Annotated in this window: 49 protein-coding genes and 1 pseudogene (2 of these 50 cut by a window edge); 29 read left to right on the plus strand and 21 right to left on the minus strand. The window is 71.6% G+C overall.

Annotated elements, in window-relative coordinates; all coding sequences use genetic code 11:
- The 9 genes from ACIQWG_RS38660 to ACIQWG_RS38700 all read left to right on the plus strand — a co-directional run.
- On the plus strand, window positions 1-649 hold the 3' portion of the coding sequence (locus tag ACIQWG_RS38660; protein ID WP_404105133.1) for a transketolase family protein. 362 nt of this gene lie to the left of the window's left edge; the window shows 649 of its 1,011 coding nt (coding positions 363-1,011); the start codon falls outside the window, past its left edge; it ends in the stop codon at window positions 647-649.
- Window positions 637-1,899 carry an ATP-grasp domain-containing protein gene (locus ACIQWG_RS38665; RefSeq protein ID WP_404105135.1) on the plus strand — a complete coding sequence of 421 codons (1,263 nt, stop codon included), beginning with the start codon at window positions 637-639 and terminating at the stop codon, window positions 1,897-1,899. Before ACIQWG_RS38660 ends, ACIQWG_RS38665 begins: the two co-directional genes overlap by 13 nt.
- Window positions 1,896-3,197, plus strand: a complete 1,302-nt coding sequence (locus ACIQWG_RS38670; RefSeq protein ID WP_404105138.1) for a hydrolase — start codon at window positions 1,896-1,898, stop codon at window positions 3,195-3,197. The genes ACIQWG_RS38665 and ACIQWG_RS38670 overlap by 4 nt, the downstream gene beginning before the upstream one ends.
- Window positions 3,194-4,462 (plus strand): MFS transporter, encoded by a 1,269-nt coding sequence (locus ACIQWG_RS38675; protein WP_404105140.1) that lies wholly within the window; start codon window positions 3,194-3,196, stop codon window positions 4,460-4,462. The genes ACIQWG_RS38670 and ACIQWG_RS38675 overlap by 4 nt, the downstream gene beginning before the upstream one ends.
- A complete protein-coding gene (locus ACIQWG_RS38680; RefSeq protein ID WP_404105143.1) occupies window positions 4,455-5,405 on the plus strand; it encodes an NAD-dependent epimerase/dehydratase family protein in 951 nt (316 codons plus the stop codon). The genes ACIQWG_RS38675 and ACIQWG_RS38680 overlap by 8 nt, the downstream gene beginning before the upstream one ends.
- Before the next feature lie 498 nt (window positions 5,406-5,903).
- Window positions 5,904-6,209, plus strand: a complete 306-nt coding sequence (locus ACIQWG_RS38685) for a putative quinol monooxygenase (protein WP_404105146.1) — start codon at window positions 5,904-5,906, stop codon at window positions 6,207-6,209.
- Between the two features lie 60 nt (window positions 6,210-6,269).
- On the plus strand, window positions 6,270-9,989 hold the full coding sequence (locus ACIQWG_RS38690) for an ABC transporter ATP-binding protein (RefSeq protein WP_404105149.1): 3,720 nt from the start codon (window positions 6,270-6,272) through the stop codon (window positions 9,987-9,989).
- Window positions 9,990-10,091: 102 nt separating this feature from the next.
- Window positions 10,092-10,481 carry a hypothetical protein gene (locus ACIQWG_RS38695; protein ID WP_404105152.1) on the plus strand — a complete coding sequence of 130 codons (390 nt, stop codon included), beginning with the start codon at window positions 10,092-10,094 and terminating at the stop codon, window positions 10,479-10,481.
- A gap of 111 nt (window positions 10,482-10,592) precedes the next feature.
- Window positions 10,593-11,999: a S28 family serine protease gene (locus ACIQWG_RS38700; RefSeq protein ID WP_404105283.1), complete on the plus strand. Its 1,407-nt coding sequence runs from the start codon at window positions 10,593-10,595 to the stop codon at window positions 11,997-11,999.
- 19 nt (window positions 12,000-12,018) lie between these two features.
- On the opposite strand, the gene ACIQWG_RS38705 is transcribed toward ACIQWG_RS38700, so the two are convergent.
- On the minus strand, window positions 12,019-12,687 hold the full coding sequence (locus tag ACIQWG_RS38705) for a hypothetical protein (RefSeq protein WP_404105155.1): 669 nt from the start codon (window positions 12,685-12,687) through the stop codon (window positions 12,019-12,021).
- Window positions 12,688-12,828: 141 nt separating this feature from the next.
- On the minus strand, window positions 12,829-14,691 hold the full coding sequence (locus tag ACIQWG_RS38710; protein ID WP_404105158.1) for a glycoside hydrolase family 3 protein: 1,863 nt from the start codon (window positions 14,689-14,691) through the stop codon (window positions 12,829-12,831).
- A gap of 407 nt (window positions 14,692-15,098) precedes the next feature.
- On the opposite strand from ACIQWG_RS38710, the gene aroA reads away from it, so the two are divergent.
- Genes aroA through ACIQWG_RS38725 form a run of 3 tightly spaced genes read left to right on the plus strand, consistent with a single transcriptional unit; the run spans window position 15,099 to window position 17,570 of the window.
- Window positions 15,099-16,334 carry a 3-phosphoshikimate 1-carboxyvinyltransferase gene (aroA, locus tag ACIQWG_RS38715; RefSeq protein ID WP_404105161.1) on the plus strand — a complete coding sequence of 412 codons (1,236 nt, stop codon included), beginning with the start codon at window positions 15,099-15,101 and terminating at the stop codon, window positions 16,332-16,334.
- A gap of 13 nt (window positions 16,335-16,347) precedes the next feature.
- Window positions 16,348-16,992, plus strand: a complete 645-nt coding sequence (locus tag ACIQWG_RS38720; protein ID WP_404105164.1) for a GNAT family N-acetyltransferase — start codon at window positions 16,348-16,350, stop codon at window positions 16,990-16,992.
- On the plus strand, window positions 16,989-17,570 hold the full coding sequence (locus ACIQWG_RS38725) for an RBBP9/YdeN family alpha/beta hydrolase (protein WP_404105167.1): 582 nt from the start codon (window positions 16,989-16,991) through the stop codon (window positions 17,568-17,570). Before ACIQWG_RS38720 ends, ACIQWG_RS38725 begins: the two co-directional genes overlap by 4 nt.
- A gap of 3 nt (window positions 17,571-17,573) precedes the next feature.
- Here the strand turns inward: ACIQWG_RS38725 and ACIQWG_RS38730 are convergent, their stop codons facing one another.
- The 6 genes and pseudogenes from ACIQWG_RS38730 to ACIQWG_RS38755 all read right to left on the minus strand — a co-directional run bounded on the left by ACIQWG_RS38730 (window position 17,574) and on the right by ACIQWG_RS38755 (window position 22,902).
- Window positions 17,574-17,798 carry a hypothetical protein gene (locus ACIQWG_RS38730; protein ID WP_404105170.1) on the minus strand — a complete coding sequence of 75 codons (225 nt, stop codon included), beginning with the start codon at window positions 17,796-17,798 and terminating at the stop codon, window positions 17,574-17,576.
- Window positions 17,795-19,039, minus strand: a complete 1,245-nt coding sequence (locus ACIQWG_RS38735) for an MFS transporter (RefSeq protein ID WP_404105173.1) — start codon at window positions 19,037-19,039, stop codon at window positions 17,795-17,797. The genes ACIQWG_RS38730 and ACIQWG_RS38735 overlap by 4 nt, the downstream gene beginning before the upstream one ends.
- Before the next feature lie 143 nt (window positions 19,040-19,182).
- Window positions 19,183-19,983: a sugar phosphate isomerase/epimerase family protein gene (locus ACIQWG_RS38740; RefSeq protein ID WP_404105176.1), complete on the minus strand. Its 801-nt coding sequence runs from the start codon at window positions 19,981-19,983 to the stop codon at window positions 19,183-19,185.
- A 76-nt stretch (window positions 19,984-20,059) separates the two neighbouring features.
- The gene (locus ACIQWG_RS38745) at window positions 20,060-20,992 is read right to left on the minus strand and encodes a GNAT family N-acetyltransferase (protein ID WP_404105178.1); all 933 of its coding nucleotides are present in this window, start codon (window positions 20,990-20,992) and stop codon (window positions 20,060-20,062) included.
- A 101-nt stretch (window positions 20,993-21,093) separates the two neighbouring features.
- Window positions 21,094-21,288, minus strand: a pseudogene (locus tag ACIQWG_RS38750) (dihydrofolate reductase family protein); the annotation flags it as partial.
- Window positions 21,289-21,852: 564 nt separating this feature from the next.
- Window positions 21,853-22,902 (minus strand): LacI family DNA-binding transcriptional regulator, encoded by a 1,050-nt coding sequence (locus ACIQWG_RS38755; RefSeq protein WP_404105181.1) that lies wholly within the window; start codon window positions 22,900-22,902, stop codon window positions 21,853-21,855.
- Between the two features lie 293 nt (window positions 22,903-23,195).
- Between ACIQWG_RS38755 and ACIQWG_RS38760 the strand changes: the two genes are divergently transcribed.
- Genes ACIQWG_RS38760 through ACIQWG_RS38770 form a run of 3 tightly spaced genes read left to right on the plus strand, consistent with a single transcriptional unit; the run spans window position 23,196 to window position 26,334 of the window.
- Window positions 23,196-24,353, plus strand: a complete 1,158-nt coding sequence (locus tag ACIQWG_RS38760) for a Gfo/Idh/MocA family protein (protein ID WP_404105184.1) — start codon at window positions 23,196-23,198, stop codon at window positions 24,351-24,353.
- Window positions 24,350-25,501, plus strand: coding sequence for a dihydrodipicolinate synthase family protein (locus ACIQWG_RS38765; RefSeq protein ID WP_404105187.1), 1,152 nt, complete (start codon window positions 24,350-24,352; stop codon window positions 25,499-25,501). The genes ACIQWG_RS38760 and ACIQWG_RS38765 overlap by 4 nt, the downstream gene beginning before the upstream one ends.
- The gene (locus ACIQWG_RS38770; RefSeq protein WP_404105190.1) at window positions 25,498-26,334 is read left to right on the plus strand and encodes a sugar phosphate isomerase/epimerase family protein; all 837 of its coding nucleotides are present in this window, start codon (window positions 25,498-25,500) and stop codon (window positions 26,332-26,334) included. Before ACIQWG_RS38765 ends, ACIQWG_RS38770 begins: the two co-directional genes overlap by 4 nt.
- 19 nt (window positions 26,335-26,353) lie before the next feature.
- Here ACIQWG_RS38770 and ACIQWG_RS38775 read toward each other — a convergent pair whose 3' ends face one another.
- The 6 genes from ACIQWG_RS38775 to ACIQWG_RS38800 all read right to left on the minus strand — a co-directional run bounded on the left by ACIQWG_RS38775 (window position 26,354) and on the right by ACIQWG_RS38800 (window position 32,942).
- Window positions 26,354-26,740 (minus strand): hypothetical protein, encoded by a 387-nt coding sequence (locus tag ACIQWG_RS38775; protein WP_404105193.1) that lies wholly within the window; start codon window positions 26,738-26,740, stop codon window positions 26,354-26,356.
- A 275-nt stretch (window positions 26,741-27,015) separates the two neighbouring features.
- On the minus strand, window positions 27,016-27,405 hold the full coding sequence (rbsD, locus tag ACIQWG_RS38780; RefSeq protein ID WP_404105196.1) for a D-ribose pyranase: 390 nt from the start codon (window positions 27,403-27,405) through the stop codon (window positions 27,016-27,018).
- Window positions 27,402-28,304: a ribokinase gene (gene rbsK / locus ACIQWG_RS38785; RefSeq protein WP_404105200.1), complete on the minus strand. Its 903-nt coding sequence runs from the start codon at window positions 28,302-28,304 to the stop codon at window positions 27,402-27,404. The genes rbsD and rbsK overlap by 4 nt, the downstream gene beginning before the upstream one ends.
- A 135-nt stretch (window positions 28,305-28,439) precedes the next feature.
- A complete protein-coding gene (locus tag ACIQWG_RS38790) occupies window positions 28,440-30,392 on the minus strand; it encodes a substrate-binding domain-containing protein (RefSeq protein ID WP_404105203.1) in 1,953 nt (650 codons plus the stop codon).
- On the minus strand, window positions 30,382-31,911 hold the full coding sequence (locus tag ACIQWG_RS38795) for a sugar ABC transporter ATP-binding protein (RefSeq protein WP_404105206.1): 1,530 nt from the start codon (window positions 31,909-31,911) through the stop codon (window positions 30,382-30,384). The genes ACIQWG_RS38790 and ACIQWG_RS38795 overlap by 11 nt, the downstream gene beginning before the upstream one ends.
- Window positions 31,908-32,942, minus strand: coding sequence for a LacI family DNA-binding transcriptional regulator (locus ACIQWG_RS38800; RefSeq protein ID WP_404105209.1), 1,035 nt, complete (start codon window positions 32,940-32,942; stop codon window positions 31,908-31,910). Before ACIQWG_RS38800 ends, ACIQWG_RS38795 begins: the two co-directional genes overlap by 4 nt.
- Before the next feature lie 262 nt (window positions 32,943-33,204).
- On the opposite strand from ACIQWG_RS38800, the gene ACIQWG_RS38805 reads away from it, so the two are divergent.
- The 3 genes from ACIQWG_RS38805 to ACIQWG_RS38815 all read left to right on the plus strand — a co-directional run bounded on the left by ACIQWG_RS38805 (window position 33,205) and on the right by ACIQWG_RS38815 (window position 37,410).
- Window positions 33,205-33,570 carry a hypothetical protein gene (locus ACIQWG_RS38805; RefSeq protein WP_404105212.1) on the plus strand — a complete coding sequence of 122 codons (366 nt, stop codon included), beginning with the start codon at window positions 33,205-33,207 and terminating at the stop codon, window positions 33,568-33,570.
- Between the two features lie 30 nt (window positions 33,571-33,600).
- Entirely contained in the window at window positions 33,601-35,853 is a 2,253-nt protein-coding gene (locus ACIQWG_RS38810) for an ATP-dependent RecD-like DNA helicase (protein ID WP_404105215.1), read from the plus strand.
- Window positions 35,854-36,120: 267 nt separating this feature from the next.
- Window positions 36,121-37,410, plus strand: coding sequence for a citrate synthase (locus tag ACIQWG_RS38815; protein WP_404105218.1), 1,290 nt, complete (start codon window positions 36,121-36,123; stop codon window positions 37,408-37,410).
- A gap of 671 nt (window positions 37,411-38,081) precedes the next feature.
- On the opposite strand, the gene ACIQWG_RS38820 is transcribed toward ACIQWG_RS38815, so the two are convergent.
- The 3 genes from ACIQWG_RS38820 to ACIQWG_RS38830 form a co-directional block, all read right to left on the minus strand.
- Complete coding sequence (locus tag ACIQWG_RS38820) at window positions 38,082-40,358, minus strand: heavy metal translocating P-type ATPase (protein ID WP_404105221.1); 2,277 nt, start codon at window positions 40,356-40,358, stop codon at window positions 38,082-38,084.
- An 8-nt stretch (window positions 40,359-40,366) separates the two neighbouring features.
- Window positions 40,367-40,606 (minus strand): heavy-metal-associated domain-containing protein, encoded by a 240-nt coding sequence (locus tag ACIQWG_RS38825; protein WP_404105224.1) that lies wholly within the window; start codon window positions 40,604-40,606, stop codon window positions 40,367-40,369.
- 184 nt (window positions 40,607-40,790) lie between these two features.
- Window positions 40,791-41,477 carry a TetR/AcrR family transcriptional regulator gene (locus ACIQWG_RS38830; protein WP_404105226.1) on the minus strand — a complete coding sequence of 229 codons (687 nt, stop codon included), beginning with the start codon at window positions 41,475-41,477 and terminating at the stop codon, window positions 40,791-40,793.
- A gap of 161 nt (window positions 41,478-41,638) precedes the next feature.
- On the opposite strand from ACIQWG_RS38830, the gene ACIQWG_RS38835 reads away from it, so the two are divergent.
- Window positions 41,639-43,897: an MMPL family transporter gene (locus ACIQWG_RS38835; RefSeq protein WP_404105229.1), complete on the plus strand. Its 2,259-nt coding sequence runs from the start codon at window positions 41,639-41,641 to the stop codon at window positions 43,895-43,897.
- Window positions 43,898-44,017: 120 nt separating this feature from the next.
- Window positions 44,018-45,061: a zinc-dependent alcohol dehydrogenase family protein gene (locus tag ACIQWG_RS38840; RefSeq protein ID WP_404105232.1), complete on the plus strand. Its 1,044-nt coding sequence runs from the start codon at window positions 44,018-44,020 to the stop codon at window positions 45,059-45,061.
- A 183-nt stretch (window positions 45,062-45,244) separates the two neighbouring features.
- On the opposite strand, the gene ACIQWG_RS38845 is transcribed toward ACIQWG_RS38840, so the two are convergent.
- Window positions 45,245-45,445 carry a helix-turn-helix transcriptional regulator gene (locus tag ACIQWG_RS38845; protein WP_404105236.1) on the minus strand — a complete coding sequence of 67 codons (201 nt, stop codon included), beginning with the start codon at window positions 45,443-45,445 and terminating at the stop codon, window positions 45,245-45,247.
- Between the two features lie 437 nt (window positions 45,446-45,882).
- On the opposite strand from ACIQWG_RS38845, the gene iolC reads away from it, so the two are divergent.
- The 6 genes from iolC to ACIQWG_RS38875 all read left to right on the plus strand — a co-directional run bounded on the left by iolC (window position 45,883) and on the right by ACIQWG_RS38875 (window position 52,880).
- Window positions 45,883-46,833, plus strand: a complete 951-nt coding sequence (gene iolC, locus ACIQWG_RS38850) for a 5-dehydro-2-deoxygluconokinase (protein WP_404105238.1) — start codon at window positions 45,883-45,885, stop codon at window positions 46,831-46,833.
- The gene (locus ACIQWG_RS38855) at window positions 46,830-47,711 is read left to right on the plus strand and encodes a deoxyribose-phosphate aldolase (protein WP_404105241.1); all 882 of its coding nucleotides are present in this window, start codon (window positions 46,830-46,832) and stop codon (window positions 47,709-47,711) included. The genes iolC and ACIQWG_RS38855 overlap by 4 nt, the downstream gene beginning before the upstream one ends.
- Window positions 47,712-47,718: 7 nt before the next feature.
- Window positions 47,719-48,609, plus strand: coding sequence for a 5-deoxy-glucuronate isomerase (locus ACIQWG_RS38860; RefSeq protein WP_404105245.1), 891 nt, complete (start codon window positions 47,719-47,721; stop codon window positions 48,607-48,609).
- Complete coding sequence (iolD, locus tag ACIQWG_RS38865; RefSeq protein ID WP_404105248.1) at window positions 48,606-50,492, plus strand: 3D-(3,5/4)-trihydroxycyclohexane-1,2-dione acylhydrolase (decyclizing); 1,887 nt, start codon at window positions 48,606-48,608, stop codon at window positions 50,490-50,492. Before ACIQWG_RS38860 ends, iolD begins: the two co-directional genes overlap by 4 nt.
- Window positions 50,493-50,594: 102 nt before the next feature.
- Entirely contained in the window at window positions 50,595-52,097 is a 1,503-nt protein-coding gene (mmsA, locus tag ACIQWG_RS38870; protein ID WP_404105250.1) for a CoA-acylating methylmalonate-semialdehyde dehydrogenase, read from the plus strand.
- 81 nt (window positions 52,098-52,178) lie between these two features.
- Complete coding sequence (locus tag ACIQWG_RS38875; RefSeq protein ID WP_404105253.1) at window positions 52,179-52,880, plus strand: GPP34 family phosphoprotein; 702 nt, start codon at window positions 52,179-52,181, stop codon at window positions 52,878-52,880.
- 49 nt (window positions 52,881-52,929) lie between these two features.
- Here the strand turns inward: ACIQWG_RS38875 and ACIQWG_RS38880 are convergent, their stop codons facing one another.
- Window positions 52,930-54,054: a hypothetical protein gene (locus ACIQWG_RS38880; RefSeq protein ID WP_404105256.1), complete on the minus strand. Its 1,125-nt coding sequence runs from the start codon at window positions 54,052-54,054 to the stop codon at window positions 52,930-52,932.
- Window positions 54,047-55,030 carry an LLM class flavin-dependent oxidoreductase gene (locus ACIQWG_RS38885; RefSeq protein WP_404105258.1) on the minus strand — a complete coding sequence of 328 codons (984 nt, stop codon included), beginning with the start codon at window positions 55,028-55,030 and terminating at the stop codon, window positions 54,047-54,049. The genes ACIQWG_RS38880 and ACIQWG_RS38885 overlap by 8 nt, the downstream gene beginning before the upstream one ends.
- A gap of 90 nt (window positions 55,031-55,120) precedes the next feature.
- On the opposite strand from ACIQWG_RS38885, the gene ACIQWG_RS38890 reads away from it, so the two are divergent.
- Window positions 55,121-55,393, plus strand: coding sequence for a helix-turn-helix transcriptional regulator (locus tag ACIQWG_RS38890; RefSeq protein WP_274816482.1), 273 nt, complete (start codon window positions 55,121-55,123; stop codon window positions 55,391-55,393).
- Window positions 55,390-55,863 (plus strand): hypothetical protein, encoded by a 474-nt coding sequence (locus tag ACIQWG_RS38895; protein ID WP_404105262.1) that lies wholly within the window; start codon window positions 55,390-55,392, stop codon window positions 55,861-55,863. The genes ACIQWG_RS38890 and ACIQWG_RS38895 overlap by 4 nt, the downstream gene beginning before the upstream one ends.
- A gap of 103 nt (window positions 55,864-55,966) precedes the next feature.
- Here ACIQWG_RS38895 and ACIQWG_RS38900 read toward each other — a convergent pair whose 3' ends face one another.
- Window positions 55,967-56,146, minus strand: coding sequence for an LxmA leader domain family RiPP (locus tag ACIQWG_RS38900; protein WP_404105264.1), 180 nt, complete (start codon window positions 56,144-56,146; stop codon window positions 55,967-55,969).
- A gap of 196 nt (window positions 56,147-56,342) precedes the next feature.
- Here ACIQWG_RS38900 and ACIQWG_RS38905 point away from each other — a divergent pair, with 196 nt between their 5' ends.
- A protein-coding gene (locus ACIQWG_RS38905) for a M16 family metallopeptidase (RefSeq protein ID WP_404105267.1) crosses the window boundary here: on the plus strand, window positions 56,343-57,235 show its 5' portion. The gene runs 418 nt beyond the window's last position; 893 of the gene's 1,311 nt are visible here — the first part of the coding sequence; the start codon lies at window positions 56,343-56,345; its stop codon lies off the right edge, out of view.

Here is a 57,235-nt window from a genome sequence, read left to right on the forward strand (position 1 = left end):
GTTCGGCACCACCCACCACTGCCTGGAAGACCTGGCGATCCTGCGCAGCATGCCCGGCGTCACCATCGCCGCACCGTACGGCGAGGCCGAGATGCGCGCCGTCGTCCGGGCCGCCGCGCGCTCCGGGCGGCCGCACTACATCCGCACCGGACGCAACGCGCGCTACGCCTCGCTCGCCCTGCCCGACGGCGAACTCCCGCTCGTCAACTGGGAGTTCCGGGCCGACCCCGGCGCCGTCTGTCTGGTGTCCGTCGGCGAGGAGGGCACCCGTCTCGCCGTCCGGGCGAGGACCGCCACGCCGGGTGTCGCCCACGCCCACCTGGTGTACGCCGACCACGAGCACCTCACCCGCGCCGCCGCCGAACTGGCCCGCCACCACAGCCGGTTCGTGGTGGTCGAGGAACACCGCGGCCAGGGCGGTGTCGCCGAGGCGCTCGCGCTGCTGCTGCCCCGCTGCGAGATCAGCTCCGTCGCGGCCGACCGCACCTGGCCGTCGTACGGCGGCGACCACGCGGAGGTCATGGCCGCGCTCGGACTCGATCTGCCCGCCGTCCTGCGGGCCCTGACCCTGGCGGGCGCCACCGAGCGCGCCCACCACCCCCTCCCCTCCACCACCAGCCTGCCAAGGAGCCTGACATGCACATCCTGATGATCGAGTGCAACCCGAACGGCATCGCCGGGATCGCCAACGCCCTCGACCTGGGTCACGACGTCACCCTCGTCTCGGTCGACCCCGACTTCTACCTCGCCGTCTCCCCGCTGACCGAGGCGGCCTACGCCCACCCGAACTGCCACGTCGTCAAGAGCGAGGAAGCCTTTTCGATCGAGGAGCTGACGGCGCTCGCAAGGCGCCTGCACGCCGAGCGGCCGATCGATGGGGTCACCACCTACAGCGAGTACCACACCGTGCACACCGCCGCCGTCGCCGAGGCGCTCGGGCTGCCCGGCATGAGCGTCGAGGGCGCCCGCAACGCCCGGCACAAGCACCTGACGCGGCTCACCCTGGACGGCACCGGCGTCCGCCAGCCGCGTTTCGCGCACGTCGCCGACGCCGCCGACCCCGCGGCCGTCGAGGCCGCCGTCCGCGAGATCGGCTTCCCCTGCGTGGTCAAGCCGTCCGACGGCACCGCCAGCCTCCATGTGCTGCACCTGAAGGACGAGGACGACCTGCGCGCCTACCTCGCCGAACTCGCCGACGTCGCCGACTACGGGCGCGGGGTGACCCGGATCCCCGACGTGCTGATCGAGGAGTTCGTCACCGGCGAGCTGATCTCGGTCGAGTCCTGCGTCCTCGGCAAGGGCGAGGTGGTCAACCTCGGCCTGACCGACCGCCCGCTCAGCGGCTTCCCGCACTTCATCGAGATGGGCGCCACCTACTTCCGCGGCCACCCGCTCCAGGACGAGCTGTTCGAGATGACCACGCGCGTGCTGGACGAGCTCGGCGTGGACTTCGGATTCATCCACACCGAGTACCTGCTCGGCCCCGACGGCCCGGTGCTGTGCGAGGTCAACGGCCGGCTGATCGGCGGGATCGTGCCGAGCCTGATGCAGCTCAGCTCCGGCGTCGACCCGTATCTGGAGGTCATCCGGCAGGCGCTGGGCGAGCGCCCCGAACTGCCCTTCCCCGGCGCGATCACGGCCGGCGGGCACTGGTTCGGCGCGCCGGTCGCCGGCACCGTCGAGCACATCGGCTTCGACGGCCTGACGGACCTGCCCGGCTTCCACAGCGCCCTCGCCTACAAGAAGCCCGGCACCGAGGTCACCCGCCTGTCCCGCAGCAACTTCGACTGGATCGGCCACGTCATCTTCACCGGCGCCGACCGCACCGAGGTCAACAAGCGCTGCGAGGAGGGCCTGGACCGCATCGACCTGAGGATGCGTGTCGAGGTGGCCCGATGACCCGCCGTGAGCTGACCGGCGTGGCGATCCCCGCGCTGGACCCGGGCGCGCTCTTCGACGTCACCACCGACGACGGCGTCTTCACCCGGGTCCGGCCGACCGGTGCCCGCCGGGGCGGCGAGGACGAGCTGTGGCCGGGCTACACCGAGACCCACGCCCACATCTCGCTGCCCGCCAACTGGGACGACACGGCCGACGACCCGCGGATCGTCGCGTTGCAGTACCTCTACCACGGGGTGACCCACGTGGTGGACATGTTCGGCTTCCCGCTGGTCGCCGACGCCTGGGAGGCCGACCGCGCGGCCTCGCCCTGGCCCGGCCCGGAGGTCGTGCACTGCGGCTACGCGGTCACCGCGACCACCGACACGGCCGGCCGCACCGGCCACGGCGTGGAGTTCCCGGCGCCCGTGCACATGCTGTCCGTCGAGGCGGACCTGGAGCACGCGCTGCGCGCCAACGCCGAGCGCGGTGGGACCTTCCTGAAGGTGATGTTCACCGACGGCACCGAACAGCCCGGCAGCCCGGTGAAGTTCTCCCGGCTGTCGCGGCAGGTGCTGACGTTCACCGCGCGGATGGCCGCCGAGCGCGGCATCACCGCCGTCATCGACTGCAACACCCTCCAGGAGACCCGCTGGGCCTACGAGTGCGGCTTCCGGCTCTTCGCCCACACCGTGCGCGACCGCACGCTCGACGAGGCCGACTGGTCGCGGTTCGAGGGCGCCCGGTTCGTCTCCACGCTCGCCGGGCTGCGGCCCATGGTGATGACGGGCGAGGAGTTCGTCGCCGAGTACGGCCACGAAGGCTTCGCCGAGACCCAGGACCCGCGCAACCTGGAGTTCGTCCGGGGCATCGAGAAGCCGTACGGCATCGAGTACGGCTGCCAGGAGACCCGTACCGCCGCCCTCGCCGACATGCGGCGCAACGCCGTCGCCGCACTGCGCCGGGGCACCCTGCTGGTCGGCACCGACTCCGGCAACACCGGCGCCTACCACGGCTACTCCTTCCTGCGCGAGCTCGACCTGTTGCGCGGCGACGACCCCGCGCTGGAGGAGCCGCTGCGCCGGCAGGCCACGCTCGGCGGCCGCCGCTACTTCGACGAACTGCGCGGGGAGTCCCCGGGCAGCCACCCCCTCGCCGTCGGCGCGAGCGCCACCTACAACCTGCTCGCCGCCGGCCGCCCCCTCGCCGCCCTGCCGCTGGCCACCGTCGTGCGGGGCGTGGAGATCGACCGTCCCGCCCTCGCGCGGGCCATCGCGGACCTGCGGGCCGCCGAACCGAAAGGACGGGTCGCCCCGTGACCACCGAACGCAGACGCGCCCTCATCGGCGTCAACGCCGGCATCTTCCTCGCCCACATCGGCAACTACATCTGGTTCCCCGTCTTCGTCGCCTCCCTCGGCGGCACCGACAGCGGCTTCTGGGCCGGCGTCGTGATGTGCATGACGTACGTGGGCCGTCTGCTCGCCACGTTCTTCTACGAGGGTGTCGCGGCCCGGATCGGGGTCCGCGGGGCGGTGTTCGCCGGTACCGCCCTGGAGGCCGTGGCGCTCGGCCTGATGGGCTTCGTCGGCGGGGTGGCGGCCTACAGCGCGCTCGCGCTGTTCATCGGCTTCGGGTCCGGAACGGCCTTCCCCGGACTGAAGAACATCCTCGTGTCGTACCCCGACGACGAGCGGCCCAAGGCGCTGTCGACGTTCCAGATGGCCGCGCAGATCGGGTTGTTCGGCGGGGCGCTGCTCGGCGGTCTGCTCGCCGGGGTGGAGCTGCGGACCCTGTTCAGCGTGGTGTTCGCGATCTTCATCGGCTTCTGCCTGGCGTCCTCGGCGTTCATCCCGCGCGACGGGTTCCGCTCGGTGCCGGAGCCGGCCGCGGCGCAGGGAACCGCGCCTACCGTGCGTACGCCGCTGTTCAGCACGGCGGTGTTCAAGGGCATCGACGTGCGCGGCGCCACCCGGTACTTCCTGCTGTCGGCCGTGTTCTGGTTCCTGTCGATCGGCTTCATCGTCGGCATCCCGCTGCACATGGAGCGCTTCGTCCCCGGCTGGGCGCCCTCGGCTCCCTTCTGGGTCACCGGCCTGACCGTCCTGGTGCTTCAGTACCCGCTGTTCAAGGTCCTCATCAAGCGCCTGGACCCCGGCACGGTGATGGCGATCGGGCTGGCCGGGATGGCGCTGGCCTTCCTGGCGTTCGGCGCGGGACGCGGGCCGGCCTGGGTGTTCGTCGGCTGTCTGACGGTGGTGCTCGGCGACATCCTGTTCGTGCCGTCGTTCGACATCTGGGTCGCCCGCAAGGTCCCCGAGGAGCGGCTGGCCAAGGCCATGGGCGCCATGCACTTCTTCCGCAGCGCCGGCAACATGGCCGGTTCGCTGCTCGCGGGGGTCCTCTTCGACCTGTCGGGCACCCTCGGCGTGCCGGGCGGGAACTGGTACGTCGCCGCCGTCGTGGCCGTCGGGTGCGCGCTGGTCTGCCTGGCGGGCCGCACGGCCGAGACCGGGCAGGACGAGGCGGAGCCCGCCGACGCCGAGGCGGCCGGTGAGCCCGAGAAGGCGGTGGCCGATGTCTGAGGTCTGTGTCATCGGCGGCACCCGGTTCTTCGGCAAGCTGCTGGTCCGGCGGCTCCTCGCCGAGGGCCACCGGGTCACGGTGGTCAACCGGGGCCGTACGCCCGACCCGTTCGGTGCGGCGGTACGCCGGCTGCGCGCCGACGTCGACCTGCCCGGCGAACTGGCCGCGGCTGTGGCGGGGGAGCGGTTCGACGCCGTGGTGCACCAGATGTGCTACACGCCGCGTGCGGCTCTGGAAGCCTGCGAGGCCTTCGGGGAGCGGGCCGGGAAGCTGATCCTGACCAGCAGCATGGAGGTGTACAACGCGGACACCTTCCGCTGGCGGATTCCGGCACCGCCGATGAGCCCCTTCGCCCGCGAGGAGGAGCTCGACGCGGCGGAGTACGCCTACGACACCGAGCTGCCCTGGGACGACCGCGCCTGGCTGGGCGCGAACTACGGGGAGGGCAAGCGTCAGGCCGAGGCCGCGCTGACCCGGCACGCGCGGGTGCCGGTCGTCCTGGCCCGCGTGGCGCACGTGCTGGCCGCCGAGGACGACTTCACCGGACGCCTCGCCTTCCACGTCGACCGTGTCCGGGCCGGACGGCCCGTGATCGCCCACGCCGCCCCCGGCCGCACCTCCCTGGTGCTCGCCGACGACGTCGCCGGCTTCCTCGCCGGTGCCGCCGTCTCCGAGGTCACCGGGACGGTGAACGTCGCCTCGCCGGACAGCGTCGACGTGTACGACGTCTGCACGGCGGTACAGCACGCCACGGGCCGCCCGGCCACGGTGATCGAAAAGACGGACCCGTCCGGACACCCCGACCTCTCCCCCTTCTCCTGCCCGTCCGACTTCGGCCTGACCACCGACCGCGCGACCTCGCTGGGCCACCGCTTCACACCGGCCGCCCGATGGCTGCCGGAGCTGGCGGGGAAGGTCGCGGCCGGCGAGGGAAGAGGCTGACGCCGGACCGCCGGGCGCGGGGCGCGCACCCCCGTCTCCGATGCTGAAAACCCACGGACCGCGTGTCCTCGCCCGGCCACCGCTTCACACCGGCTGCCCGGTCGGTGCCGGAGCCGGCGGGGAGGGGCGCCGCCCGCGAGGTGGGGGACTGCCGGTCGATCCGTCGGCTTCGAGCCGGGAGGGCGGCCTCGGCCGGGCGCCGCGACCTGCTCCTCTTCTCCAGCTGCCCTACCTCAGCCTGATGGGGGACCGCTGGTCGATCCGGTGGCCTCGCCCAGGTCCCCGGCCCGGGCCGGGCACTCCGGTCGGCCCCTCTCCCCGTCCGCCCGACCTCAGCCCGAGCAGGGCCGCGCGGGCTCGCCCGGCCACCCCTTCACTCCGGCCGCCCGATGGCCGCCGCCAGAACCGGCCGGGAAGGCTGCCGCCCGCCCCACCTCGTCACCGCCGCCCCCACCCGCCGCCGGACCCGGTCCGGACCGTCACCCCAGAGGGAAACTGATGTTCGATCTCGTGGTGCTCATCCACGTCCCCGCCCCCGCTGACGTCCCCGCCGTCGCCGACGCCCTGGCCCGGATGCGTCCGCTCTGTCTCGCCGAGGACGGGTGTGTCGGCTGGGAGGCGTACCGGTCGGAGGTGGACGGCGGCCGGTTCGTGCTGGTGGAGCGGTGGGCCAGCCGGGGGCACTGGGAGGCGCACGGTGACGGGGACGCCATCCGGCGGATCTACGTCCCGGAGATCCTGCCGCGCGTCGAGCGCGAGGTGCACCCGAGCGTGCCCGTGCGCCCACCTGTCCTGGAGGGATGAAATCCACACCCCCGGGTGTTGGGCCCTTGTGGAAGATCAGGACCGACGGGGAGGCACCGAGTGGGAACGCAGCAGGGCTGGGCACGACGGCTGTGGGGCTACGCGTGGCGCTACCCCAAGGACGTCGTCCTCGCCCTGGGCTCCTCGCTCGCCGGCATGGCCGTCATGGCGATCGTCCCGCTGATCACGAAGGTGATCATCGACGACGTCATCGGCGACCACACCCGGGGCATGGCCGTGTGGGCCGGCCTGCTCATAGCCGCCGCGCTCGCCGTCTACGTCCTCACCTACGTCCGCCGCTACTACGGCGGCCGCCTCGCCCTCGACGTCCAGCACGACCTGCGGACCGAGATGTTCGGCACGATCACCCGGCTCGACGGGCGACGGCAGGACGAGCTGTCCACCGGGCAGGTCGTCGGACGCGCCACCAGCGACCTCCAGCTGATCCAGGGCCTGCTCTTCATGCTCCCGATGACCATCGGGAACTTCGCCCTCTTCCTGATCTCCCTCGTCGTCATGGCGTGGCTGTCGATCCCGCTCACGCTGGTCGCCCTCGCCGTCGCCCCGGCCCTGTGGTGGATCGCCAAGCGCAGCCGGACCAAGCTGCACCCCTCCACCTGGTACGCCCAGGCCCAGGCCGCCGCCGTCGCCGGCGTGGTCGACGGCGCCGTCAGCGGCGTACGCGTGGTGAAGGGGTTCGGGCAGGAGGAGCAGGAGACCGGCAAGCTGAGGGAGGTCAGCCGGCGGCTCTTCGCGGGGCGGCTGCGCACCATCCGGTTCAACTCCAGGTACACCCCCGCCCTCCAGGCCGTCCCGGCCGTCGGCCAGGTCGCGATGCTCGCGCTGGGCGGCTGGCTGGCGGTGAACGGGCACATCACCCTGGGCACCTTCGTCGCCTTCTCCACCTACCTCGCCCAGCTGGTCGGCCCGGTCCGGATGCTCGCCATGGTCCTCACGGTCGCGCAGCAGGCCCGCGCGGGCACCGAGCGTGTCCTGGAGCTGATCGACACCGAGCCGTCGATCAAGGACGGCACCAAGACGCTGCCCGCCGACGCGCCCGCGACCGTCGAGTTCGACGACGTCTCCTTCGGCTACGAGGAGGGCCGCCCCGTCCTCGACGGGCTCAGCTTCGAGATCCGCCCCGGCGAGACCCTCGCCGTCGTCGGCTCCTCCGGCTCCGGAAAGTCCACGGTCTCCCTCCTCCTGCCGCGCTTCTACGACGTCACCCACGGCGCCGTACTCGTCGGCGGCCACGACGTCCGCGAGCTGACCGCCACCTCGCTGCGGGCCGCGATCGGACTGGTCCCGGAGGACTCCTTCCTCTTCTCGGACACCGTCCGCGACAACATCGCCTACGGCCGCCCCGACGCGACCGACGAGCAGATCGAGGCCGCCGCCCGCGCCGCCCAGGCCGACCGCTTCATCGCCGAGCTGCCCGACGGCTATGCCACCAAGGTCGGCGAGCACGGCCTCACCCTCTCCGGCGGCCAGCGCCAGCGCGTCGCGCTCGCCCGCGCGATCCTCACCGACCCCCGCCTCCTCGTCCTGGACGACGCGACCTCGGCGGTGGACGCCCGGGTCGAGCACGAGATCCACGAGGCCCTCAAACACGTCATGGAGGGCCGCACCACCCTCCTCATCGCCCACCGGCGCTCCACCCTGGGCCTGGCCGACCGCATCGCCGTCCTCGACGCGGGCCGCCTCGCCGACATCGGCACCCACGACGAGCTCCAGCGGCGCTCCGCCCTCTACCGCCGCCTGCTCACCGACCCCGACGAACTCGGCGGCGTCTCACCCGGCCACACCCAGCCCTCCTGCCCCCAGGAGGACACCTCCGTACGCGACGAACTCGACGCGGAGTTCGACGCCGAGCGCGGTGTGACCCCCCGCCTGTGGACCGGCGACCGCGAACCCAAGGACCTCGCGCTGGCGGAGTCCCCGGCCACGCCCGAGCTGCTCGCCCAGGTCGACGCGCTGCCCCCGGCCACCGACGCCCCCGGCATCGACGAGGCGCGGGCGGTGCGCCCGGAGGAGTCGTACGGCCTGAAGCGGCTGCTACGAGGCTTCGGGCGCCCCCTGCTGATCAGCCTCGGCCTGGTCGCCGTGGACGCCGGCATGGGGCTGCTGCTGCCGGTCCTGATCCGGCACGGCATCGACTCGGGCGTCACGCAGGCCGCCCTCGGCGCGGTCTGGGCGGCGTCGCTGCTCGGTCTGCTCGCGGTGACCGTCCAGTGGGCGGCGCAGGTCGGCGAGACCCGGATGACCGGACGCACGGGCGAGCGGGTGCTGTACTCCCTCCGGCTGAAGATATTCGCGCAGCTCCAGCGGCTCGGACTCGACTACTACGAACGCGAGTTGACCGGCCGGATCATGACGCGGATGACGACGGACGTCGACGCGCTGTCGACGTTCCTCCAGACGGGCCTGGTCACCGCGTTCGTCTCCGTCGTCACCTTCTTCGGCATCATGGGCGCCCTGCTGGTGATCGACCTCCAGCTCGCCCTCCTCGTCTTCGCGACGCTGCCGCCGCTGATCGTGGCGACCTACTACTTCCGTCGCGCGAGCGTGAAGGCGTACGAACTCGCCCGTGAGCGGGTGTCGTTGGTCAACGCCGACCTCCAGGAGTCGGTGTCCGGGCTGCGGATCGTGCAGGCCTTCCGGCGCGAGCGGGACGGCGGCGCCCGGTTCGCGGAGCGCAGCGACAGCTACCGCCAGGCCCGTATCCGGGGCCAGTGGCTGATCTCCGTCTACTTCCCCTTCGTGCAGTTCCTGTCGTCGGCGGCCGTCGCGGCGGTACTGATCGTCGGCGGCGGCCGGATCGACGACGCGACCCTGACGACCGGCGCGCTGGTGGCGTACCTGCTCTACATCGACCTGTTCTTCGCCCCGGTCCAGCAGCTCTCCCAGGTCTTCGACGGCTACCAGCAGGCCACGGTCTCGCTGGGCCGCATCCAGGAGCTGCTGCGCGAGCCGACGTCGACGAAGGCCGCCGCGGCACCGCGGGAGGTGCTCTCGCTGCGGGGCGACGTCGCCTTCGAGGACGTGCACTTCAAGTACGGCGACGAGGAGGAGGCGCTGTCCGGCATCGACCTGCGCATCCCCGCCGGCCAGACCGTCGCCTTCGTCGGCGAGACGGGCGCCGGCAAGTCGACGCTGGTGAAACTCGTGGCGCGCTTCTACGACCCGACCGGCGGCAAGGTCACGGTGGACGGCACGGATCTGCGCGAGATGGACATCACCTCGTACCGGCACCGTCTGGGCGTCGTCCCGCAGGAGGCGTACCTGTTCCAGGGCACGATCCGCGACGCCATCGCCTACGGCCGTCCCGACGCGACGGACGCCCAGGTCGAGGCGGCGGCCCGCGCGGTCGGCGCGCACGACATGATCGCCACCCTCGACGGCGGCTACCTCCACGAGGTCGCCGAGCGCGGCCGCAACCTCTCCGCCGGCCAGCGCCAGCTGATCGCGCTGGCCCGCGCCGAGCTGGTCGACCCCGACGTGCTGCTCCTCGACGAGGCGACGGCCGCCCTGGACCTGGCCACCGAGGCCCAGGTCAACCAGGCGACGGACCGACTGGCGGGCCGCCGTACGACCCTCGTCGTGGCCCACCGTCTGACCACCGCGGCCCGCGCGGACCGCGTGGTCGTCATGGACCATGGCCGGGTCGCCGAGGACGGCACCCACGAGGAGCTGCTGGCCCGGGGCGGGCGGTACGCCGACCTGTGGCGGACGTTCGTCGGCGAGGCCGAGCCGGAGGAGCCGGTCGGGGTGGCCGGGTGAGGGCGCCCGCGCTGCCCGCGTGACGGTCGTGCAACCATCCGCCATACGCCGTGCGTCCGTACATCAGTACGCTCATTGCCGGTGTACGGGGAGGACAACACAGTGGACACAGGTGCGATACGCCGACGAGTGGCGGTCGGACTGGCGTTGCTGACCGCGTCCGGAGTGCTCGCGGTCGCGGTCCCGGCGGAGGCGCAGGCCGCTCCCACGCGCTGCGAGGGACGCAAGGTCAAGACGTATCCCTTCTCCACCGGCACCCTGTACGTCTACAAGCGGGGCGGGTTCGTCTGCGCGATCACCAAGCCCAAGGACCCGGGCCGCGAGCAGCGGATGATGGTCAGCGTGCAGGCGTACCGCGCCCGCCCGGTCGTCGACGAGGGCGACTACCGTCACCGCGCGGGCCCGGTCACCATTCACGCGGGTCACCGCTGTGTGTGGGTGAAGGGCCAGGTGGGGCGCGGGTCGGTGAGCAAGGGCTGGATCCTGTGCTGAACGGCGCCGTTCGGCCATCCCTGGCGGAAAATTCCTGATCTCCCCTGGTGCGGTGCGGAGTTGCTCGGCTAGCTTGCGCCGGACATTCCGCATCCCAGGGGAGAGTGCATGCTGCGCAAGACCCTCAGATGGCTGCTGACGTTCGTGCTGTTCACCGGCACGCTCGGCACAGCCACGGCGCACGCGGCCACCGCCGCAGAGCCGGACATAGAGGCCCGTCTGCTGTCCATACCGGGCATGAGCCTCATAGAGGAGAAGCCGTATCCCGGCTACCGCTTCTTCGTCCTCAACTACACCCAGCCGGTCGACCACCGGAAGCCCTCCAAGGGAACGTTCCAGCAGCGGATCACGGTGCTGCACAAGGAAGTCAGCCGCCCGACGGTGTTCTTCACCAGCGGCTACAACGTCTCCACCACGCCCAGGCGGAGCGAGCCGACGCAGATCGTGGACGGCAACCAGATCTCCCTGGAGTATCGCTTCTTCACGCCGTCCCGCCCCAGCCCGGCCGACTGGTCCAAGCTGGACATCTGGCAGGCGGCGAGCGACCAGCACCGCGTCTTCAAGGCGCTGAAGTCGGTCTACTCCAAGAAGTGGATCTCCACCGGCGGTTCGAAGGGCGGCATGACCGCCACCTACTACGAGCGCTTCTACCCGCGCGACATGGACGGCGTCGTCGCCTACGTCGCCCCCAACGACGTGGTGAACAAGGAGGACTCGGCGTACGACGAGTTCTTCGCCGGCGTCGGCACCAAGGAGTGCCGTGACCGGCTGAACGGTGTGCAGCGAGAGGCGCTGGTGCGCCGGGAGCCGCTGGAGAAGCGGTACGCGGCGTACGCGGCCGAGAACGGCTACACCTTCGACACCATCGGCAGCCTCGACAAGGCCTACGAGGCGACGGTGCTCGACTACGTCTGGGGCTTCTGGCAGTACAGCCTGCTGTCCGACTGCGACCGGATCCCGGCGGACGCGGCGCACGCCACCGACGAGGCGATCTGGACGTCGATCGACGAGATCGCCGGCTTCTCCGCCTACGCGGACCAGGGTCTGGCCCCGTACACGCCGTACTACTACCAGGCGGGCACGCAGCTCGGCTCGCCGACGATCGGGTTCCCGCACATCGAGCCGGGGCTGATCCGCCACGGCTACCTGCCGCCGCGCGATTTCGTCCCGCGCGAGATCCCGATGAGCTTCCAGCCGCGGGTCATGCGGGACGTGGACTCCTGGGTCCGGCACCACGCCCGTCACATGCTGTTCGTCTACGGCGAGAACGACCCGTGGGGCGCGGAACCCTTCCGCGTCGACAAGGGCGCGCGCGACGCCTACGTCTTCACGGCGCCGGGAGCCAACCACGGCGCCGGGGTGGCCGGCCTGGTGTCCGCCCAGCGTGAGCTGGCCACGGCCCGCATCCTGGACTGGGCCGGCGTCGCGCCGACCACGGCCCGGGCGAAGCCGCTCGCGAAGTTCGACGCGAAGCTGGACGTGCGGGATCCGGAGCGGGAAATGACGCTGCGCCCGTAGGAGCCGGGGGCCGCGGCCGTCACACCGGCCGCGCGCACCCGACCGGCTTCTCGCCGCCCAGCTGGACGTAGAGGGCCGTCGACAACGGGCACTTCGCCCGCTTGTCGACGGCCTTCGTCACCTTGTACTCCGGCCGCTGCTTGCCCTCGCCGTCGCACGACGTCTCGCGCACCTGGCCGTCGCCGGAGTCGTAGACGCAGTCGCCGACGATGGTCCGCGGGCCGCCTCCGCCGCCGGGGTCGCCGGGGTGGGGCGGGGTGAGGTTGCGCATACAGGCGTAGCCCTGGGGGATCGCTCCGTCGCCGTCCTCGTCGGAGGTCCGGCTCTGTTCGCTGATGTGCAGGACGAAGTCCGTGGTCGCCGGACACAGCGGTCCGTCGCCCACCCGGCCGTCGTGCCGGGCCACGACCCGAGCCGCCGCCCGCTCGCCGGTGCACGGCACCTCGGTGAAGCTCGTCGTGCCGAAGGAACTGCACTCGTCGACGCCGAGGAACACCTCGCCGTACCCGGCGGGCCGGGTCGGAGGGGTGACCTGCCGCCCGCCCTCGCCGTCGCTCGCGCCGGTGCTCACCCCGGACCGCCCGTCCCCGTCCTCCGTCGCCCCCGAAGCGCCCTGGCACCCCGTCAGCAACGCGACGAGCAGTACCAGCACCGCACAGGCCACCCCCACCGCACTTCTCTCACGCATCGCACTCCCCCCGGGTACCCCCGTCCAGCGTGGCCCGTGGCGGCGGGCGCACGCCAGACGTGCGGGGTCCTTTGCGTCGGTTGGGGGTGAGTGCGCCCGTTGTGTGGCGTACGCGTGCTACGTCCGATGCGTCATCCCGCGCTACCGGTCCCGGTACGACAGCCCGTGCCCGACCGGGTACAGCACGCGCGTCGGATCGTCCGCCCGCTGCACCGGCACCGGCAGCCGCCCGCACGGCTTCGCCCGGCCGGCGATCACCCGTGCGGCCGCCCGCAGTTCGACGTCGGTCCAGGAGTAGGAGGCCAGGAAGGCGCGGACGTCGGGCAGTTGGGCCACGTCGTAGGGGTTGCGGATCGCCACCGCCACCACCGGCCTGCCCGTCGCGAGGAGCTCGGCGACCAGCGTCCGCTGCGAGCTGCCCGCCGTGACGTTGTACGTCCCCACCACCACCGCGTCCGCCTCGCCCGCCGCCGCGACGGCTTTGGCGATGGTGGCGGCGGAGGGTGCCGTACCGGTCGACAGGGCGGTCGCGGTGAAGCCCAGTTCGGTGAGGGCGGCGGCGAGCACGCCGGTCGGCGGGCCCGTCGTACCCGAGGGTGAGGCCGGGTCGGCGCCGACGACCAGCACCCTGGGGTGGGTCCGGCGGGACAGCGGCAGCAACGAACCCTCGTTGACCAGCAGCGTCGTGGTCCGCTCGGCGATGCGGTCGGCGGCCCTGAGGTGGGCCGGGGTGCCGACGTTCCGGTCGACGCCGCCCTGGCTGACGTACGGCTCGTCGAACAGCCGCAGCTTCGCCTTCAGCCGCAGGACCCGCAGGATCGACTCGTCCAGGCGCGCCTCGGTCAGCTCGCCGTCCTGGACGGCCTTGAGGACGGCGTTCCACGCCACGTCGAGGTTGGGCGGGTTGAGCAGCTGGTCCACGCCCGCCTTCAGCGCGAGCACCGGAACACGGTCGTCGCCGTACTTCGTCCGTACGCCCTCCATGCCGAGCGAGTCGGTGACCACCAGTCCGTCGTAGCCCAGTTCCTCGCGCAGGATGCCGGTGAGGATGGGGCGGGAGAGGGTGGCCGGGTCGCCGGAGTCGTCGAGGGCCGGGACCATGATGTGCGCGGTCATGATCGAGTCGATGCCGGCGCGGACGGCGGCCCGGAAGGGCGGTGCGTCCAACTCGTCCCACTGCGCGCGGGTGTGGGTGATGACCGGGAAGCCGTAGTGGCTGTCGACGGCGGTGTCGCCGTGCCCCGGGAAGTGCTTGGCGGTGGCCGCGAGCTGCCGCGCGTGCTGGTAACCGGCCACCTCGGCGGCGACCATGCCGGCCACCGCGGCCGGTTCGGCGCCGAAGGAGCGCACGCCGATCACCGGGTTGGCCGGGTTGACGTTCACGTCGGCCACGGGGGAGTAGTTCTGCCGGATGCCGAGCGCCCTGAGTTCCTGCCCGGCGATCCGGCCGAGGGTGCGGGCGTCTCCGCGCGAGCCGCCGGCGCCGATGGCCATGGCGCCGGGGAAGAGGGTGGCGGGCTCGCCGACCCGGCAGACGATGCCGTGCTCCTGGTCGGTGGAGATGAGCACGGGCAGGCCGCGCGGCTGGGTGAGGGAGGCCCGCTGGATGCCGTTCGACAGGTCGGCGATCTGGTGCGGGTCACGGGTGTTGTGCGCCCAGGTGAAGTAGATGATGCCGCCCACGCGGTACCTGGCGACCAGCTCGGCGGCCGTGCGGACGCCGATCTCCTTGAGGTTGGCGTCGATGTCGGCCTGGTCGGGGGCGGTCGCGGAGTGGCCGTAGACCCGCATCACGAAGAGCTGGCCGACCTTCTCCGGCAGGGTCATCCGGGCGATGAGGGCCCGCAGTTTCCGGTCGTCGGGGGTGGCGGCATGGGCCTGGCCGGTGAGTGCCAGCGCGGTCGTGACGCCCGCGGTGGCCGCGAGGACCGTACGTCTGGACGGTGCCGCGGGGAGTCCCGCGCCTTGCGTCCTTCCCCTGCTTCCCGTGCTGGTGTCGGGCACGTGCGCTCCTTCCGGAGGTGGTGCGCTGAAGGAAACTTCCGAGAAGTCACCAATAACCGGGAAGTTTCTGCCAGTCAAGGGAATGGACCGTAACCGAGAAGGGGCCGCCATCGGCGCAGTTGGAGGGGGGCGCGCCGATGACGGCGTGCTGCCGGCCGCGGCACGGCGGAGAGGGTTGGTCAGCGATCGCAGCCAGCAGCGAGGGCCGACACCGCACCACGGTGACTCTCCGGCAGCTCGCGGGTTGGACGAGCGGGCGTGGGGGTGGGTTCCCCGGGACGGCCGGAACCGGCGAAGTCGGGAGGCCCGGGGCCAGGGTGACGGATGGGCAACGGACGAAAGTCCGGTGCGGGTCCATCCCATGGACGCACCGGCGGTGCGGGCGGTCTCCGGGCGATCATGAGGACATGCCCGAAGTCGCCATTCCCGGTTCCAAGTCCATCACCGCCCGCGCCCTGTTCCTGGCCGCCGCGGCCGACGGTGTCACCACCCTCGTACGGCCGCTGCGCTCGGACGACACGGAGGGCTTCGCCGAAGGGCTGGTGCGTCTCGGCTACCGGGTCGGCCGGACCCCGGAGACCTGGCAGATCGACGGCCGCCCGCAGGGCCCCGCGGTCACGGAGGCGGACGTCTACTGCCGCGACGGGGCGACCACCGCCCGCTTCCTGCCCACACTCGCCGCCGCCGGCCACGGCACCTATCGCTTCGACGCCTCGCCCCAGATGCGGCGCCGCCCCCTGCTCCCGCTCACCCGGGCCCTGCGCGACCTGGGCGTGGACCTGCGGCACGAGGACAGGGAGGGCCACCACCCGCTGACCGTGACGGCGGCCGGTGTCGAGGGCGGGCAGGTCACCCTGGACGCGGGCCAGTCCAGCCAGTACCTGACGGCCTTGCTGCTGCTCGGGCCGCTGACCCGCAAGGGCCTGCGGATCACCGTCACCGACCTGGTCTCGGTGCCGTACGTCGAGATCACGATCGCGATGATGCGGGCGTTCGGGGTGGAAGTGCGCAGGGAGGGGGACGTGTTCGTGGTCCCGCCCGGCCGCTACCGCGCGACGACGTACGCGGTGGAGCCCGACGCGTCGACCGCGAGCTACTTCTTCGCGGCGGCGGCCGTCACCGGCGGCGAGGTGACGGTCCCGGGCCTGGGCGAGGGCGCGCTCCAGGGCGACCTGGGCTTCGTCGACGTCCTGCGGCGGATGGGCGCGCGGGTGACGGTGGGTACGGACGCGACGACGGTCCGCGGGACCGGCGAACTGCGCGGCGTCACCGTCAACATGCGCGACATCTCCGACACCATGCCGACCCTGGCGGCCATCGCGCCCTTCGCCTCCGGCCCGGTGCGGATCGAGGACGTGGCGAACACCCGGGTGAAGGAGTGCGACCGGCTGGAGGCGTGCGCGGAGAACCTGCGCCGGCTCGGGGTGGCAGTGACGACGGGGCCGGACTGGATCGAGATCCGGCCGGGGACGCCCGTCGCGGACGGCGCCGAGATCAAGTCGTACGGCGACCACCGCATCGTGATGTCCTTCGCGGTCACCGGACTGCGGGCGCCCGGTATCTCGTTCGACGACCCGGGGTGCGTACGGAAGACTTTCCCGGGATTCCACGAGGAGTTCGGGGCGCTGAGGGCGCGGTTGTGACGGGGGTCGACGGGTGAGCTTCGAGCTGGTGGGGCCGGTCCTGCGGGGCACGCTGGTACGGCTGGAGCCGCTGGAGAAGCGGCACGCGGCGGAACTGGCGATGGCGGCCGAGGAGGACCGGGAGAACTACGGCTTCACATGGGTGCCGAGAGCGCATGAGGTGGGTGACTACATCGACGCGCAGCTCGAACGGGCGGCGGCCGGGCGGTTGGCGCCGTACGCGCAGATCTCCGTCCACTCGGGCCGCGCCGTGGGCGCCACCTCCTACTGGGAGCCGCGTTGCTGGCTCTCCGACGACCGGCTCGACGCCGTCGAGGTCGGCTTCACCTGGCTCGCCCGGTCGGCGCAGGGCACGGGCGTGAACACCGAGGCCAAGCTGCTGCTCTTCCGCCACGCCTTCGAGGAGTGGGGCGTGTGCCGGGTGGACCTCAAGACGGACGCCCGCAACGCGCGCTCCCGCGCGGCGATCGAGAAGACCGGCGCCCGCTTCGAGGGCGTGCTGCGCAACTGGTCCCGGTCGTGGGCGCCGGGGGAGGAAGGGCGGTTGCGCGACTCCGCGATCTTCTCCGTGACGGCGGCGGAGTGGCCGCGGTGCCGGGAACGGCTGGAGAACCGGTTGGACGGGTTCGGGCCGGATCGGAAACCATCGGCGCCATGACCGCCTACCTCATCCTCCACGGCTGGCAGAACCGCCGTCCCGAGGGCCACTGGCAGTACTGGCTCGCCGACCGGCTCACCGACCTCGGCCACCAGGTCGTCTATCCCCAGCTTCCGGACCCGGACGAGCCCGAACTGGAGGTCTGGCTCGACGAGTTGGGCCGGCATCTGGCCGGGCTCGACGCCGGCGCGGAGCGCGTCGTGGTCGCGCACAGCCTGTCCGCCGTGCTGTGGCCGCACGCCGTCGCGCGCGGGATGCCGGGACTCGACACGGTGGACCGGGTGCTGCTCGTCGCCCCGCCGTCCGGCGATGTGCTGGCCCGGTACCCGGAGGTCGCCCGGTTCGCCCCGCCGTCCCTGGAGTTCACCCTACCCGGCCCCACCCGCCTGGTCGCCGGCGACGACGACCCGTACTGCGAGGGGGGAGCCGCCACGCTGTACGGCGCCCCGCTCGCCCTTCCGACCGACGTCCTGCCGGGCGCCGCCCACCTCGACCTGGACGCCGGGTACGGGCCGTGGCCCGGTGTGCTGGCGTGGTGTGTGGATCCGACGGTGCCGGTTCTGGGGCGCTCGGTGTGACGCTCACGTCCGATCGGGGGGCGGCGCGGCCCTCCCGTCCCGGAGTTCCGGCGTGCCCGCCGCCACGCAGGTGACCGCGAGCACGCACAGGAGTCCGCCGGTGACCAGGGCCGTCGTGCCGGAGGACCAGCCGGCGACCAATGTGCCGGTGCCGGTGCTGGGGCGTCCGGTGTGATGGCCGCCGCGCGCCGAGAACGCCCCTCGCCCCTGCCGCCCTGCCGAGCTCATGACCCGTGCGGAGGCGGCGCGGCCCTCCCGTCCCGGAGTTCCGGCGTGCCCGTCGCCACGCAGGTGACCGCGAGCACGCACAGGAGTCCGCCGGTGACCAGGGCCGTCGTGCCGGAGGACCAGCCGGCGACCAGTCCGCCGCGCAGGTTGCCGAGATGGGGGCCCGCCTGACCGACGATCTGCTCGGCGGCCGTCACCCGGCCGAGCAGGGCGTCGGGGGTGCGGGTCTGGACGATCGTGCCGCGCGAGATGACCGACAGGGCGTCGGCGGCGCCCGCCACCACCAGCAGCCCGAGCCCCGCCCAGGGGTCGGTCAGCAGGCCGAACAGGGCCAGCGCGGCGCCCCAGGTAGCCGCCCCGCACAGCATCACCAGGCCGGGCCGGCCCAGCCGGGTCACCGAGCCCGACAGAGCGGTCGCCGTGATGCCGCCGACCGCCACCGCCGACAGGAACAGGCCGAGGGTGCGCGGGTCGTCGCCGAAGCGTTCGGCGTTCACCAGCGGGAAGAGGCTCACCGGCATCGCGAGGACGGTGGCGGCGAGGTCGGTGACGAGCGCGCCGCGCACCACCCGGTGGCCGGCCAGGAAGCGCAGTCCGTCCAGGACGCCGTGCAGCCCGGCCCGCGAGGGCTCACCCTCGGGCGGCAGCGCGGGCAGGCCGAAGGCGCCGTAGAAGGCGAGGCCGAAGCTGAGCGCGTCCAGCGCGTAGCAGACGCCGATACCGAACCAGCCGAGGAACAGCCCGCCCAGCGCCGGGCCGAGCAGCATCATCGCCTGGCCGGTGGCGTGGTTGAGGGCCAGCCCGGCCGCCACCTGGTCCTTGGGCAGCAGCCTCGGCACGAACACGCCGGCCGCCGGCCCGCCGACCGCCCCGAAGCAGGCCCCGGCCGCCACGAGCAGGAGGATCCCGCCCACGGGTACGCCCCCGGTGAAGCCCTGCACCGCGAGCAGCAGCGCGCAGACCGCCTGCCCCACGGTCGCGACCAGGTAGATCCGCCGCCGGTCGCCCCGGTCCACCCACGCCCCGGCGAACAGGCCCACGCACACCATGGGCAGGGCCTGCGCCAGCCCGACCGCACCGGTCCAGACCGTGCTGTGCGTCAGGTCCCACACCTGGTACATGACCGTCACCATGGTCATGAAGCTGCCGAGCACGGACACCGTCCGCCCGATCAGCAGCCGCCGGAAGACGGGGTGGGTCCGCAGTGGCCGTACGTCGATCAACGTACGCGCGAGGCTCATGACGGCATGGCGGGGCCGCGGGCGGGTTCAGGCGGTTCGGGCACGAGGCGCGACGCTATACGGGGGCCGTCCCGGCGGGCCAGCGAATTACCGGCCCCGGATCCGGCCCGGCCGCGGTGGTGGTGCGGCCCGAACGCCTCCGCCTACGCCGACTCGTTCAGCAACCGCGCGAGATGCTCCCGCCCCCCGGTCAGCAGCCCCTCCAGCGGCGCCGCCTCCTCGTACCACCGCTTCTCGTACTCCCAGCACAGCCAGCCGTCCCAGCCGTGCCGGGAGAGGACCTCCACGCACTCGGCGAGCGGCAGCACACCGGCGCCGAGCGGCAGGGGGGCCGTGTCGTCGGGGGAGGCGATGTCCTTGACCTGGACGTAGCCGAGGTACGGGGCGAGGGCCGCGTAGCTCTCCGTGGGCTGCTCGCCGCCCAGCCAGGTGTGCATGACGTCCCACAGCGATCCGACGTGACGGTGCCCGACCAGACCGAGGACACGGATCGAGGCGGCGGCGGTGCGGTGCGAGTCGTGGGTCTCCAGCAGGATCCGTACGCCCATGTCGGCGGCGTACTCCGCGGCCGTGCCGAGACGCCGCGCGGCGATCGCGTCCGCCGACTGCCGGCTCTGCTCCGGGTCGGCGCCGGGAAAGACGCGGACGTAGGGGGCGCCGAGGTCGTGAGCGAGGTCGACGAGCCGGCGGATCTCCTCGATCACGGGCCCGTCGTCCCCGGGCGCGGCGACCCGGACGTACCCGGCGATCCCCACCGGCTCCACGCCGGCGGCCTTGAACTCGGCCGCCACTTCCTCGCGTTCGGCGGGCCCGAGTCCCGGGTGCACCGGCTCCTCCGGATGAGCGCGCAGCTCGACGCCGTGATACCCGCACGTGGTCGCGAGCCGCAGCACGTCCGGGAGGGGGAGACCGGGGACGCCGAGTGTGGAGAACGCCAGTTTCATGCATCCACCTTGCCAGGGAAACGGAGGGACGCCCATCCGGCCGGACGACCGAGGGGACGATCACCGGCCGAGGGCCTCACTCCGGCGTACCCTGAAGATCCAGTCGCCAGTCCTGGCCGTTGAGATCCTTGCCGAAGGAACGGTGGGGTTTCTCGGCGGTGAGGACGAAGCCGTGGCGCTGGTAGAGGCGGCGGGCGGCGGCCAGGACGTCGTTGGTCCACAGGACGAGCTCGCGGTAGCCGACGCCACGGGCGAAGTCGACGACGGCCGTGACGAGGCGGTCGCCGATGCCGAGGCCGCGTGCCTCCGGCTCCACCAGCAGCAGGCGCAGCCGGGCCGTGCCGGGCGCCTCGTCGCGTACGCACATCACAGAGCCGACCGGCCGGCCGTCCAGCTCGGCGATCCACACCCGCTCCAGGTGGGGATCGTGGTCCTCGGCGAAGTCCGCGACGATCCGCGCGACCAGCCCCTCGTAGTCGGTGTTCCAGCCGTACTCGGCGGCGTACAGCGCGGCGTTGCGCTGCACGATCCAGCCGAGGTCGCCGGGGCCGGGCTCGCGCAGCAGGACGTCCTCGCGGCGGGGAGGGCGGCCGTCGGAGAGGATCGCGCGGACGGTCGTCATCGCCTCGGCGAGGCGCGGCCGGTCGGATTCCGGCACGGTCGACAGCAGCGAGCCGACCGACTCGTTCGCCCGCTCCTCCAGCAGCTTGCCGGTCTCCCGGCCGCGCGCGGTGAGCGTGACGCGGCGGCGCCTCGGGTCCTGCCGGGAAGCGGTGCGTTCGATCAGCCCGTCCCGCTCGAACTTGTTCAGGATCCGGCTCAGATATCCCGCGTCCAGCGACAGCTCGGTCCGCAGGTCGGCGGCGTCCGTACGCGGGGAGTGCGCGAGTTCGTACAGGACGCGGGACTCGGTGAGGGTGTACGGGGCGTAGAGGTGGCGGCTGTAGTCGAGGGCGCCGATGACGTTCGTGTAGAAGCGGTTGAAGGCGCGGATGTCGTGGACGGTCATGAGCGTCGACCCCCGGTGGACTCTGCGGCGATACGATCGGCCGATGTCTGACTCAGTCAGAGGTTTCTGGGGTCGAGCCTAGGCCGTCCGCGTCCCGACGGCTACCCCCGCGCGGCGGGCCGGTAGACGCACACCTGGGCGCCGGTCTTGGCGGCGGTCGTGGAGACCAGTTCCAGCGGCCGCTTCACCCCGTCGGCCGGGAAGATCGACTTGCCGCCGCCGAGCAGCACCGGCATGACGATGAGCTGAAGCTCGCCCACCAGCCCCTCCTGGATGAGGGTCCGCACGCGCCACGGGTGCGGACGCCGACGGTGGCGGTCCGTCCGTACGCCGAACCGACTCAGCCGGGGGCGGGGACAGGGGCAGGGGCACGTGCGGGCGAGCGCCGGGCCGGACGTTCGCCGGACGCCGACCGGGGGATCGCGGGACGTCGAAACCGGACGTGGACTTCCCAGGGCCGCACTCACCGGGCGCGCGCGCCCCGGAGGAAGGCGGGTGCTCCTCCGCGGTGAGCGGGTCCGCCCGACCGGGCTGACGCATACGCGGGCGCAGCGCCATGGCAGTTCACCGTGCCGAGGTCAGCGGGTGCGGACGAGCGCCGGGCCGGACGTCCGCGGCGGCGGACGTCACCCGGAGACCGGACATGGGCTTCTCAGGGCCGCACTCCCCGGGCCGGGAGGTGAGGGCCCGCGCCCCGGACGAAGGCGGGCGTTCCTCCACCGCGAGCGGGTCCGCCCCGCCGGCGTGACACACACGCGGGCGCGACGCAACGGCAGTTGACCGTGCCGGAGTCACCAGGCGCGGACCTGCTGAGAAGGCCCCGCCCCGAACCGACGCACGGGGCCACGGCCACCCACGGCTCAGTCCCCCCGAGGCCCCCCAGAAGACCCCCGCACCATCAACTCCCCCCGAATCGTCGCGATCCCCCCGGGCGGCGGCTCCTCCCGGCCCATCGCGATCCGTCCGGCCCGAGCCCCCGCCTCCGACAACGGCAACCGCACCGTCGTGAGAGACGGCACCGTGTCCACGCTGAACGGCAGATCGTCGAACCCGGCGACCGACACGTCCTCCGGGATCCGCGAACCGGAGTCCCGTAGTGCCGCGCACGCCCCCAGCGCGACGGAGTCGTTCGCCGCGACCACGGCGGTCAACGACGGGTCCCGGCGCAGCAGTTCGAGGGTCGCCTCGTAACCGGACTGCCGGTCGTAGCGGCCGTGGACGGTCCAGCGGGCGTCCTCCTCGATGCCGTGCGCCTCCAGGGCGGCCCGATGGCCCTCCAGGCGGTGCCGGGTGGTCGTGCGCTCCTCCGGGCCGGCGATGTAGCCGAGGCGCCGGTGGCCCAGGCCGATCAGGTGCTCGGTCAACTCGCGCCCGCCGCCACGGTTGTCGAAGGTCAGGGCGACGGCGCCGGTGTCCGGAGCCGGCGGACGTCCGCACAGCACGACCCGTGTCCCGGCGTCTGTCAGCTTCCGCAGCTTCGCCGCGACGGCCGCCGCGTGCGGCGCGTTCTCCATGGCGCCGCCGGTCAGCACCACGGCCGCGGCCCGCTGGCGCTGGAGCAGGGTCAGATACGTCAGCTCGCGCTCCGGCGAACCCCCCGTGTTGCAGACCACCGCCAGCCGCTCACCGCCCGCCCGGCCCCCAGGCCCCCCGATCTCCGACTGGATCGCGCTCGCCATGATCCCGAAGAAGGGGTCGGCGATGTCGTTGACCAGGATGCCGACCAGATCGGAGGTGGCGGCGGCCAGCGCGCTCGCGGGACCGTTCAGTACGTAGTCCAGCTCGTCCACCGCGCGCAGCACCCGCTCCCGGGTGGACGCGGCGACGGGGTAGTTCCCGTTCAGCACGCGCGACACCGTCGCGGGCGAGACCTGGGCGCGGGCCGCCACGTCCGCCAGGGTCACCGTCATCTCGTCGTCCTCCGGTCGCGCATCTCGTCGTACCACCTGTCGTACGTGCGTGCTCATCACGTGTTCACCACGTGCTCACGGACAGGACCTGCCCCCTCGTAGACAGGCCATCCGCGGTCGCGGTTCCGTGTATGTCGAGCAGACCTTAAGGCCAAGAACCCCGGTTGTTCGTCCCCTCGAACAACTCAACCCCGTCACGGTCTTGTCTCCAGCGCTGCTCAGAGGCTAGCTTCTCAACAGGTAGAAAGCGCTTGCTGCGACGTTCAGCAGGGTTCGCCTACGAAGGGAACGACGTGACACGCAAGACGGTGCGTATCGCCATGAACGGTGTGACCGGGCGCATGGGCTACCGCCAGCACCTGGTCCGCTCCATCCTGGCCCTCCGTGAGCAGGGCGGCCTCGACCTGGGCGACGGCACCGTGCTGTGGCCGGAGCCGGTCCTGGTCGGCCGCCGGGAGTACGCCCTGCGGGCCCTCGCCGAGCGGCACGGCCTGGCCGAGGAGAACATCTCGACCGACGTCGACGCGGTCCTCGCCGACCCGGCCGTGGAGATCTACTTCGACGCCCAGGTCACCTCCGCCCGCGAGGAGGCGATCAGGAAGGCCGTCGCCGCGGGCAAGCACATCTACACCGAGAAGCCGACGGCCACCGGCCTCGAAGGCGCCCTGGAACTGGCCCGGCTCGCCCACGCGAAGGGCGTCAAGCACGGCGTCGTCCAGGACAAGCTCTTCCTCCCCGGCCTGCTCAAGCTGAAGCGGCTGATCGACGGCGGCTTCTTCGGGCGGATCCTGTCCGTCCGCGGCGAGTTCGGCTACTGGGTCTTCGAGGGCGACTGGCAGAGCGCGCAGCGTCCGTCCTGGAACTACCGCGCCGAGGACGGCGGCGGCATCGTCGTCGACATGTTCCCGCACTGGGAGTACGTGCTGCACGAGCTCTTCGGCCGGGTGAAGTCCGTCCAGGCCATCGCCACCACCCACATCCCGCAGCGCTGGGACGAGAACGACAAGCCCTACGACGCCACCGCCGACGACGCCGCCTACGGCATCTTCGAGCTCGACGGCGGCGCCATCGCCCAGATCAACTCCTCCTGGGCCGTACGCGTCAACCGCGACGAACTCGTCGAGTTCCAGGTCGACGGTACGGAGGGTTCGGCAGTCGCGGGCCTGCGCAACTGCCGCGTCCAGCACCGCTCCCTCACCCCCAAGCCGGTCTGGAACCCGGACATCCCGGCCACCTACTCCTTCCGCGACCAGTGGCAGGAGATCCCGGACAACGCCGAATTCGACAACGGCTTCAAGGCCCAGTGGGAGCTGTTCCTGCGGCACGTCTACGCCGATGCCCCCTACCACTGGGACCTCCTCGCCGGCGCCCGCGGCGTCCAGCTCGCCGAGCTGGGCCTGAAGTCCTCGGCGGAGGGCCGCCGTATCGACGTACCGGAGATCCAGCTGTGACGATCCGACTGCCCGACTTCCAGGGGGGCTTCAGGGCGTACGAGCCCCGCCAGGAGCCCCTCGCCGTCCACCCCGGCGCGCCCTTCGCCTCCCGTACGGTCTTCTCCGCGGCGCATGTCGTCGCCGACCCCTACGCCGACACGAGCCCCGACTCGCCGGCGGCCGTCGACTGGGACGCCACCCTCGCCTTCCGCCGCCATCTGTGGTCCCACGGGCTCGGGGTCGCCGAGGCCATGGACACCGCCCAGCGCGGGATGGGCCTGGACTGGGCGGGCGCGGCCGAGCTGATCCGGCGGTCCGCCGCGGAGGCCCGTGCCGTGGGCGGCCGGATCGCCTGCGGCGCCGGCACCGACCAGATCGCCGGGGGTTCGCTCGCCGAGGTACGGGCGGCCTACGAGGAGCAGCTCGCGGTCGTGGAGGAGTCGGGCGCCCAGGCGATCCTGATGGCATCCCGTGCGCTGTGCGCCGCCGCGTCCGGCCCCGAGGACCATCTGGAGGTCTACGGCCATCTGCTGCGCCAGGCCGCCGAGCCGGTGATCCTGCACTGGCTCGGCCCGATGTTCGACCCGGCGCTGGAGGGCTACTGGGGCTCCGCCGACCTGGACGTGGCCACGGACACCTTCCTGGAGGTCATCGCCGCGCACTCGGACAAGGTGGACGGCATCAAGGTGTCGCTGCTGGACGCCCAGCGGGAGATCGACATCCGTCGGCGCCTCCCCCAGGGCGTGCGCTGCTACACGGGCGACGACTTCAACTACCCCGAGCTGATCGCGGGCGACGACCAGGGCTTCAGCCACGCCCTGCTGGGCATCTTCGACCCGCTGGGGCCGCTGGCGGCTCAGGCCGTGCGCGTCCTCGACACCGGGAACGTGTCCGGGTTCCGGGAACTGCTGGACCCCACGGTCGAGCTGTCCCGACACCTCTTCCAGGCCCCCACCCGCTTCTACAAGACGGGCGTGGTGTTCCTGGCCTGGCTGGCCGGCCACCAGTCGCACTTCAGCATGGTCGGCGGCCTCCAGTCGGCCCGCTCCCTCCCGCACCTCGCCCGCGCCTACGAACTCGCCGACGGACTCGGCCTGTTCCCGGACCCCAAGCTCGCCGAGGAACGGATGAAGACCCTGCTCGCCCTGTACGGAGTGGCTCAATGACCGGTGACCTGTCCCGCTTCTCCATCAACCAGATGACCGTCAAGCAGCTGTCGATGCCCGAACTGGTCGAGGAGTGCGGCCGGTTGGGCATCGGCAATGTCGGGCTGTGGCGCGAGCCCGTCCAGTCGTACGGTCTGGAGGCGACGGCCAAGCTGGTCCGTGACGCGGGCCTGACGGTCACCACCCTGTGCCGCGGCGGCTTCCTCACCGCGATCGACCCGGCGGAGCGGGCGACGGCTCTGGACGACAACCGCCGTGCCGTCGACGAGGCGGCCACGCTGGGCACGGGCGTCCTGGTACTGGTCTCCGGCGGACTGCCCGCCGGGTCCCGGGATCTGCGCGGCGCACGGGAGCGGATCGCCGACGCGCTGGGCGAGCTGGGCCCGTACGCCGAGGAGCGCGGTGTGAAGCTGGCCGTCGAGCCGCTGCACCCGATGTACGCCGCCGACCGCTGTGTGGTGTCGACCCTGTCCCAAGCCCTCGACCTCGCCGAACGTTTCCCGGCCCACCAGGTCGGCGTCACCGTCGACACGTACCACATCTGGTGGGACGACACGGCCCCCGCGCAGATCGCCCGCGCGGGAGCGGGCGGCCGTATCCACACCTTCCAGCTGGCCGACTGGACGACCCCCCTGCCCGAGGGCGTGCTCACCGGGCGCGGTCAGCTCGGGGACGGGGCGGTCGACATGCGGGAGTGGCTCGGGTACGTGGAGGCGGCCGGTTACGACGGCGCCGTCGAGGTGGAGCTGTTCAACGACGGGCTGTGGGCGCGGGACGGACGGGAGGTGCTCGCCGAGACGGCGGCCCGGTTCGTGGAGCATGCCGTCCGCTGACCGGAGGTGTCGTCGGGCCCTACTTCCGCGCTGCCCTTTTCGTGAGCACCGTCAACTCCGCCGGAATCACCATCTCCACCACCTGGGACACGGCGCCCGGCGGCAGCCCCGTCCGCTCGGCCACCGATCTCGCGACCGGCGTGGCCTCCTCGGCCAGCACCCCGGCCATCAGACCGCCGGTCGCGAAGCCGCCCACCGTGGCGACCCCGGTGAGCGGGGCGTCGTGCGGGGTCGCGACCGTCTCCGCCTCGTCGGACAGCGCCGACACCGTCGTACACACCATTTCCCGAGCACCCGCCTCGTCCGTGCCCAGCAGGGCCGCGATGTCCCCGATCCGGGCGTCGCCGAGTTCGTCGAGCACATCGTCCTGGAGGGCGGTGAGGGGGTTCTCGTCTACCTCTGACATGGTTAAACGCTACGTCCGCAGCGATTCCCCGGCACGCCGAGAGACCGGTCGCGCGGACGTGGAAAAAATCTTGGTCGGTCCGTGCAACCCTTCCCCCACCTCGCGGGTCGTACTTGGCATCAGGACTTCTCGGAGGGGGATCTGGGGGGATCGCGGGGGTTCTGACGGAGGGGAAAACCCGAGGGGCCCGGTCGACGGACCGGGCCCCTCGAAGTCTTTTTCCGACGACGGCGTCGGAAGAGACATCGCCGTGGACGGCGATGACGCGGTGCGCCTCAGAAGAACACTCCGCAGCGCAGCAGCACATTCGCGTACGGCCGTGCCTCCCCGGTGCGTACGACCAGCCGCGCACCGGCCGACAGCTCCTTCAGTCGCTCGTGCGGGACCAGCTCCAGGCCGGGAAGGCCGTTCTCCAGCAGCGCGGCCGCCGCCGGGTTGGCGTTTCGTGTCTCCTCCGCCGCCGTCGCGCCCTCCACGACCAGCTCGGCCAGCAGACCCTCCAGCACCTCGGCGAACGACGGCACCCCCGCCCGGAACGCCAGGTCCACGACACGGGGACCGTCGGGTATCGGCATGCCCACGTCGCACACCAGGACACCGTCGCCGTGGCCCAGCTCGGCCAGGGCGCCGGCGAGGTGGCGGTTCAGGATTCCGGCCTTCTTCACCGCGCCTCGACCTCCGCGGCCGTCGGGAACGACGCCTGGGCGCCCTCCCGCGTCACGGCCACCGCCCCGACCCGCGCCGCGTACGCCGCCGCGTCGGCCAGGGACTCGCCCGTCCCCAGCCGCCAGGCCAGCGCGGCCGTGAACGCGTCACCCGCGCCCGTCGTGTCCACCGCGTCCACCTTCACGGCGGGAATCCGCCGCACGCCGTCGCCGGACGCCACCAGCGCGCCTTCCGCACCCAGGGTCACGACCACCGAGCGGGGGCCCTTGGCCAGCAGCACCCGCGCCCAGTCCTCCGGTGTCTCGCCCACCGCCGAGTCGCCGAGGATCACCTTCGCCTCGTGCTCGTTCACGATCAGCGGGTCGCAGGCCGCCAGCACCTCGGTCGGCAGCGGGCGGGGCGGGGACGGGTTCAGCACGAAGCGGCTGCCGTCCGCCAGGCCGCGGACCACCTCCACGACCGTCTCCAGCGGGATCTCCAGCTGCGCCGACACCACCCGCGACGCCTGGAAGAGGCTCGCGGCGGCGCGTACGTCGCCCGGCGTCAGCCTGCCGTTCGCGCCCGGCGAGACGACGATGCTGTTGTCCCCGGACGGGTCCACCGTGATCAGCGCGACGCCGGTCGGCGCGCCGCCGACCAGGACGCCCACCGTGTCCACGCCGGACTCGCGCTGCGAGTCCAGCAGCAGCCGGCCGTGCGCGTCGTCGCCGACCCGGGCCAGCAGGGCGGTACGGGCGCCGAGCCGGGCCGCGGCGACCGCCTGGTTGGCTCCCTTGCCGCCCGGGTGGACGGCCAGATCGGAGCCGAGCACGGTCTCGCCGGCCCCCGGCCGGCGCTCGACGCCGATCACCAGGTCGGCGTTGGCCGACCCTACGACCAACAGGTCGTAGTCGTACATGAGTTGCTCCCCTGATTCGGTCCCCATGGTGACGTGTGGCGGGCGGCCGTCACCCGGTCCATGCCCCTGCAACGACCGCCCGCCCGTTCGCCGTTCCCCGTTCTGAACCGGATGTCGTCCGCGGTCCGGCGGACGTCAGCCGCTGAAGCCCGCCACGTTCTCCTTCGTGACCACCTTCACCGGCACCTTCACGGTCTGCTCGACCCTCTTGCCCTGGAGCGCCTTGAGCGCGTTGTCCACGGCGATCCTGCCGAGCTGGGTCGGCTGCTGGGCCACGGAGGCGTACAGCGTGCCGCCCTCGACCGCCTTCAGGCCGTCCGGCGTGCCGTCGAAGCCCACCACCGAGACCGACTTGCCGGCCTTGGAGCCCAGCGCCTTGATCGCGCCGAGCGCCATCTCGTCGTTGGCGGCGATGACGCCCTGGACGTCCGGGTGCGCCTGGAGCAGGTTCGACATCACGTCGAGGCCCTTGGTGCGGTCGAAGTCGGCGGGCTGCTGGGCGACGACCTGGATGCCCGGGTAGGCCTTGAGGCCGTTGGCGAAGCCCTGGGCCCGCTCTCGGGCGGCGGAGGTGCCGGCCTGGCCCTGGAGGATCACGATCTTGCCCTTGCCGCCGAGCTTCTCGGCGATCGACTTGGCGGCGAGCTCACCGCCGGCCACGTTGTCGGAGGCGACCAGGGCCTGCGTCCTGGCGTTGTTGACGCCGCGGTCGACCGCGATGACCGGGATCTTCGCCTTGTCGGCGGCCTTCACCGAGTTGCTCGCCGCGTCCGAGTCCACCGGGTTGACGATGATCGCGCCCACGCTGGAACTGGTGAAGTTCTGCAACTGGTTGGCCTGCTGGGAGGCGTCGTTCTGGGCGTCCGTGACCGTGAGGTCCACGCCCAGCTTCTTCGCCTCGGCCTCGGCACCCGCCCGGATCTGCACGAAGAAGGGGTTGTTGAGGGTCGACAGGGACAGCCCCATCTTCCGGTCGGACGACGAGGAGGAGCCGTTGTGCAGGAAGGAGGTCGCCCCCACGATCGCGACGGTGACGACCGCCGCGAGCGCGTACGTCCCCGCCTGCCTGCCCTTGCCGCCCGGCGAGGCACCGGCCGCCGCCGGGGTCGCCCCCGCCTTGCGGCGCAGCGTGTCGAAGAGCACCGCCAGCGCGATCACGACACCGATGACGACCTGCTGCCAGAACGCGGAGACGTTCAGCAGGTTCAGGCCGTTGCGCAGCACCGCCAGGATCAGCGCGCCGATCAGGGTGCCGGACGCCTTGCCGGTGCCGCCCGCGAGCGAGGCGCCGCCGATGACGACCGCGGCGATCGCGTCCAGTTCGTAGCCGTCGGCGGCCTGGGGCTGCGCCGAGGACAGCCGCGAGGCCAGCACGACGCCCGCGACGGCGGCGAACACGCCGGAGAAGGCGTAGATGGCGAGCTTCTGCTTCTTCACCCGCAGACCCGACAGCCGGGCCGCCTCCTCGTTGCCGCCGATCGCGTACATCGAGCGGCCGATGTAGGTCCGGCCGAGCACGAAGGCGGCGATCAGACCCATCACGATCATCACCAGGACCGGCACCGGCAGCCAGCCGCCGAGCGTGTCACCGAGGTGCGAGACGGAGTCGGGGAAGGCGATCGGGGAGCCCTCGGAGATCACCAGTGACAGACCACGGGCCACCGACAGCATCGCGAGCGTCGCGATGAACGGCGGCAGCTTGCCGTAGGCGATGAGGAAACCGTTGACCAGACCGGCCGCGATGCCGGTCGCGACGGCGAGCAGCACCGCTATGCCGACCGGCACGCCGTGCGAGGTCGCGCTCCAGGCGAGCACGGTGGCCGACAGGGCCGCCACCGAACCGACCGACAGGTCGATGCCGGCCGAGACGATCACGAAGGTGACACCGAAGGCGAGGATGGCGGTCACGGCCGCCTGGACGCCGACGTTCAGCAGGTTGTCGGTGGTCAGGAAGTCGCCCGACAGCGCCGACATGGCGATGACGAGGACGATCAGCGCGGTGAGCGCGCCGTTGTCCAGGAGCAGGCGGCGCAGGCCGCTGGTGGCGCCACCGGCGCCCGTAGTGCCCTTGAGCGTGTCAGTGGCCACGAGCGGCCTCCGTTCCGGTCGTGTGGGGGGTGGGGTTGCTGACGGCGAGAGCCATCACCGAGTCCTGGGTGGCCTGGTCGGCGGAGAGTTCGCCCGCGATCCGGCCCTGGGCCATCACCAGCACCCGGTCGCTCATGCCGAGCACCTCGGGCAGATCGCTGGAGATCATCAGTACGGCCGCGCCCGCGGCCGTGAGCTCGTTGACGAGCTGGTAGATCTCGACCTTGGCGCCGACATCGATGCCGCGCGTCGGCTCGTCGAGGATCAGCACCTTGGTGTCGGCGAGCAGCCACTTGCCGATGACGACCTTCTGCTGGTTGCCGCCGGAGAGCGTGCGCACCTGCTGTCCGAGGCCGGCCATCCGCACGCCCAGCTGCTCGGCGATCCTCGCGGCGGCCACCCGCTGACCCCTGAGGTCGACGAGCCCCGCGCGCGTGGCGCCGCGCATGGTCACCAGGCCGAGGTTCTCCTCGACCGACTGGTCGAGCACCAGCCCCTGGCCCTTGCGGTCCTCGGGCACCAGCCCGACGCCGGCCGCCATGGCCGCGACCACGTCGTGGCGCTTCAGGGCGGCACCGGAGACCTTCACGGCCCCCTTGTCGTACGGGTCCGCCCCGAACACCGCCCGCACCACCTCGGTACGTCCGGCGCCGACCAGTCCGGCGATGCCGACGACCTCTCCGGCGTGCACCTCGAAGCTGATGTCGTGGAAGACGCCGTCCCGGGTGAGCCCCTCGACGGTGAGCAACGCGTCGCCCCGGTCGGCCCGTTCGCGCGGGTACTGCTGCTCGATCGAGCGGCCCACCATGAGCCGTACGAGCTCGTCCTCGGGGGTGGCGGCGGGGACCTGGCCGACGGACTTCCCGTCGCGGATGACCGTGACCCGGTCACCGAGGGCGGCGATCTCCTCCAAGTGGTGGGTGATGAAAACGACCCCCACGCCGTCCTCGCGCAGCGAGCGCACGATCGAGAAGAGCTTGTCGACCTCCTCGGAGGTCAGTACGGCGGTCGGCTCGTCCATGATGAGCACGCGCGCGTTCAGGCTCAGCGCCTTGGCGATCTCCACCATCTGTAGGCGCGCGATACCGAGTTCACGCACCCGCGCGCGGGGGGACACACTGACCCCGACCCGCTTGAGCAGGGCCTCGGCGTCGGCCTCCATCCGCTTGCGGTCGATCATCCCGAGGCGGCGCGGCTGGCGCCCGAGGAAGATGTTCTCGGCGACCGTGAGATCGGGTACCAGGTTGAACTCCTGGTAGATGGTGGCGATCCCGAGCCGCTCGGAGTCCTGCGCACCGTGGATGCGCGTCTCCTCGCCGCCGACCAGGATCCGCCCGGCGTCGGGCGTGTAGGCACCGGAGAGCATCTTGATGAGGGTGCTCTTGCCCGCGCCGTTCTCACCGAGGAGTACGTGCACCTCGCCCCGGCGCAGATCGAAGTCGACGCCGTCCAGCGCGACCACGCCCGGGAAGGTCTTCCGTATGCCCTCGATGCGCAGCAACTCTTCCGGGTCGCTCACGACGTGCTCCTTTGCACTGGGGAGGGGGATTGCGGGGGGTTGGGGGCGCCGCACGAGCGGCGTACGACGAGACGGGCGGGCAGGGTGACGGACTCACCTGGGCGTCCCTCGACGCGGTCCACCAGGGCCCGTACGGCGGCCCGGCCCAGCTCGCCGGTCGGCTGGGCGATGGCGGTGACCGGCGGATCGGTGTGCACGAACCACCGGATGTCGTCGAACGCGGCCAGCGCGAGATCGTCCGGCACCCGCAGCCCCCGCGCGCGTACGGCGTCCAGGGCGCCGAGCGCCATCAGGTTGTCGGCCGCGAAGACGACCTCGGGCGGCTCGGGCAGGTCGAGGAAGCCCTCGGTGACCCGTCGTCCGCTCTCGGCCTGGAAGTCGCCCTGGCCTATGTAGACGGCGGGGAGTTCGAGCCCGTACGCGCCGAGCGCCTCCCGGAAGGCGTCCACCCGCTCCCGTCCGGTGGTCGTGGCGGCCGGCCCCGCGATGATCGCGAGCCGCCGGTGCCCGAGCCCGTGCAGGTGCGCCACCAGATCCCGTACGGCGCTCCGCCCGTCCGACCGCACCACGGGCACGTCCACGCCCGGGATCCAGCGGTCCACGAACACCATCGGGGTGCCCGCCCGAGCCGCCTCCAGCATCAGCGGCGAGCCGCCGTCGGTGGGGGACACCAGCAGCCCGTCGATACGGCGGTCCAGCAGGGTGCGCACATGGTGGTCCTGAAGATCCGGCCGCTCGTCGGCGTTGCCGATGATGACGCTGTAGCCGAGCGCGCGGGCCTCCTCCTCGACGGAGCGGGCCAGCTCGGTGAAGTAGGGGTTCATCACGTCGCTGATGACCAGGCCGAGGGTGCGGGTCTGGTCGGTGCGCAGGGAGCGGGCGACCGCGTTCGGGCGGTAGCCCAGGGCCTCGACGGCGGCCAGCACGCGCGTGCGTGCCTCGGCGCTGACCGACGGATGGTCGTTCAGGACGCGCGAGACCGTGGCGACCGAGACGCCCGCCTCGGCAGCGACATCCTTGATGCTCGCCATCGCCGCTCCACCTCCTTGTGGATCGTTCATGGAATCGATTACATCGACCCGTGCTAAGGATTGGAATCGATTACACGGGGATTAATCAACCCCTCAACCACATCCCGAGACCGGATCGTGATGTACGCGCCGTGATGTCCGTGCCGTGTTTTCCGCTCCGCGGTGTCCAGCGCGGTGATGTCGCGGCACACCCCGGGGCGGTCCAGCCTGGAAGAGCGAGGTTGGTTCTGACACGGCCCGCGCGGGCCGGAGCGGAGGAGTCATGACGGCGACTACTCGCGACGAGGTACCCGTCACCCTCGGCGGCGACGGCGTCCAGGTGCGCACCGAGCCCATCGGTGGCGGCATGTCCGTCGGCTACGTCAGCCTTCCGGAGGGCACGGACATGGGCCCCGCCCTCAAGGGCCTCGCCGACGACGCCTGCCCGTGCCCGCACTGGGGCTTTCTGCTCAAGGGGCGCCTGCGGATGACGACCCCCGAGGGCGAGGAGTTCTACGAGGCCGGCCAGGCGTACTACTGGGGGCCCGGCCATGTCCCCGTCGCCCTGGAGGACTGCGAGTTCGTCGAGTTCTCGCCGACCGCCGAGTTCCAGGCGGTCCTCGACCACGTGAAGGCGCAGGCCGGCTGAGCTGTCGGTGCCGGGCGGTACCTTCGGGGGATGGCTCAACCAACGGGGAGCGGCGGGCGAAACCTCGCCGTGCTCGAAGGCGTCCTGGAGCGGATCACGTACGCCAACGAGGAGAACGGCTACACGGTCGCCCGGGTCGACACCGGCAGAGGCGGCGGCGACCTGCTCACCGTCGTCGGCGCGCTGCTCGGCGCGCAGGTCGGCGAGTCCCTGCGGATGGAGGGGCGCTGGGGGTCCCACCCGCAGTACGGCAAGCAGTTCACCGTGGAGAACTACACCACCGTCCTGCCCGCCACCGTCCAGGGCATCCGCCGCTATCTCGGCTCCGGCCTGGTCAAGGGCATCGGCCCGGTCTTCGCCGACCGGATCACCCAGCACTTCGGGCTGGACACCCTCACGATCATCGAGGAGGAGCCCAAGCGGCTCATCGAGGTCCCCGGTCTCGGTCCGAAGCGGACCAAGAAGATCGCCGACGCCTGGGAGGAGCAGAAGGCGATCAAGGAGGTCATGCTCTTCCTCCAGACCGTCGAGGTGTCCACGTCCATCGCCGTGCGGATCTACAAGAAGTACGGCGACGCCTCGATCTCGGTCGTGAAGAACCAGCCGTACCGTCTCGCGGCCGACGTCTGGGGCATCGGCTTCCTCACGGCCGACAAGATCGCCCAGTCCGTCGGCATCCCGCACGACAGCCCGGAGCGCGTCAAGGCGGGCCTCCAGTACGCCCTGGCGCAGGCCACCGACCAGGGCAACTGCTACCTCCCCGAGGAGCAGTTGATCGCGGACGCGGTGAAGCTGCTCCAGGTCGACACGGGACTCGTCATCGAGTGCCTGGCCGAACTCGCCCAGGTCCCGGAGGACGGCGGCGACCCTGGTGTCGTACGGGAGAAGGTCCCCGGCCCCGAGGGCGACTCCGGCGATCCCGTCACGGCCGTGTACCTCGTCCCCTTCCACCGGGCCGAACTCTCCCTCTCCGCCCAGCTGTTGCGCCTGCTGCGCACCGACGAGGACCGGATGCCGGGCTTCGGGGACGTCGACTGGGACAAGGCGCTCGGCTGGCTGAAGGGCCGTACGGGCGTCGATCTCGCGCCCGAGCAGGAGGCCGCCGTCAAGCTGGCCCTGACGAAGAAGGTCGCCGTGCTGACCGGTGGCCCCGGCTGCGGCAAGTCCTTCACCGTCCGCTCGATCGTCGAGCTGGCGCGGGCCAAGAAGGCGCGCGTCGTGCTCGCCGCCCCCACCGGCCGCGCCGCCAAGCGCCTCGCCGAGCTCACCGGCGCCGAGGCCTCCACGGTCCACCGGCTGCTGGAGCTCAAGCCCGGCGGTGACGCCGCGTACGACAGGGACCGGCCGCTCCAGGCCGACCTGGTGGTGGTCGACGAGGCGTCCATGCTGGATCTGCTGCTCGCCAACAAGCTGGTCAAGGCCGTACCGCCGGGCGCCCATCTGCTCTTCGTCGGGGACGTGGACCAGTTGCCCAGCGTCGGCGCGGGCGAGGTCCTGCGCGACCTGCTCGCCGAGGGCGGCCCCGTCCCCGCGGTCCGCCTCACACGCGTGTTCCGGCAGGCCCAGCAGTCGGGCGTGGTGACCAACGCCCACCGGATCAACGCCGGGCAGCACCCCCTCACCGACGGCATGAAGGACTTCTTCCTCTTCGTCGAGGACGACACCGAGGCGGCCGGGCGGCTCACGGTGGACGTGGCCGCCCATCGGATTCCGGCCAAATTCGGGCTCGACCCGCGCCGGGACGTGCAGGTGCTGGCCCCCATGCACCGCGGCCCGGCCGGCGCCGGCACCCTGAACGGCCTGCTCCAGCAGGCCATCACCCCCGGGCGCCCCGATCTCGCGGAGAAGCGGTTCGGCGGCCGGGTCTTCCGCGTCGGCGACAAGGTCACCCAGATTCGCAACAATTACGAGAAGGGGGAGAACGGCGTCTTCAACGGCACCGTGGGCGTGGTGACCTCGCTCGACCCGGTCGACCAGCGCCTGACGGTGCTGACGGACGAGGACGAGGAGGTTCCGTACGAATTCGACGAACTGGACGAGCTGTCGCATGCGTACGCGGTGACGATCCACCGTTCACAGGGAAGTGAATATCCCGCTGTGGTGATCCCCGTCACGACAGGAGCATGGATGATGCTCCAGCGGAATCTGCTGTACACGGCGGTGACCCGCGCCAAGCGGCTGGTGGTCCTGGTGGGTTCGCGCAAGGCGATCGGCCAGGCGGTGCGCACGGTGTCGGCCGGGCGCCGCTGCACGGCGCTCGACTTCCGGCTCGCGGGCTCCTGAAAATTCTCCGCCCGGGCCCCGGCCGGACCCCCTTCTGACCTGCCGATTCATGAGGCGGCGAAAAAAATGATCGATCAAACGAGTCGTGAAGGTCACAGACCACTTCCAGATGGGGAAGACACGGGGCAGGATGACAGGTTGGCGGCACTCAGTGCCGCCAATAGGCCCAATGGTCGACCCCGAGTGCACTCTCCTGAGCCGAATGGGGGAGGGTAGAGACAGTCAGGGCAACCTCGAAGATGAGGCACAACGTCGGTGAGGGAAGACGTGAGCGACAACTCTGTAGTACTGCGGTACGGCGACGGCGAGTACACCTACCCGGTGATTGACAGCACCGTCGGCGACAAGGGCTTCGACATCGGCAAACTCCGGGCACAGACCGGCCTGGTGACGCTGGACAGCGGTTACGGCAACACCGCCGCCTACAAATCCGCCATCACCTACCTCGACGGCGAGGCGGGCATCCTGCGGTACCGCGGCTACCCGATCGAGCAGCTGGCCGAGCGCTCCACCTTCCTGGAGGTGGCCTACCTGCTGATCAACGGTGAGCTGCCCACCGTCGACGAGCTCTCGACCTTCAAGAACGACATCACGCAGCACACCCTGCTGCACGAGGACGTCAAGAACTTCTACAAGGGCTTCCCCCGCGACGCCCACCCGATGGCCATGCTGTCGTCGGTCGTCTCGGCGCTGTCCACCTTCTACCAGGACAGCCACAACCCGTTCGACGAGACGCAGCGCAACCTCTCGACGATCCGCCTGCTCGCGAAGCTCCCGACGATCGCGGCGTACGCGTACAAGAAGTCGATCGGCCACCCGTTCGTCTACCCGCGCAACGACCTCGGCTACGTCGAGAACTTCCTGCGGATGACCTTCTCGGTGCCGGCGCAGGAGTTCGAGCTCGACCCGGTCGTCGTCGCCGCCCTCGACAAGCTGCTGATCCTGCACGCGGACCACGAGCAGAACTGCTCGACGTCGACGGTCCGGCTGGTCGGCTCGTCGCAGGCGAACATGTTCGCGTCGATCTCCGCCGGTATCTCCGCGCTCTGGGGCCCGCTGCACGGCGGCGCCAACCAGTCCGTCCTGGAGATGCTGGAGGGCATCCAGGCGTCCGGCGGCGATGTCGACTCCTTCATCCGCAAGGTGAAGAACAAGGAGGACGGCGTCCGTCTGATGGGCTTCGGCCACCGGGTCTACAAGAACTTCGACCCGCGCGCCAAGATCATCAAGGCCGCCGCGCACGACGTCCTCTCGGCTCTCGGCAAGTCCGACGAGCTGCTGGACATCGCGCTGAAGCTGGAGGAGCACGCGCTCTCCGACGACTACTTCGTCTCGCGCAGCCTCTACCCGAACGTCGACTTCTACACCGGCCTGATCTACCGGGCCATGGGCTTCCCGACCGAGATGTTCACGGTCCTGTTCGCCCTCGGCCGGCTGCCGGGCTGGATCGCCCAGTGGCACGAGATGATCAAGGAGCCGGGCTCCCGCATCGGCCGTCCGCGGCAGATCTACACGGGTGTGGTGGAGCGGGACTTCGTCCCGGTGGAGCAGCGCTAACCAGTCGATTGGGGGGGCTGGTGGGTTCCGGGTGACTGTCCCGGCCCAAGGGGCGCGGGGAACTGCGCGACCAGCCCCCACCGGCCGGTAGCCGGGAGAGGGCCTGAAGCCCCACGAGCCCCCGGTTCCCTCCTCGAAGAGAAAGGCGCCCTGGCGCCGGTCCCCCCACGGGCCGACGTCCAGGGCGCCTTCCCATGTCCCGGTGCGGATTCCCCCCACGGGATCCGGCCGGGCGTCTGAGAGAGCAGCGCCTGAATCGCTGTCTTTCGGTAGTGCCATTGAGTACAACGAGCCGAACTCGCCGTACTCATGTATGCGGTTGTGGTGTGCGGTCTGCCGGGACAGCGCACGGGCGGGAGGGCCGCTCAAAGCTTCCCGACGTACGTGCCCCGGCAACGCAACTCTGAGGAAGTCCCCCAAGACATCCTCAGATGCCAGTTGGCGCCCCCCAAGACGCTCCCTGACATCGTCAACTTAGACCTTCGAACCCCTTCGATGGTTACGTTCACATCACTGTGATCTGCGTCTCTTGCATATGTCCGTTAGATACGCAAGAGCCCCGATATGTTGATCGGGACCCCAGCGTAAGGATGATGCGCGAGGCTTGTGAAGAGCTTATGTGAGCCGGGCGTCGGACTCCAGAGGTGCCCAGCGGGGTTCTTACTACGAATTCACCGGAACGTCCGCAGCCGCAGGCTGTTCGACACCACGAACACGGACGAGAAGGCCATAGCGGCCCCCGCGATCATCGGGTTCAACAACCCCGCCGCGGCCAGCGGCAACGCGGCCACGTTGTATCCGAAGGCCCACACGAGATTGCCCCGGATCGTGGCCAACGTCCGGCGCGACAGCCGGATGGCGTCCGCCGCCACCCGTAGATCGCCGCGCACCAGCGTCAGATCGCTCGCCTCGATCGCCGCGTCCGTCCCCGTCCCCATGGCCAGACCCAGATCCGCGGTGGCGAGCGCGGCCGCGTCGTTGACGCCGTCGCCCACCATGGCCACACTTCGCCCCTCGCGCCGCAGCCGCCGTACCGCCGCCACCTTGTCCTCGGGCAGGACCTCCGCGATCACCTGATCGATCCCGACCGCCTCCGCCACCGCCTCGGCGACCCTCCGGTTGTCCCCGGTCAGCAGCACCGGCGTCAGCCCCAGCGCGCGCAGCTCGCGCACCGCCTGCGCACTGGTCTCCTTCACCGCGTCCGCTACGGCGATCACACCGCGCGCGGCCCCGTCCCAGCCGACCACGACGGCCGTACGACCGTCCCTCTCGGCCTCGTCCCGAGCCCGGGTCAGCTCGGTGGGCAGGGCGTCGAAAAGGCGCCCCACGGCCACGTCATGGCCCTCCACGCGGCCGCGCACGCCCCGCCCGGGCACGTTCTCGAACCCCTCGACCTGCGGCAGCCGTCCGACCCGCTTCTCGGCGCCGGCGGCGACCGCACGGGCGACGGGATGCTCGGAGGCGTGCTCCACGGCGCCCGCGAGGCGCAGCACCTGCTCCTCGTCGGCGCCCTCGGCGACGTACACCTTCTGGAGGGCCATCCGGCCGGTGGTGACCGTGCCGGTCTTGTCCAGGACGACGGTGTCGACCCGGCGCGTGGACTCCAGCACCTCGGGGCCCTTGATCAGGATGCCGAGCTGCGCGCCACGGCCGGTGCCGACCATGAGGGCCGTGGGAGTGGCCAGGCCCAGGGCGCACGGGCAGGCGATGATCAGTACCGCGACGGCCGCGGTGAAGGCGGCGACCGGGTCGTCGGTGCTGCCGAGCCAGGCCCCGAACGTGGCGACCGCGAGGGCGATGACCGCCGGTACGAAGACCGCGGAGATCCGGTCGGCGAGCCGCTGCACCTCGGCCTTGCCGTTCTGCGCGTCCTCCACCAGCCGCGCCATCCGCGCGAGCTGCGTGTCGGCGCCGACCCGGGTCGCCTCGACGACCAGCCGCCCGCCGGCGTTGACCGTGGCGCCGGTGACCGTGTCGCCGACCGTGACGTCCGCCGGCACCGACTCGCCGGTCAGCAGGGCGGCGTCCACCGCCGAGGCGCCCTCGACGACGGTGCCGTCGGTGGCGATCTTCTCGCCGGGCCGTACGACGAACCGGTCGCCGACGGCCAGCCGGTCGACCGGGACCCGCACCTCGCGGCCGTCACGCAGGACGGCGACGTCCTTCGCGCCCAGTTCCATGAGGGCGCGCAGGGCCGCACCCGCGCGGCGCTTGGAGCGTGCCTCCAGGTAGCGGCCCAGGAGGATGAAGGTGACGACACCGGAGGCCACTTCGAGGTAGATCTGCGAGGCGCCGTCCGCACGCGCCACGGTGAACTCGAAGGTGTCGTGCATACCCGGCATGCCCGCGTCGCCGAAGAAAAGCGCCCACAGCGACCAGCCGAACGCCGCCAGCGTGCCCATCGAGATCAGCGTGTCCATCGTGGCCGCGCCGTGCCGCGCGTTGGTGAACGCGGCCCGGTGGAAGGGCAGTCCGCCCCAGACGACGACGGGCGCGGCGAGGGTGAGCGCCAGCCACTGCCAGTTGTCGAACTGGAGGGCCGGGACCATCGACAGCGCGATGACCGGGGCCGTGAGCAGGGCGGAGACGGTGAAGCGGTGGCGGTAGGAGGCGGATTCAGGGTCGTCCGGGGCCTGTTGGGGCTCCTGCTCGCCCTCCTCCCGCGTGGGTGCCGGGGGAGCCGGCTCCTCGGCGGTGTACCCGGTCCTCTCCACCACGGCGATCAGATCGGCCACCCGCACGGACGCGGGGTGGCTGACCTTCGCCTTCTCCGTCGCGTAGTTCACGGTGGCGGTCACGCCGTCCATGCGGTTGAGCTTCTTCTCGACTCGGGCCGCGCAGGAGGCGCAGGTCATGCCGCCGATCAGCAGCTCGACCTCGGCGGTCAGGGCCGTATCGGTCGCGTCCGTCGCCCCGGTTATCGCGGGTTCGTCGGTGGTGCGGGTCATGGCAAGGCTCAGATCTTCCCGACCAGTTCGAAGCCCGCCTCGTCGACGGCCGCGCGCACGGCCTCGTCGTCCAGCGCGGCGGCGGAGACGACGGTGACCTCGCCGGTCGAGGCGACGGCCTGCACCGAGCCGACGCCGGGGAGCGCGGAGATCTCGCCGGAGACGGCGCCCTCGCAGTGTCCGCAGCTCATGCCGCTCACCTTGTAGACGGCGGTGACGGAACCGGGGGTGTCGGTCTGGGCGGTCATGTGGTTCTCCTCGTCGAGGCATGTGGGGCCTGCGGGACCCACGGGGTCCCTCACCCTTCAACGGTATACCCCTATGGGGTACTGCTCAAAGAGGGGGTGGCCCCCGTCGGTACAGCACGGACGTTCGGCGAGTACCGCGGTCCCGCCCCGGGATGCCGACGCGCCCCGGGGTGGGGCCGGTGCCTCACGTCGTGGTGCGCGTCGCGTCCGGGCGGCCGAGTCGGTCGCCGACCAGGGGGTCGAGGTAGCGGATCAGGGCGTGCTTCAACTCCTGGACGTAGGCGTCGCGCTCGGCGCCCTCGTGGGCGAGGACCAGCTCCAGCCCCGCCTTGTACATGCCCAGGCACATATGGGCGGTCCGGCCGAGGTCGGCCGGATCGGCGTCGGGCAGGAACGAGGAGAGCAGGCCCTCTATCCGGGACAGCAGGGTCGCGTGCAGCGCGTCGTGCTCCTCGGCCATCCGGCCGGGGATGTCGGGGCCGTGCATCAGCGCGAAGAACACGGGATGCGCGCAGTTGAAGGCGATGAACCGGTCGACGGCCGCGCCGACGGCGTCCCGCAGCGGGGTCGAGGGGTCCACCGGGGCGAGCGCCTCGCCGTACATCTCGCGCAGCTCGTGCATGAGCCGGTCACCGAGCTCGATGGCGATCGCTTCCTTGTTCGGGAAGAACTGGTACAGCGTGCCCGGTGAGACGCCCGCCTCGCGGGCGATGGCGTTGGTGCTGGCGGCCGTGTAGCCGGTGGTGGTGAAGACGGTGGCCGCGGCCTCCAGGAGCTGTGCGATACGCCGCTCGCCGCGGGCCTGGCGGCGGCGCGGCTGCTGCTCCCTGTCCTGGTGGACCTGGTCGTCCTTCTCCCGGTTGGCGGACACGCGTTATCCCCAGCTCTCCGAACGCGATTGACAAACGCGAGTGGTCGCTCGCATTCTTGAGAAACGCGAGCGATGTCTCGTGTTTGCCAGTCTATGGCAGTGACAGCTCCATGCTGCCTCGCTGCGCACGGCATGGATCAGGGTGAAGGGGACACCGCACAATGACCGAAGTCAACAGGCCACCCCGCATCGGCGGCTGGACCCGCCTCGTGACGGCCCGCCCACGGTTGTCGCTCCTCGTGGCCCTGGTGATCACCGCGCTCGCCGTGCTGGCCGGCAGCGGCGTCGCCGACCGGCTGGGCAGCGGCGGCTGGGAGGACCCGGACGCCGAGTCGACCTATGCGACCAAGGCACTGGAGCGTGAGTTCCCCGCCTCCCAGCCGAACCTCCTGCTCCTCGTGGACGCGGGCGGCGCCTCGGTGGACGACCCGGCGGTGGCCGCGCAGGCCCGGCGCCTGACCGAGCGCCTGGCCGACGAGAAGGGCGTCGTCGGCGTCGGTTCCTACTGGCAGACCAAGTCGCCCGCGCTGCGGGCCGAGGACGGCCATGAGGCGCTGATCGCCGCCCGGATCACCGGCGAAGAGAAGCAGATGGGGGAGACCCTGGACCGTCTCGCGCCCGAGTTCCGAGGCGCGCACGGCCCGGTGGAGGTGAGCGTCGGCGGCCCGGTCGCGGTGCGCCACGAGATGCAGACGACCATCCAGGAGGACCTCTTGCGCGCCGAGATGATCGCCCTGCCGGTCACCCTGGTGCTGCTGGTGATGGTCTTCGGCAGCGCGGTCGCGGCCCTGCTGCCCCTCGGCATCGGCATAGTCGCGATCCTCGGCACGAACGCGGTGCTGCGCGGCCTGACCGAGTTCACCGATGTGTCGGTCTTCGCGATGAACCTCACCACGGCCCTGGGCCTCGGCCTCGCCATCGACTACGCCCTGTTCATCGTCCGCCGCTTCCGCGAGGAACTGGCCACCGGCTCCGAACCGCTCGGGGCGGTCGGCACGACCCTGCGCACCGCCGGCCGGACGGTCCTCTTCTCCGCCCTCACGGTCGCCGTGTCCCTCGCGGCGATGCTGCTCTTCCCGCAGTACTTCCTGCGGTCCTTCGCCTATGCCGGGATCGCGGTGGTGCTGCTGGCCGCCGGGGCCGCGCTGATCCTGCTCCCGGCGGCCCTGATCCTGCTCGGCCACCGGGTCAATTCCCTGGATCTGCGGCGCCTGTTCAGGCGCGGGCGGCGGAAGGACCCCGCCGAGGCGTCCGGCGCGACCGAGGGCCGCGCCTGGGCCCGGACCGCGAACCTCGTCATGCGCCGCGCCCCCGTCTTCGCCCTCGGCACCACCGCCGTCCTGGTCTTGCTCGGACTGCCCTTCCTGGGCGTGAAGTTCGGCACCGCCGACGACCGTCAGCTGCCGTCGAGCGCCGAGTCCCATGTCGTCCAGCAGCACATCCGCGACGGCTTCCCGGGCAGCCCCGGCGGCGGCCTGGAGGTGCTGGCCGAAGGACGGGCGACCCAGACGCAGTACGCCGACTACAAGAAGCGGATCGCCGCGCTCCCGGAGGTGGCACGGGTCGACGGACCGCTGCTGAAGGGCGAGTCGGCCTACTTCACCGTCCTGCCCAAGGGCGAGGCGGTGGACGACCCGGCCCAGCGCCTGGTCGGTGAACTGCGCGCCACCGAGGCACCGTTCGACACCAAGGTGACCGGAGCGGCGGCGGTCCTGGTCGACTCCAAGGACGCGATAGCCGAGCGACTGCCCCTGGCCGGCGCCTTCATCGTGATCGTCACCCTGCTGCTGGTGTTCCTGCTGACGGGCAGCGTCCTGATCCCGATCCAGGCGGTGGTGCTGAACGCGCTCAGCCTGACGGCGATGTTCGGCGCGGTGGTCTGGGTCTTCCAGGACGGCCATCTGTCCGGACTGCTCGGCTTCACCAGCCCCGACTCGATCGAGACGACCCTCCCGGTGCTGATGTTCTGCGTCGCCTTCGGCCTGTCCATGGACTACGGCGTCTTCCTGCTGTCCCGCATCAAGGAGGAGTACGACGCGACCGGCGACCACGACCAGGCGGTCCGGCACGGACTCCAGCGCACCGGCGGGCTGATCACCGCAGCCGCGGTGATCCTCGCGGTGGTGATGGTGGCGATAGGCACCTCACGGGTCACCAACACCAAGATGCTCGGCCTCGGGATCGCCCTGGCGGTGCTGATGGACGCGATGATCGTCCGCAGCCTCCTGGTCCCGGCGGTCATGCGTCTCACGGGGCGGGCGACCTGGTGGGCGCCGGGTCCGCTCAGGCGATTCCATGACCGGTTCGGAATGAGCGAGTCGGAGGGCGCGAAGCCGGAGGCGGACGCCGTGGAGGAGCGGGACGGGGATCCGGGCGAGGAGCGGGACGAGGAGCGGGACAAGGTGGTCGCGCACAGCTGACCCGCTGGAGACCACCGAGACGACCGACGCCGGGCCGCGACTGCCGTATCGCGAGCCCGGCGTAGCGTCTAGCGTTCGCGGTGATCTCCGTGCAAGGGGCGCGGCCGAAAGGAGACCGGCATGCGGGCTGTCGTGTTCGAGCGGTACGGGGAAGCGGCCGAGGTGCGCGAGGTACCCGACCCGTACCCCGCTCCCCATGGAGTGACCGTGCGGGTGGAGGCGACGGGGCTGTGCCGCAGCGACTGGCACGGCTGGCAGGGGCACGACCCGGACATCGCGCTGCCGCACGTTCCGGGCCATGAACTCGCCGGTGTCGTCGAGACGGTGGGCGACCTGGTGACCGGATGGCGGCCCGGCGACCGGGTCACCGTGCCGTTCGTGTGCGCCTGCGGAAGCTGCGGCGCGTGCGCGGCGGGGGACCAGCAGGTGTGCGAGCGCCAGACCCAGCCCGGCTTCACCCACTGGGGCTCCTTCGCCGAGTACGTCGCGCTGGACCACGCCGACGTCAATCTCGTCGCCGTGCCCGAGGGGATGTCCTTCGGGACGGCGGCCTCGCTGGGCTGCCGGTTCGCCACGGCGTTCCGGGCGGTCGTGCAGCAGGGCCGGGTGGCGGCGGGGGAGTGGGTCGCGGTGCACGGCTGCGGCGGGGTGGGCCTGTCGGCGGTGATGATCGCGGCGGCCTCGGGAGCGCGGGTCATCGCGGTCGACGTGTCACCGGAGGCCCTGGAACTGGCGCGGGCGTTCGGGGCGGCGGAGTGCGTGGACGCGTTGAGCACACCGGACACGGCGGCGGCGGTCCGGGACCTCACCGGCGGCGGTGCCCACCTCTCCCTGGACGCCCTCGGCTCGCCCGACACCTGCGCCGCCTCCGTCAACGGCCTGCGCCGACGGGGCCGGCACCTCCAGGTGGGCCTGCTGCCGTCGGAGTCCGGCACGACCCCGGTCCCGATGGCCCGCGCGATCGCCCTGGAGCTGGAGATCCTGGGCAGTCACGGCATGGCCGCGCACACCTACCCGCCGATGCTGGAACTGGTGCGGGCGGGCGTGCTGCGACCGGACCTGCTGGTGACGCGGACGATCCCGTTGGACGCGGTGCCGTCGGCGCTGGCCGCGCTCGCGACGGCACCGGGGGCGGGGGTCACGGTCATCGAGCCGTGGAGCTGAGGGTGTTGGCGCCGGTGACGTCGGGGCGGGCCCGGTGGGAGATGAGCGTGCGGGACGAACAACGATCGCCCACATGACCCTCGGCGTCGGCCCCGGTGAACGGGCGCGGCACGGTCCGGCCGCCGGGCAGAGCACGACTGTGCCCCACACGCGAGGTGGGGCACAGCTGGTTTCTCCGGGAGGTCAGTCCGATCTGCGCCCGCGATTGCCCGGCCGGGACGCCACCCACGCCCGCACGGTGTCCGCGTACCAGAAGGGCTTTCCGGCCTCGACATGGTCCGGCGGCGGCAGCAGCCCGTGCTTGCGGTAGGACCGCACGGTGTCCGGCTGCACCTTGATGTGCGCGGCGATCTCCTTGTACGACCAGAGCCTTCGGTCGGTCATCAGTTGCACCTCCCCGCGCGCGCCGCGGCGGCGACCGGGGGCTGGTCGTCGGGGGGACCGTGCGCTGCGCTGGTGATCACAAAGCCTGTGCTCCGTGAACGACGTGGCGTGAGGGCAGGACAGGGCCTGTGCGCCGGGTGTGACGCAAGCCCCGCGTACATGGGACATGTGTGACAGGAAAGGTGCGCTTGTGACACAGGTGACGCAAAGGCGCACGCGGGCGTAAGGGCGCGGCGCGTTGACAATCCGGCTCCGCACTCGTGCGGATGACAATCCGGCTCCGCGCCCGCGCGGACGTCGGCCCTCCCCGGAACACCCTCGTTCGAATGTCCGGACAAAACATTGACAGGCCTCCCCCACCGGGGCTACAAAGCCGTGGAGAGCCGACCGCACCGTCGGCACCGGAGAGCCGTGACAAGGGAGACAGAGGGAAGCCGATGGCGTACGACCTGATCACCATGGGGCGGATCGGAGTGGACCTCTACCCCTTGCAGACCGGCGTCCCGCTGCCGCAGGTCACCTCCTTCGGCAAGTTCCTCGGCGGCTCGGCGACGAACGTCGCGGTCGCCGCCGCCCGCCTGGGACGGCGGACCGCGGTGATCACCCGCACCGGCGACGACCCCTTCGGCACCTACCTCCACGAGGCCCTCCAGGGCTTCGGCGTCGACGACCGCTGGGTCACCCCGGTCCCCGGCCTGCCCACCCCGGTCACCTTCTGCGAGGTCTTCCCGCCGGACGACTTCCCGCTGTACTTCTACCGACAGCCCAAGGCCCCGGACCTGGAGATCGACGCCCACGAGCTCGACCTCGACGCCATCCGCGACGCCCGGATCTTCTGGGTCACCGGTACCGGCCTGAGCGAGGAGCCCAGCCGCACGGCGACACTGGCGGCGCTCGCCCACCGTGCGAAGTCGGGTACGACGGTCTTCGACCTCGACTGGCGCCCCATGTTCTGGAAGGACCCCGCCGAGGCCCGCCCCTTCTACGCCGAGGCGCTGAAGAACACCACCGTCGCCGTCGGCAACCTCGACGAGGTGGAGGTCGCGACCGGCGTCCGCGAACCGCACGCCGCCGCCCGCGCGCTGCTCGCCGCCGGCGTCGAGGTCGCGGTCGTCAAGCAGGGCCCCAAGGGCGTCCTCGCCGTCAACAGCAAGGGCGACCAGGCCGAGGTCCCGCCGCTGCCCGTGAACGTCCTCAACGGTCTCGGTGCCGGCGACGCCTTCGGCGGCTCCCTCTGCCACGGGCTGCTCGAAGGCTGGGACCTGGAGAAGACCATGCGGCACGCCAACGCCGCCGGCGCCATCGTCGCCTCCCGCCTGGAGTGCTCCTCCGCGATGCCGACACCGGCTGAGATCGAGGCCGCGATCGCTGCGGGGGCAGTCAAGTGACCGTGGACATCGCGGAGTTGGTCCGCCTGCGCACCCAGCACCCCGAGGCGATCGCGGAAGCCGCCGCCCGCCGCCCACGCAGGCCCCTGCTCGACGACAGCGGCCGTCTGATGATCGTCGCCGCCGACCACCCGGCCCGCGGCGCGCTCGGCGTCGGCGACCGCAAGATGGCCATGGCCAACCGTGCCGAGCTGCTGGAGCGCCTCTGCCTGGCGCTCTCCCGCCCCGGCGTGGACGGGGTCCTCGCCACCGCCGACATCCTCGACGACCTGCTGCTGCTCGGCGCCCTCGACGGCAAGGTCGTCATGGGCTCGATGAACCGCGGCGGCCTCCAGGGCGCGAGCTTCGAGCTCGACGACCGCTTCACCGGCCACCGCGCCGAGGACATCGAGCGGCTGCGCTTCGACGCCGGAAAGCTGCTCCTGCGCGTCGACTACGACGACCCGGGCTCCCTCACCACGCTGGAGTCCACCGCCCGCGCCATCGACGACATGGCCGCGCGCCGACTCCCGGTCTTCGTCGAGCCGTTCCTCAGCCGGCGCACCCCAGAAGGCAAGGTCGTCAACGATCTGTCGGCCGAGGCCGTCACCAAGTCCATCGCCATCGCCTCGGGTCTGGGCGGCACCTCGGCCTACACCTGGCTGAAGCTCCCGGTCACCGAGAACCCCGACGACATGGCCGAGGTCATGCGGGCCTCCACCCTGCCGGCCGTGCTGCTCGGCGGTGAGGTCGGCGACGACCAGGACGGGGCATACGAGAAGTGGCGCGGCGCTCTCCAACTGCCCACCGTGCGCGGCCTGGTGGTGGGTCGCTCGTTGCTCTACCCGGCGGACGGGGACGTGGCCGCCGCCGTCGACACCGCCGTAGGACTGCTGTGAGGGACTTATGACGAACCGCGAGCCGCACATCGGGACGGACAACGCGCTGTACGTCCCGAGGGGCACCACCGCCGATGTGAACTACGCACTCGACATCGACCCCAAGCGGGCCGGGTGGACCCACAGCAGCCTGCGGATCGTGGAACTGGGGCCCGGTGGCACGCACATGTTCACCACCGGTGACAGTGAATGGATCGTGCTTCCGCTGAACGGCGGATGCACCGTGGACATCGAGAACGAGAAGTACCAACTCCTGGGCAGGGACAACGTATTCAGTGGAGTCACCGACTTCGCCTACGTGCCCCGTGACGCCCGGGCACAGATCGCCTCCGGCGCGGGTGGCCGCTTTGCTTTGGCAGGAGCGAAGTGCGAGCGAAGACTCCCCGCCCGCTACGGCCCCGCGCCGGAGGTTCTCGTCGAGCAGCGCGGCAGCGGCACCGGCCTGCACCAGGTCCGTGCCCTCGCCGCCGCCGACGCCTTCGCCTGCGACCGCCTGACCGTCGTCGAGGTGATCACACCCGGCGGCAACCGGTCGGCGGCCTTCCCCTCGGACCCGCGGCACGACCACGAGCCGCACCAGCACGAGCCGCAAGAACACGCCGGGACACGGCCCGGCGAGGAGTCCGAGCCGGAGGAGATCCACTACTTCGAGATCGACGGTCCGAACGGTTTCGGCGGTCAGCTCGTATTCCCCTCGCGTGAGGGCGGCTCCGACGTCCTCACGGAGGTCCGCTCCGGCGATGCCGTCCTCGTCCCCGACGCACGGCACGGCGTCCTGGTCGCCCAGCCCGGCCACGCCATGTACTGCCTGAACGTCATGGCCGGTCCGGGGGAGAATCGTCAGTGGCGGATCCGCTTCCACCCGGATCACGTACCAAGCACAGAGGGGTACCGATGACCTCAACGACGAGGCTCACGGTCGCACAGGCGCTCGTCCGCTTCCTGTCCGCCCAGTACACCGAGCGCGACGGCGTACGACAGCGCCTGATCGGCGCCACCTGGGGCATCTTCGGCCACGGCAACGTCGCCGGGATCGGCCAGGCGCTCCTGGAGCACGCCGATCTCATGCCGTACCACCAGGGCCGCAACGAACAGGCGATGGTGCACGCCGCCGTCGGCTACGCCCGCCAGTCGAACCGCCTGTCCACGCACGCCGTGACCACCTCCATCGGCCCGGGCGCCACCAACCTCGTCACCGGCGCCGCGCTCGCCACGATCAACCACCTCCCGGTCCTGCTGCTCCCCGGCGACATCTTCGCCACCCGCCCCGCCGACCCCGTCCTCCAGCAGCTCGAAGTGCCCTACGCCGGAGATGTCTCGGTCAACGACTGTCTGCGCCCGGTGTCGAGGTACTTCGACCGGATCACCCGCCCGGAAGCGCTGATCCCCTCCGCGCTGCACGCCATGCGGGTGCTGACGGACCCCGTGGAGACCGGCGCGGTCACCCTCGCGCTTCCCCAGGACGTGCAGGCCGAGGCGTACGACTGGCCCGACGAGCTCCTCGCCGAGCGCACCTGGGTGGTCCGCCGGCCGGGCGCCGACCCGACCGAACTCGCCGAGGCCGTACGCGCGATCCGGTCCGCCCGCAGGCCCCTGGTCATCGCCGGCGGCGGCGTCCACCACAGCCGCGCCGAGGAGGCGCTCGCCGAGTTCGCGGCGGTCACCCGTGTCCCCGTCGCCTCCACCCAGGCCGGCAAGGGCTCCCTGCGCCACGACCACCCCCAGGACGTCGGCGGAGTCGGCCACACCGGCACCGCCACGGCCGACGAACTCGCCCGGACCGCCGACCTGGTGATCGGCGTGGGCACGAGGTACACCGACTTCACCACCGCCTCCGGCACCCTCTTCGCCGACCCCGGGGTCCGCTTCCTCAACCTCAACATCGCGCCCTACGACGGCCACAAGCTCGCCGGGATGCCGCTGATCGCGGACGCCCGCAGCGGCCTTCAGGAGCTGACCGCGGCCCTGGACATGCACGCGTACCGGGTCGCCGACGGCTACAGCGCCGAGTACGCCGAGGACAAGGAGCGCTGGGAGCAGCGCGTCGACGCCTGCTTCGAGGCCGAGGAGATCGACGTACGGCCGACCCAGCCGCAGGTCATCGGGGCCCTGGACGCCGTGGTGGACGAGAACGACATCATCATCAACGCGGCCGGCTCCCTCCCCGGCGATCTGCACAAGCTGTGGCGAACGCGCTCGCGGGACCAGTACCACCTGGAGTACGGCTACTCCTGCATGGGCTACGAGATCCCGGCGGCGATCGGCGTGAAGCTGGCCGCGCCCGAGCGCGAGGTCTGGGCGCTGGTGGGCGACGGCACGTACCTGATGATGCCGACGGAGATCGTGACCGCCGTGCAGGAAGGCGTCGCGATCAAGGTGTTGCTGGTGCAGAACCACGGGTACGCGTCGATCGGTGGCCTGTCGGCGGAGACGGGCGGGGAGCGGTTCGGCACCGCGTACCGCTTCCGGGCGCAGGACGGCACGTTCTCGGGCCCCCCGCTCCCCGTCGACCTGGCGGCCAACGCGGCCAGTCTGGGCATGCGGGTGCTGCGCGCGAAGACCGTGGGCGACCTGCGGGAGGCGCTCGCCGTGGCCCGCGCGGCCGACACTCCCACATGTGTCTACGTCGAGACCCAAACGGCAGACACAGTGTCGGGCGCGCCGCCCGCACAGGCCTGGTGGGATGTTCCTGTGGCCGAGACCGCGACCCGACCGTCGGCGGTCAAGGCCCGTGAGCTGTACGAACGGCACGTCTCCACCCGACGCCGCCATCTGTGCTGAATCTCCCGGGGGACAACCCCCGGACCCCCGGCAGAAAAGCAGGTCGGCCCGCATGACCGGCGGGACATCGTGAGGCGGACCTGAGCGAAGGAGTTACCGGTCATGACGAAGATCGTCAACCACTGGATCGGCGGCAAGTCCGTCGAAGGCGCGTCGGGCACGTACGGGCCGGTCACCGACCCGGCCACCGGCGCCGTCACCACGAAGGTCGCCTTCGCCTCGGTCGACGAGGTGGACGCGGCGGTCGCCGCCGCCAAGGAGGCGTACCTGACCTGGGGCCAGTCCTCGCTGGCCCAGCGCACCTCGATCCTGTTCAAGTTCCGCGCGCTGCTGGACGCCAACCGGGACGCCATCGCCGAGCTGATCACCGCCGAGCACGGCAAGGTGCACTCCGACGCCCTCGGTGAGGTGGCGCGCGGTCTGGAGATCGTCGACCTCGCCTGTGGCATCAGCGTGCAGCTGAAGGGCGAGCTGTCGACGCAGGTCGCGAGCCGCGTCGACGTCTCGTCCATCCGGCAGCCGCTGGGAGTCGTCGCGGGCATCACGCCGTTCAACTTCCCGGCGATGGTGCCGATGTGGATGTTCCCGCTGGCCATCGCCTGCGGCAACACCTTCGTGCTCAAGCCGAGCGAGAAGGACCCGTCGGCCTCTCTGAAGCTCGCCGAGCTGCTGGCCGAGGCCGGACTGCCCGACGGTGTCTTCAACGTCGTGCACGGCGACAAGGTGGCCGTGGACCGCCTCCTGGAGCACCCGGACGTGAAGGCGGTGTCGTTCGTCGGCTCGACGCCGATCGCCCGCTACATCCACACCACCGCCTCCGCGAACGGCAAGCGCGTCCAGGCCCTCGGCGGCGCCAAGAACCACATGCTGGTCCTGCCCGACGCCGACCTCGACGCCGCCGCCGACGCCGCCGTGTCGGCCGCCTACGGCTCGGCCGGCGAGCGCTGCATGGCCATCTCCGCGGTCGTCGCGGTCGGCGCGATCGGCGACGAACTGGTGCAGAAGATCCGCGAGCGCGCCGAGAAGATCAAGATCGGCCCCGGCAACGACCCGACCTCCGAGATGGGCCCGCTGATCACCAAGGTCCACCGCGACAAGGTGGCCTCCTACGTCGAGGGCGCGGCGGCCGAGGGCTGCGAGGTCGTCCTCGACGGCACCGGCTACACCGTCGGCGGCTTCGAGGACGGCCACTGGATCGGCCTGTCGCTGCTCGACAAGGTGCCGACCAGCGCGAAGGCGTACCAGGACGAGATCTTCGGTCCGGTGCTGTGCGTGCTGCGCGCCGAGACGTACGAGGACGGCGTGGCGCTGATCAACGCCTCGCCGTTCGGCAACGGCACCGCGATCTTCACCCGGGACGGCGGCGCGGCCCGTCGCTTCCAGCTGGAGATCGAGGCCGGCATGGTCGGCGTGAACGTCCCGATCCCGGTCCCCGTCGGCTACCACAGCTTCGGCGGCTGGAAGGACTCGCTCTTCGGCGACCACCACATCTACGGCAACGACGGCACGCACTTCTACACCCGCGGCAAGGTCGTCACCACCCGTTGGCCCGACCCGGCCGACGCCCCCACCGGCGTCGACCTCGGGTTCCCGCGCAACCACTGATCTCCGCCCTCGCCCAGGGCCGGCAGCCGCATGCCGGCCCTCCCTTCCCCGGCCGGCAGTCGCCCGGGGAGACTTGCGGGCATGCACACACCGATGGAACCCCCCACGCAATCCTCCACGGAAACCCCCACCACCCTGGGCGAGCAGCTCCTGCTCCTCTCACTGGACGACAAGTCCGGCACGGCGAAGGAGTCGGCGAAGGTGGCACCGGCGATCTCCGCCGCCGTGCTGGTGGAGCTGGCGCTGGCCGGCCGGATCGACGTGACCGACGACCGGGTGACCGTCGTCGACGCGACGCCGCTGGGCGAGCCCGCACTCGACACCGCACTCGCCGACATCGACGGCACGGACAAGGCGCGCAGCACCAAGGACTGGATCATCCGGCTCGGCACGGACGCGGTGGCCGGGGCGAACCGGGGCCTGGTCGAGAAGGGATTGGTCCGCGAGGAGAAGAAGAAGGTGCTCGGTCTCTTCCCGGTGCGCCGCTACCCCGAGGCCGACGGCTCGGCGGAGGCGGGCGTACGGCAGCGGCTGGACGCGGTCGTCCTGCGCGGCGCGGCGCCGGACGAGCGTACGGCGAGCCTGGTGGCCCTGCTGCACGGAGCGAAACTGCACCGGCTGGCCTTCCCGGACGCCGACGCACGTGAGGTCCGGACGGCGATGGAGTCGATCTCGAACGGTCAGTGGTCCGCGAAGGCGGTACGCGATGCCGTGCGGGCGGCGGAGGAGGCGCTGGCGGTGATCGTCGCCGTGACGGTGACGACGACGGTCGTCGCCACCTGAGGCCGGTCGGGCGTTCCCCGGAGTTGGCCCTCGACGGTGAGGCCCGGCGCTATGCGCCGGGTCCGTTCCGGTGAGTCGGGTGCTGTCGGGGCGGCCCGGGAAGCTCGCCCTCGACGAACTCCTTGGGTGTGCCCCACCGAAGACAGGGAGTGCCCTCCTCGTCGAGGGCTTCCGCCAGCAGGTCGCAGTAGCGGCGCAGGTCCTCGTGCCAGCCGACGAACGAGGCGAAGTCGCGCATGTGGACGGCCAGCCGGAGGGTGGCCGCGCGTGCCGTGCCCCGCGGGACGGTGGCGGCGCCGTCGCCGGTGTAGCCGGTGAGCAGGGCGTTTGCAGCGGCCGGGTAGTCGACCGGCGGGCCCTGTCCCGCGGAGCCGAGGCCGTGTGCGGCGGCGGCACGCAGTTCGTGCAACTCGCCGAGGATCCAGCCGAGATCGAGGGCCGGATCACCCCCGGTGACCTCCTCGCCGGTGAGCAGGGCGGCGGGGCCACCGGCGGGGGAGGGGACCAGCCAGCCGGTGCTCGGCGCCCCGTGCAGCAGGACCGCGCCTCCCGCGAGCGGTGCGTCCGCGGCCTCGGACCAGTCCGTCAGCCGCGTCCACAGCGAGGGGCCGAGGCGGGCGCGGGCCAGTGTGCGCAGCCGGCTCGCGCCGTCGGCGTCCTCCTCTCCGCAGAGCCACGCCGACAGCCGTCGCACACCGAAGTGCGGTGGCCGCTCCGGGAGGTCCCACGGTTCCTGGTGCAGCCGTCGCAGGGTCCTGCCCAGCCCCGACAGCGCGCCGACCGAGAGCCGGTAGGCGGTCTCGTCGCCGCAGGGCAGCAGCCGTGCCACCGAGAAGGCGCCCGGCACGCGGTAGACCACACCGGGTCGTGAGCCCGCTCGCGCCGTACCGTCCGGGTGTTTCGCTCCCTCCGGCCCCGCATGGGCGGCCCGTTCGCCCAGGGCGAGCCGGGTGCCGACCGCGGCCGTGTCGACCCTGCGCAGTGCCGCTGCCACCGTCGCCGGAGGCAGGCGCTGTGCCCTCGTGTGGGCCGGTCCGGGGGAGCGCAGCCAGCTGAATCCCGCCTCCCCGTGGTGGCGCACGGTGATCCGGAGATAGCGGGTGCCGTACTCGCGTACGGTGACGGGCGCCGTTTCCCGGGGGCGTACCCCCGCGGAGGGGAACGGCTCAGCCACCGTGCCGCCGCCCGACCGCCTCGATGATCTCCGTCAGGTCCCGCAACGCGGCTGCCTGCCCCTCGGTGAACAGCACTCCGGCGCAGTTGAGGATCACCTCGTCCACGCCGGCGTCCCGGAACTCGGCGAGCCGGGCGGCGACATGGTCCGCCGAGCCGAACAGATAGGTGCCGCTGTCTACCAGGGCGGCGGCACCGGCCACCGGGTCGGCCGGATCGGCGGGCACACCGGCACGGCGCAGCATGTCCGTGTAGTGGTCGGTGACGAGGTGTCCGGCGGCGGCCGTGTGGGCGAGCACGTACGGGTCTCGTCCCGCGCGCTCCACCGCGACGTGCACGACGGTCGCGACGCGGCAGCGGGTGTCCCGTTCCTTGGCCCCCTCCTCCAGGGCGGGCAGCAGGGTCTGGGCGACGTATCCGGGCGGGGTCATCCAGGTGATGGCGACATCGGCGACGCCGCCGGCGGTCCGCGCCATGTTGGGGCGCAGCACGCCCACGCCGACCTCCACCCGCGGATGCTCCATGGGGATCAGCCGGCCGCGCAGCGAGTGGTAGTCGCCCGAGTGGTCGACGACCTCTCCGTCGAGCAGGGCGCGGACCGTGCGCAGGTAGTCCGCGGCCATCGTGCGCGGGCTGGGATAGGGCTGTCCGTTGAGGCTGCGGACGAACGCCGTCGCGCCGACGCCGTAGCCGGCCACCACCGGCCTGCCGGTCAGCAGGGCCAGTGAGCGGGCTTGGACGGCGGCCTCGTAGGGATGACGCAGCGGCATCAGGGTCACGCTGGTGCCGACCGGGACGCGTATCCCGGCGCCGGCGAGGTGGGCGAACGCCTGGTGGGTCTCCACCTTGAGCGACTGCCCTGTCCACAGGCGGCGCGCGCCCGTGCCGCGCACCAGCTCGGCGTAGGGCCGCAGGGCGTCCGGGGTCTCCGGCATGTTCGGCACGAGCACGCTCGGGAGCACGCTGTCGGTGGTCACGGGCCGCACCTTCCTTGGGTCTGCTCTGACGTACGTCGGAGCTGTTGCTTTTTCTTGATGAACTGTTGTGTTACTGCTACATTCTTGTCCATGAGCCCAGTGAGCCATCGCGAGGGAATGCCGATCTACAACCAGCTGAGAGTGCTCCGCGCCGAGCGCGGCCTCAGCCGTGTCGCGCTGGCCAAGCTGGTGGAGGTGCACCCGCAGACCATCGGTGCCATCGAGCGGGGTGACTACTTCCCGAGTCTCGACCTGGCGTTCCGGCTCAGTGACGTCTTCGAGCTTCCGGTCGAGGCCATCTTCAGCCGCAAGCCCTTCGCTCCCCTGTCCGCCCAGCTGTACAACAAGGAGGAACGCTCGTGAGCCGGCAAGGTGCCAACGGGACGACCGATCTGGCCCGCAGTCCCATGCGACCCGTGGCGCTCGCGCTCTGCGCGCTGAGCGCGGCCATGGTGGTGCTGTCGCTCGTCTCGGACGGCAACGCGTTCTCCGACTCGTGGTGGCTCGTGGCCTTCGTCCTGTGGCTGCTGCTCTGGGGCGTACTGCGCTCGATGACCCGCGGTGTGGCCGAACGGCCCCGGGCGGGACTGGACGAACGTGAACGCGGGCTGCGCGACCACGTCTCCTTCATCGGATACCAGTGCGCGGTCGGCGCCGGCATGGTCGTGGTGCTCCTCATGGTCGTCTTCCAGAACAGCCCCGAGATGATCGAGCGGATGCCCGCGCTGCTGACGGGCCTCATGCTGACCGCGTCCGCCGTTCCCTCGGTCCTGCTGGGGCTGTCCGCCGCGGGCGTCGAGGACGACGAGGACGACACGGATGAGGACGAGTGATTCGACCGCCGCTGACCGGGCATCAGCACCTCGTGCGACAGGGCGGGTGCCCACCGATTGCGGCGGTGGGCACCCGCCCCTTTACCTCAGCGGGTCACGCGGTTCAGCAGGAGTGGTCGAAGGTGTTGTCGACCGAAACCGCCGAGACGGCGGACGCGGCGGAGATGCACGCGGCCGACGAGGTGGTGATCGTGGGGGTCGCGCCCGGCGCCTCCACGGCCGGCACGATCTCGTCGGCGGCGGCGTAGGCGGAGTAACCGCTGATGAGGGACTGGGTGTTCATGATGCCTCCCGTTGGAGTTCTCGGATTCGAATGACGACCGGATCGGCGATTTCGGTGAACCGCGTTCTCCGGCCGTGCCAGAACGATTCCTCGGACGGTGCCGTGATGGCAATGGATTGACCGTATGCGGACACTGTCCGCTATCGGTCAACGTCCGCTGTTGAGCCGGTAGTTGACTCGTCCTATGCTCGCCGGGATGAGCCGAGATCAGCTGCATCGCCTGGTATTGGACAATGGTCTGCGGGTGTTGCTGGCACCGAATCCCGTGGGCGCTTCGATCGGTGTCGCAGTGCACTACAACGTGGGTTTCCGGACCGAGCCCCAGGGGCGTACGGGCCTCGCGCATCTCTTCGAGCACCTTGTTTTCCAAGGTGGCCGGGATGCCGCGCCCGAGGGTTACCTGCCGCAGGTACAGCGCGCCGGCGGATTCGGCGACGCCCGGACCCGCCAGGACGTGACGGTCTACTACGCCGCCGCCCCCGCCTCCGCACTGGAAATGCTGCTCGCTCTCGAAGCGGACCGAATGCGCGCGCCCTGCATTTCCGAGCGAAACCTGCGCACACAGACCGCGGTGATCGACCAGGAGATCAGCCTCATGGTCCGCAATCGCCCGTACGGAACATTTCCCTGGGTGCTGCCCCGTGCCCTGCACCGGCGCGCGGAGAACGCCAGGGACGGGTACGGCGAAACCGCCGACCTCGCCTCCTTCGACATCGCCCTGTGCGAAAGGTTCTTCGCCGACCACTACGGTCCCGGAAATGCCGTGCTGACCCTCACCGGCGCCTTCGACCGGGGCACGGCGGAGCGTGTCGTACGCCGGCACTTCGAGTCCCTGCCCGCCCGCCCGACGGTGCGGACACCCGACCTGCACGAACCGGCGCCGGAACAGGAACGGCGGCTGACGGTCGCCGACTTGCACGCCGGTTCACCCGCCGTGGCGGTGGGCTACCGGATGCCGGACCCGGTCACCGAGCGCCCCGACTACCTCGCGCACCTCGTCCTGGCCGCACTGCTCAGACAGGGCGGGCATGCCCTGCTGCGCCCCGGGCCGACCGCCGCCGCGCAGGTGTCGAGCCTCTCAGTGGGCTG

The sequence above is a fragment of the Streptomyces sp. NPDC098781 genome, assembly GCF_044759995.1.
GTDB lineage: Bacteria > Actinomycetota > Actinomycetes > Streptomycetales > Streptomycetaceae > Streptomyces.

Excerpts from the sequence above, each read along its gene's own strand:
- ACIQWG_RS38665 (WP_404105135.1), top strand. The coding sequence starts at position 637 with ATGCACATCCTGATGATCGAGTGCAACCCGAACGGCATCGCCGGGATC.
- iolC (WP_404105238.1), top strand. The coding sequence starts at position 45,883 with ATGGCGTACGACCTGATCACCATGGGGCGGATCGGAGTGGACCTCTAC.
- aroA (WP_404105161.1), top strand. The coding sequence starts at position 15,099 with ATGCCCGAAGTCGCCATTCCCGGTTCCAAGTCCATCACCGCCCGCGCC.
- ACIQWG_RS38755 (WP_404105181.1), bottom strand. The coding sequence starts at position 22,902 with ATGACGGTGACCCTGGCGGACGTGGCGGCCCGCGCCCAGGTCTCGCCC.
- rbsK (WP_404105200.1), bottom strand. The coding sequence starts at position 28,304 with ATGTACGACTACGACCTGTTGGTCGTAGGGTCGGCCAACGCCGACCTG.
- ACIQWG_RS38735 (WP_404105173.1), bottom strand. The coding sequence starts at position 19,039 with ATGAGCCTCGCGCGTACGTTGATCGACGTACGGCCACTGCGGACCCAC.
- ACIQWG_RS38820 (WP_404105221.1), bottom strand. The coding sequence starts at position 40,358 with ATGACCCGCACCACCGACGAACCCGCGATAACCGGGGCGACGGACGCG.
- ACIQWG_RS38805 (WP_404105212.1), top strand. The coding sequence starts at position 33,205 with ATGACGGCGACTACTCGCGACGAGGTACCCGTCACCCTCGGCGGCGAC.
- ACIQWG_RS38810 (WP_404105215.1), top strand. The coding sequence starts at position 33,601 with ATGGCTCAACCAACGGGGAGCGGCGGGCGAAACCTCGCCGTGCTCGAA.
- ACIQWG_RS38825 (WP_404105224.1), bottom strand. The coding sequence starts at position 40,606 with ATGACCGCCCAGACCGACACCCCCGGTTCCGTCACCGCCGTCTACAAG.
- ACIQWG_RS38745 (WP_404105178.1), bottom strand. The coding sequence starts at position 20,992 with ATGACCGTCCACGACATCCGCGCCTTCAACCGCTTCTACACGAACGTC.
- ACIQWG_RS38845 (WP_404105236.1), bottom strand. The coding sequence starts at position 45,445 with ATGACCGACCGAAGGCTCTGGTCGTACAAGGAGATCGCCGCGCACATC.
- ACIQWG_RS38740 (WP_404105176.1), bottom strand. The coding sequence starts at position 19,983 with ATGAAACTGGCGTTCTCCACACTCGGCGTCCCCGGTCTCCCCCTCCCG.
- mmsA (WP_404105250.1), top strand. The coding sequence starts at position 50,595 with ATGACGAAGATCGTCAACCACTGGATCGGCGGCAAGTCCGTCGAAGGC.
- ACIQWG_RS38705 (WP_404105155.1), bottom strand. The coding sequence starts at position 12,687 with ATGCGTGAGAGAAGTGCGGTGGGGGTGGCCTGTGCGGTGCTGGTACTG.
- ACIQWG_RS38730 (WP_404105170.1), bottom strand. The coding sequence starts at position 17,798 with ATGAGCTCGGCAGGGCGGCAGGGGCGAGGGGCGTTCTCGGCGCGCGGC.
- ACIQWG_RS38770 (WP_404105190.1), top strand. The coding sequence starts at position 25,498 with ATGACCGGTGACCTGTCCCGCTTCTCCATCAACCAGATGACCGTCAAG.
- ACIQWG_RS38800 (WP_404105209.1), bottom strand. The coding sequence starts at position 32,942 with ATGGCGAGCATCAAGGATGTCGCTGCCGAGGCGGGCGTCTCGGTCGCC.
- ACIQWG_RS38900 (WP_404105264.1), bottom strand. The coding sequence starts at position 56,146 with ATGAACACCCAGTCCCTCATCAGCGGTTACTCCGCCTACGCCGCCGCC.
- ACIQWG_RS38875 (WP_404105253.1), top strand. The coding sequence starts at position 52,179 with ATGCACACACCGATGGAACCCCCCACGCAATCCTCCACGGAAACCCCC.
- ACIQWG_RS38840 (WP_404105232.1), top strand. The coding sequence starts at position 44,018 with ATGCGGGCTGTCGTGTTCGAGCGGTACGGGGAAGCGGCCGAGGTGCGC.
- ACIQWG_RS38890 (WP_274816482.1), top strand. The coding sequence starts at position 55,121 with ATGAGCCCAGTGAGCCATCGCGAGGGAATGCCGATCTACAACCAGCTG.
- ACIQWG_RS38685 (WP_404105146.1), top strand. The coding sequence starts at position 5,904 with ATGTTCGATCTCGTGGTGCTCATCCACGTCCCCGCCCCCGCTGACGTC.
- ACIQWG_RS38670 (WP_404105138.1), top strand. The coding sequence starts at position 1,896 with ATGACCCGCCGTGAGCTGACCGGCGTGGCGATCCCCGCGCTGGACCCG.
- ACIQWG_RS38775 (WP_404105193.1), bottom strand. The coding sequence starts at position 26,740 with ATGTCAGAGGTAGACGAGAACCCCCTCACCGCCCTCCAGGACGATGTG.
- ACIQWG_RS38860 (WP_404105245.1), top strand. The coding sequence starts at position 47,719 with ATGACGAACCGCGAGCCGCACATCGGGACGGACAACGCGCTGTACGTC.
- ACIQWG_RS38725 (WP_404105167.1), top strand. The coding sequence starts at position 16,989 with ATGACCGCCTACCTCATCCTCCACGGCTGGCAGAACCGCCGTCCCGAG.
- ACIQWG_RS38680 (WP_404105143.1), top strand. The coding sequence starts at position 4,455 with ATGTCTGAGGTCTGTGTCATCGGCGGCACCCGGTTCTTCGGCAAGCTG.
- ACIQWG_RS38835 (WP_404105229.1), top strand. The coding sequence starts at position 41,639 with ATGACCGAAGTCAACAGGCCACCCCGCATCGGCGGCTGGACCCGCCTC.
- iolD (WP_404105248.1), top strand. The coding sequence starts at position 48,606 with ATGACCTCAACGACGAGGCTCACGGTCGCACAGGCGCTCGTCCGCTTC.